Annotated in this window: 31 protein-coding genes and 1 pseudogene; 19 read left to right on the top strand and 13 right to left on the bottom strand. The window is 70.9% G+C overall.

Going from position 1 to position 41,880, the window contains the following annotated elements:
• From ACFVH5_RS29050 to ACFVH5_RS29070, 5 genes and pseudogenes are all read left to right on the top strand, one after another.
• Positions 1–539 (top strand): carbohydrate ABC transporter permease (locus ACFVH5_RS29050; RefSeq protein ID WP_385836680.1); only part of this gene is annotated, 539 nt, incomplete at its 5' end.
• A 14-nt stretch (positions 540–553) separates the two neighbouring features.
• Positions 554–1,453, top strand: a complete 900-nt coding sequence (locus ACFVH5_RS29055) for a carbohydrate ABC transporter permease (protein WP_385836681.1) — start codon at positions 554–556, stop codon at positions 1,451–1,453.
• Complete coding sequence (locus ACFVH5_RS29060) at positions 1,453–4,377, top strand: glycoside hydrolase family 2 TIM barrel-domain containing protein (RefSeq protein ID WP_385836682.1); 2,925 nt, start codon at positions 1,453–1,455, stop codon at positions 4,375–4,377. Before ACFVH5_RS29055 ends, ACFVH5_RS29060 begins: the two co-directional genes overlap by 1 nt.
• Positions 4,378–4,488: 111 nt before the next feature.
• A pseudogene (locus tag ACFVH5_RS29065) lies at positions 4,489–6,212 on the top strand (histidinol-phosphatase).
• A gap of 142 nt (positions 6,213–6,354) precedes the next feature.
• Positions 6,355–7,182: a PaaX family transcriptional regulator C-terminal domain-containing protein gene (locus ACFVH5_RS29070; RefSeq protein ID WP_385836683.1), complete on the top strand. Its 828-nt coding sequence runs from the start codon at positions 6,355–6,357 to the stop codon at positions 7,180–7,182.
• Between the two features lie 323 nt (positions 7,183–7,505).
• On the opposite strand, the gene ACFVH5_RS29075 is transcribed toward ACFVH5_RS29070, so the two are convergent.
• Genes ACFVH5_RS29075 through ACFVH5_RS29090 form a run of 4 tightly spaced genes read right to left on the bottom strand, consistent with a single transcriptional unit; the run spans position 7,506 to position 11,351 of the window.
• Positions 7,506–7,961 (bottom strand): MaoC family dehydratase, encoded by a 456-nt coding sequence (locus tag ACFVH5_RS29075; RefSeq protein ID WP_385836684.1) that lies wholly within the window; start codon positions 7,959–7,961, stop codon positions 7,506–7,508.
• Between the two features lie 25 nt (positions 7,962–7,986).
• The gene (gene menE, locus ACFVH5_RS29080) at positions 7,987–9,504 is read right to left on the bottom strand and encodes an o-succinylbenzoate--CoA ligase (RefSeq protein WP_385836685.1); all 1,518 of its coding nucleotides are present in this window, start codon (positions 9,502–9,504) and stop codon (positions 7,987–7,989) included.
• A gap of 30 nt (positions 9,505–9,534) precedes the next feature.
• Positions 9,535–10,410, bottom strand: coding sequence for an amidohydrolase family protein (locus ACFVH5_RS29085; RefSeq protein ID WP_385836706.1), 876 nt, complete (start codon positions 10,408–10,410; stop codon positions 9,535–9,537).
• Positions 10,407–11,351: an SDR family oxidoreductase gene (locus ACFVH5_RS29090; RefSeq protein WP_385836686.1), complete on the bottom strand. Its 945-nt coding sequence runs from the start codon at positions 11,349–11,351 to the stop codon at positions 10,407–10,409. The genes ACFVH5_RS29085 and ACFVH5_RS29090 overlap by 4 nt, the downstream gene beginning before the upstream one ends.
• Positions 11,352–11,591: 240 nt before the next feature.
• On the opposite strand from ACFVH5_RS29090, the gene ACFVH5_RS29095 reads away from it, so the two are divergent.
• The 5 genes from ACFVH5_RS29095 to ACFVH5_RS29115 all read left to right on the top strand — a co-directional run bounded on the left by ACFVH5_RS29095 (position 11,592) and on the right by ACFVH5_RS29115 (position 17,344).
• Complete coding sequence (locus ACFVH5_RS29095; protein WP_384807125.1) at positions 11,592–12,026, top strand: MarR family winged helix-turn-helix transcriptional regulator; 435 nt, start codon at positions 11,592–11,594, stop codon at positions 12,024–12,026.
• Between the two features lie 13 nt (positions 12,027–12,039).
• Entirely contained in the window at positions 12,040–12,798 is a 759-nt protein-coding gene (locus ACFVH5_RS29100) for an IclR family transcriptional regulator (protein WP_385836687.1), read from the top strand.
• Positions 12,799–12,895: 97 nt separating this feature from the next.
• Positions 12,896–14,119 carry a sensor histidine kinase gene (locus ACFVH5_RS29105; RefSeq protein WP_385836688.1) on the top strand — a complete coding sequence of 408 codons (1,224 nt, stop codon included), beginning with the start codon at positions 12,896–12,898 and terminating at the stop codon, positions 14,117–14,119.
• On the top strand, positions 14,116–14,781 hold the full coding sequence (locus ACFVH5_RS29110; RefSeq protein WP_384807119.1) for a response regulator: 666 nt from the start codon (positions 14,116–14,118) through the stop codon (positions 14,779–14,781). Before ACFVH5_RS29105 ends, ACFVH5_RS29110 begins: the two co-directional genes overlap by 4 nt.
• 457 nt (positions 14,782–15,238) lie before the next feature.
• Positions 15,239–17,344 (top strand): MMPL family transporter, encoded by a 2,106-nt coding sequence (locus tag ACFVH5_RS29115; RefSeq protein ID WP_385836689.1) that lies wholly within the window; start codon positions 15,239–15,241, stop codon positions 17,342–17,344.
• Positions 17,345–17,437: 93 nt separating this feature from the next.
• On the opposite strand, the gene ACFVH5_RS29120 is transcribed toward ACFVH5_RS29115, so the two are convergent.
• The 6 genes from ACFVH5_RS29120 to ACFVH5_RS29145 all read right to left on the bottom strand — a co-directional run bounded on the left by ACFVH5_RS29120 (position 17,438) and on the right by ACFVH5_RS29145 (position 25,980).
• Positions 17,438–18,910, bottom strand: a complete 1,473-nt coding sequence (locus tag ACFVH5_RS29120; RefSeq protein WP_385836690.1) for a class I adenylate-forming enzyme family protein — start codon at positions 18,908–18,910, stop codon at positions 17,438–17,440.
• Positions 18,903–20,447: an NAD(P)-binding domain-containing protein gene (locus tag ACFVH5_RS29125; RefSeq protein ID WP_385836691.1), complete on the bottom strand. Its 1,545-nt coding sequence runs from the start codon at positions 20,445–20,447 to the stop codon at positions 18,903–18,905. Before ACFVH5_RS29125 ends, ACFVH5_RS29120 begins: the two co-directional genes overlap by 8 nt.
• Before the next feature lie 87 nt (positions 20,448–20,534).
• Positions 20,535–21,884 carry a cation:proton antiporter gene (locus ACFVH5_RS29130; RefSeq protein WP_385836692.1) on the bottom strand — a complete coding sequence of 450 codons (1,350 nt, stop codon included), beginning with the start codon at positions 21,882–21,884 and terminating at the stop codon, positions 20,535–20,537.
• Between the two features lie 18 nt (positions 21,885–21,902).
• Positions 21,903–23,306, bottom strand: a complete 1,404-nt coding sequence (locus tag ACFVH5_RS29135) for a cytochrome P450 (RefSeq protein WP_385836693.1) — start codon at positions 23,304–23,306, stop codon at positions 21,903–21,905.
• Positions 23,303–24,373: an alpha-hydroxy acid oxidase gene (locus ACFVH5_RS29140; RefSeq protein WP_385836694.1), complete on the bottom strand. Its 1,071-nt coding sequence runs from the start codon at positions 24,371–24,373 to the stop codon at positions 23,303–23,305. The genes ACFVH5_RS29135 and ACFVH5_RS29140 overlap by 4 nt, the downstream gene beginning before the upstream one ends.
• Positions 24,370–25,980 carry an FAD-dependent oxidoreductase gene (locus ACFVH5_RS29145; protein ID WP_385836695.1) on the bottom strand — a complete coding sequence of 537 codons (1,611 nt, stop codon included), beginning with the start codon at positions 25,978–25,980 and terminating at the stop codon, positions 24,370–24,372. The genes ACFVH5_RS29140 and ACFVH5_RS29145 overlap by 4 nt, the downstream gene beginning before the upstream one ends.
• A 62-nt stretch (positions 25,981–26,042) precedes the next feature.
• Here ACFVH5_RS29145 and ACFVH5_RS29150 point away from each other — a divergent pair, with 62 nt between their 5' ends.
• Positions 26,043–27,638 carry an aromatic amino acid ammonia-lyase gene (locus ACFVH5_RS29150; protein ID WP_385836696.1) on the top strand — a complete coding sequence of 532 codons (1,596 nt, stop codon included), beginning with the start codon at positions 26,043–26,045 and terminating at the stop codon, positions 27,636–27,638.
• Here ACFVH5_RS29150 and ACFVH5_RS29155 read toward each other — a convergent pair.
• Both ACFVH5_RS29155 and ACFVH5_RS29160 read right to left on the bottom strand, forming a co-directional pair.
• Complete coding sequence (locus ACFVH5_RS29155; protein ID WP_385836697.1) at positions 27,619–28,875, bottom strand: sensor histidine kinase; 1,257 nt, start codon at positions 28,873–28,875, stop codon at positions 27,619–27,621. The two genes, ACFVH5_RS29150 and ACFVH5_RS29155, sit on opposite strands and share 20 nt — an antisense overlap.
• Positions 28,872–29,537 (bottom strand): response regulator transcription factor, encoded by a 666-nt coding sequence (locus ACFVH5_RS29160; RefSeq protein WP_385836698.1) that lies wholly within the window; start codon positions 29,535–29,537, stop codon positions 28,872–28,874. Before ACFVH5_RS29160 ends, ACFVH5_RS29155 begins: the two co-directional genes overlap by 4 nt.
• Positions 29,538–29,879: 342 nt before the next feature.
• Here ACFVH5_RS29160 and ACFVH5_RS29165 point away from each other — a divergent pair, with 342 nt between their 5' ends.
• Entirely contained in the window at positions 29,880–30,884 is a 1,005-nt protein-coding gene (locus tag ACFVH5_RS29165) for an Ig-like domain-containing protein (protein WP_385836699.1), read from the top strand.
• Positions 30,885–31,067: 183 nt separating this feature from the next.
• Positions 31,068–32,450 carry a glycoside hydrolase family 16 protein gene (locus ACFVH5_RS29170; protein ID WP_385836700.1) on the top strand — a complete coding sequence of 461 codons (1,383 nt, stop codon included), beginning with the start codon at positions 31,068–31,070 and terminating at the stop codon, positions 32,448–32,450.
• An 87-nt stretch (positions 32,451–32,537) separates the two neighbouring features.
• Here the strand turns inward: ACFVH5_RS29170 and ACFVH5_RS29175 are convergent, their stop codons facing one another.
• Complete coding sequence (locus ACFVH5_RS29175; protein WP_385836701.1) at positions 32,538–33,506, bottom strand: helix-turn-helix domain-containing protein; 969 nt, start codon at positions 33,504–33,506, stop codon at positions 32,538–32,540.
• 146 nt (positions 33,507–33,652) lie between these two features.
• Between ACFVH5_RS29175 and tkt the strand changes: the two genes are divergently transcribed.
• From tkt to ACFVH5_RS29205, 6 genes are all read left to right on the top strand, one after another.
• The gene (gene tkt, locus ACFVH5_RS29180; protein ID WP_385836702.1) at positions 33,653–35,740 is read left to right on the top strand and encodes a transketolase; all 2,088 of its coding nucleotides are present in this window, start codon (positions 33,653–33,655) and stop codon (positions 35,738–35,740) included.
• Positions 35,741–35,759: 19 nt separating this feature from the next.
• Complete coding sequence (tal, locus tag ACFVH5_RS29185) at positions 35,760–36,905, top strand: transaldolase (protein ID WP_385836703.1); 1,146 nt, start codon at positions 35,760–35,762, stop codon at positions 36,903–36,905.
• A 506-nt stretch (positions 36,906–37,411) separates the two neighbouring features.
• Entirely contained in the window at positions 37,412–38,974 is a 1,563-nt protein-coding gene (zwf, locus tag ACFVH5_RS29190; protein ID WP_385836707.1) for a glucose-6-phosphate dehydrogenase, read from the top strand.
• Complete coding sequence (gene opcA, locus ACFVH5_RS29195) at positions 38,971–39,903, top strand: glucose-6-phosphate dehydrogenase assembly protein OpcA (protein ID WP_385836704.1); 933 nt, start codon at positions 38,971–38,973, stop codon at positions 39,901–39,903. The genes zwf and opcA overlap by 4 nt, the downstream gene beginning before the upstream one ends.
• Positions 39,896–41,545: a glucose-6-phosphate isomerase gene (gene pgi / locus ACFVH5_RS29200; RefSeq protein WP_385836705.1), complete on the top strand. Its 1,650-nt coding sequence runs from the start codon at positions 39,896–39,898 to the stop codon at positions 41,543–41,545. The genes opcA and pgi overlap by 8 nt, the downstream gene beginning before the upstream one ends.
• Positions 41,546–41,560: 15 nt before the next feature.
• Positions 41,561–41,880, top strand: a 320-nt coding sequence (locus ACFVH5_RS29205) for an NAD(P)-binding domain-containing protein (protein WP_385836709.1), incomplete at its 3' end; no start/stop codon positions are given.

Raw genomic sequence — 41,880 nt, forward strand, 5'->3', positions numbered from 1 at the left:
TCTTCGGCTCGGTCTTCTCCACCAACTTCGGCCTGGTGAACGCCCTGTTGCAGGCGGTCGGACTCGACCAGATCGCCTGGCTGAACACGCCGTGGGGCATCAAGGTCGCCATCGCCACCCTGATGACCTGGCAGTGGACCGGCTACAACGCGATCATCTTCCTCGCCGGACTCCAGACGATCCCCGGCGAACTGTACGAGGCGGCCCGCATGGACGGCGCCGGACCCGTGCAGACCTTCTTCCGGATCACGCTGCCGCTGATGCGGCCGGTGCTGCTGTTCGTGCTCGTCATCTCGACCGTCACCGGGCTGCAGAGCTTCTCCGAACCACAGATCCTGCTGCAGTCCACGGCCAACGAGTCCACGTTCTCCGGCGGTCCCGACCACGCCGGCCGGACGATGGTCCTCTACTTCTTCCAGCAGACCTTCGACAACAACGACTTCGGTTACGGCGCGGCCGTGGCCTGGGGCATCTTCCTCGTCGTCGTCATCTTCTCGATCATCAACTGGCGCCTGGTGCAGCGCCGGGGCGAAGACTAGGGAGGCCCGTCACCATGGCTGTCACCACACAGACCGAGCCCGCCCCCACCGAGCCGCCCCGTACCGAGCCCGCGAAGGGCACGCGCATCCGGGGTACCCAGCGCAGAGGCATCGCGCTGCATGTCTCCCTGCTGCTCGGGGTGGTGCTCTCCGCGTTCCCGTTCTACTGGGCCGTGATCATGTCGACGCACACGTCGACCGAGATCTTCTCCTACCCGCCGAAGCTGCTGCCCGGCTCGCACTTCGGCGACAACCTGAGCAAGCTGTTCGACAGCATCGATTTCTTCGGGTCGATGTTCAACTCGCTGCTCGTCGCCGTCTCCGTGACGTTCCTCGTCCTGTTCTTCGACTCGCTGGCGGCGTTCGTCTTCGCCAAGTTCAGCTTCCCCGGCCGCCGGGTGCTGTTCGCGATGATGATGGCGATCTTCATGGTGCCCGCGCAGCTCGCGGCCATCCCCCAGTTCGTGATCATGGCGAAGCTGGGCTGGATCGGCTCGATGACCTCGCTGATCGTCCCGGCCGCCGCGAACGCGTTCGGCATCTTCTGGATGCGGCAGTACATGAAGAGCGCGATCCACGACGAACTGCTCGACGCCTCGAAGATCGACGGGGCGAGCTTCCTGCGCCAGTACTGGCACGTGGCCCTGCCCGTGGTCCGCCCCGGGCTCGCCTTCCTCGGCATCTTCACCTTCATGGGCCAGTGGAACGACTACGCCTGGCCGCTGATCGCCCTCACCAACCCGGACAACGTGACCCTCCAGGTCGCCCTGTCCCAGCTCAACGGCGTCCACGGCACCACGGACTACGGAATGGTCATGACGGGTGCGGTCCTGGCCCTGATCCCCCTGCTGATCGTCTTCGCGATCGGCGCCAAGCAGATCATCGCCGACCTCGGAAAGGGAGCGATCCGCTGATGGGACGCGATCACCTGCTCTCGCTGCGGCCCTGGGAGTCACCGGAGACGACCTCCTGGCAGCGGCTGCCGATGAACGCGGTGGACCGGCGCTCCGGCGCGCTGTCCCTGGACGGCTCCTGGCACTTCCAGCTGCTGCCCTCCCCGACCGGCGCGTCCGGCGAGTGGACCCTCGCCGACGTGCCGGGCGTGTGGACCATGCAGAGCCCCCACGACCTGCCCCAGTACACGAACGTCCAAATGCCGTTCGGCGACGTCCCGCCGCACACCCCCGCCGCGAACCCGACGGGCGTCTACGAGCGGTCCGTGGACATCCCCGCCGAGTGGGCGGGCCGCCGGATCGTCCTCCAGGTCGGCGCGGCCGAGAGCGTGCTGCTCGTCCATGTGAACGGCCGGCCGGTCGGCATCTCCAAGGACTCCCACCTGGCGGCCGAGTTCGACCTCACGGCCGTCGTACGGCCCGGGGACCCGGCCACCGTACGGTTCACCGTCGTCAAGTGGTCCGACGCCTCGCACATCGAGGACCAGGACCAGTGGTGGCACGCGGGCATCACGCGCTCGGTGCTCCTGTACGCCACCGATCCGCTGCATCTCGCGGACGTGACCGTGCGCGCGCCCCGCGACGGACACCTGCTGGTCGACTGCACCGTGCGCGACACGGCGGGCCCGCTGCCCGAGGGCTGGTACGTCACCGCGGCCCTGGACGGCCAACTCCTCTCCCAGGACACGGAGTTCGACCGTCTCAACGCCGAGGACATGCGGGTGTCCGACTTCCACGGCGAGGCACGGCTGCGGACCGTCGTCCGGGACGTCCGCCCCTGGACCGCCGAGACACCCGAGCTGTACGACCTGGCCGTACGGCTGCACCGGTCCGACGGTTCGATCGCCGACAGCTCGCACCACCGGGTCGGTTTCCGGGACGTCGAGATCGTCGGCCGGGACCTGCTGGTCAACGGCGAGCGCGTCTTCATCCGGGGCGCCAACCGGCACGACTTCCACCCGCTGACCGGCCGCACGGTCACCGCGGACGACATGCGCGCCGACCTCGTCGTCCTCAAGCGGTTCGGCTTCAACGCGGTCCGCACCTCGCACTACCCGAACGACCCGACGCTGTACGACCTCGCCGACGAGCTGGGACTGTACGTGGTGGACGAGGCGAACATCGAGTCGCACGACCACGCCCACGAGATCGCCGACGACCCCCGCTATCTGCCCGCGTTCGTGGACCGCGTCTCGCGCATGGTCCTGCGGGACAAGAACCACCCCTCGATCATCGTCTGGTCACTGGGCAACGAGTCCGACTACGGCGCCAACCACGACGCCGCGGCGGGCTGGGTACGGCGCCACGACCCGACCCGGCCGATCCAGTACGAGGGTGCCGCCAAGATCGACTGGGCGGACGAGAAGCTCGCCTCCGACATCGCCTGCCCCATGTACGCGCCCATCGAGGACTGTGTCGCGCACGCCCTGTCGGGCAGACAGACCAAGCCCCTCATCCAGTGCGAGTACTCGCACGCCATGGGCAACAGCAACGGCACGCTCGCCGACACCTGGGCCGCCATCGAGTCCACCCCGGGTCTTCAGGGCGGCTTCATCTGGGAGTTCTGGGACCACGGCATCCTCCAGCGTGTGAACGACGGACGACCGGCCGGCCGAGGCGGCGTGGGCCTGTACGACAACGGTGTCACCGCACCCGGCCACCGCTGGGCCTACGGCGGCGACTTCGACGAGGCCATCCACGACGGCGCCTTCATCGCCGACGGCGTGGTCTTCCCCGACCGGACCCCCAAGCCCGTGATGTACGAGCACCGGGAGATCGCGGGCCCGGTCCGGCTGACGTACGGCGAAGGGGTCCTCCGGATCCACAACCGGCAGCACTTCCGGGGCCTGGAGTGGCTGGCGGCCGAATGGCTGCTCGTGGGCGCCGACGGTACGACGCTGCGGACGCCGGCCGCCCTGCCCGAGGTGCTGCCGGGCGGGTCGGCGGAGGTGCCGCTGCCCTTCCCGCCGCCCGAGCCCTCCGCCGGTGAGACCTGGCTGACCCTGCGGGTGACGACCGCGGACGACGAGGCGTGGGCGCCGCTCGGCACGGAGGTGTGCGTACCGCAGGTCCGGCTGGCCGCCGCGGCCACCGGCGCGCCCCCGGAGCCCGCGACCGGTCCGGCCGTCACGCTGGACGCGGACGCGCTGCTGGTCCACCCGCTGCTGACGTCCGCGCCGCAGCTCTCGCTCTGGCGCGCGCCCACCGACAACGACGAGCTGGGCGGCATGGCGGCCCGCTGGCACGGCTGGGGCCTCGACGCGCTCGTACGCAAGGTCGTGGACGTACGCGAGGAGGGCTCGCGGGTCGTCGTGCTCAGCGAGTACACGACCGGTGCCGGGCCCGTCCGCCACGAGCAGGTGTTCACCCCGGTCACCGGCGGTATCCGCGTCGAGGAGTCGGCCGAACTGCCGGCGGGGCTGGACGACGTGGCCCGGGTCGGCACGGTCTTCGAGACGGTCCCCGGACTCGATGTCCTGGACTGGTACGGGCAGGGCCCCTGGGAGTCCTACCCGGACCGCAGCACGGGCGCGCCCGTGGGACACCACTCGCTGCCGGTGGACGGGCTGTTCACTCCCTACCTGCGGCCCCAGGAGAGCGGCGGGCGGCACGGGGTGCGGCGGTTCACGCTGTCGGCGCCGGACGCCACGGGGCTCGCCGTGGAACTGGGGGCGCCCGCACAGGTCTCCGTGAACCGGTACCGGGCCGAGGACCTGGCCGCCGCCACGCACCACGACGAACTGGTGCCACGGCCGGGCTGTGTCGTGCACCTCGACGCGGCGCACCGGGGACTCGGCACGGCGTCGTGCGGGCCGGACACCTCGGCCGGGTATCTCGTCGCGCCGGGGACCCACCGGTGGGAGTGGACGCTGCGCGTGCTCTGAACTGCGCATGCTCCGACCTGCGCACATATGCCCTGGTTGTCACGTCCGTTCGTGACCGGCCGACACCTCCGACGCCGCCGGCACTTCGATCCCAGAGGGACGCTTCAGACCATGACCGAGCAGCAGCTGCCCGCCTGGGCCGACCCTGCCGTCTCCCCCGCCTCGCTCGACGCGCAGGGCGTCTCCCGGCGTGGGCTCCTGCGCCGCGCGGGGCTGTTCGGGGCGGCCTTCGGTACCGCCCTCGCGGCCGGTCCGCTCGCCGGGCCCGCGTCGGCGACCGCCCAGGACAGGGGCCGGGGTCCTGACAGTGGCCGGGGTCCTGGCAAGGGTCTCGGTGGCGACGACCCGCGGCTGGCCTACCTCGTCGGCGACCACCACGTGCACTCCGTCTACAGCCACGACGCGAAGTACACGTTCTCCCAACTCGCCCGCGCGAGCGCGGAGTACGGCCTCGACTGGCTGGTGTTCAACGAGCACTCGAACGTCGGGCACGCGGCGTACGGGGCGAAGCTGGAGCACGAGGAGATCCTGAAGGCGCGTGCCGCCAATCCACGTCAGCTGATCTTCCAGGGCCTGGAGTGGTACATCCCGGGGGCCGAGCACTGCACGGTCTTCGCGGCGCCGGGCCGCCACGAGGTGGACCTGCTCACCCGGTTCGAGCTGGCCTACGACGGCAAACTGCTCGGCTACACGGCGGGCGGGCCCACCCATCCGGACACCCCGCGCAACGAGGCACACGCCGTCGCGGCCATCAAGTGGCTGGCCGAGCAACGCCGTTCGGGCTACGTGGACGACGTCCTGGTCCTCGCCAACCACCCGTCACGGCTCGGCATCGACTCCCCGCACGAGATACGGGGCTGGCGGGACGCGGCCCCCGAGATCATGATCGGCATGGAGGGAGCGCCCGGCGCCCAGGGCGGTGCCATCCCCGGCTGGCGCGGTCCGACGTCGATCCGCGGCGAGTACGAGAACAAGCCCTCGGCGGACTCCTGGCCGGGCTACCCCGCGGACGCGTACGTCACCTACGGCGGGTTCGACTGGATGACGGCCACGGTCGGCGGCATGTGGGACGCCATGCTCGCCGAGGGCAAGCTGTTCACCATCACCACCAACTCCGATGTGCACCGGGTCGTGTTCGACACCTGGAAGAACGGGGACTGGCCGGCCGGACAGAACTTCGACACCACGGGCCGGCTGCCCGACCCGGTGAACACGACTGAACCGCAGGCCGGCGGTGACTTCTGGCCCGGCCAGTTCAGCCGCACACATGTCGGTGTCACCCGCTACGGCCACCGCGCGGTGATGGCGGGGCTGCGGGCGGGCCGGGTCTGGCTCGACCACGGACATCTGCTCGACGGTCTCGACGTACGGCTGAAGCGGGACCGGGACCATGGGCGGGGGGTCACTCTCGGTGGGCGGCTGCGGGTCCGCGCGGGTGACCGGCTGACGCTGCAGGTGACCGTCACGACGGCCTCACGGGCCAATCCGCACGGGATCGTGCCGGAGCTGGCGCATGTCGATGTGATCCGGGGGCCGTGCGGGGGCCTGCCGGCGATCGGGACGGGTGGCGGGCGCCCGACACGCGGGTCGTCCATACGGCGGACGTGTCCGGGCGCACGGGTACGTACACCCTGCGCATTCCGCTGACCGCCGGGGACGAGTCGTTCTATGTGCGGCTGCGCGGCAGTGACGGGAACCGGCACGGGGTGGGGTATCTGGGTGACTCCGTCGACCCGCACGGGCCTGTGGCGCACGCGCCGGGTGACGGGGATCCGTGGGCCGACACGTGGTTCTACTCGAACCCGGTGTTCGTGGAGGTTGTCGGGCGACGGTGAAGGCCCCCTCCGGGGTGGGGGCGTTTTCGGGTGCGGGTCCGTCGTGGCTGGTCGCGCAGTTCCCCGCGCCCCTGAGGGGCTACGCCCCTCAAGGACCCGGCGTGCCTGGTCGGGGGGTGATCGGCGGGCGTACGGTGGGTGGGTGACCAGTGACGAGGCGTTGCGGCCCCAGTCCCTCATGTTGTCCTTTCTCGGTGACCAGGTGCTCGGCCGGGATGTCTGCGTGTACTCGGGGAGCGTCATCGACGTCTTCGGGCGGGCGGGGGTCGGCGAGCACGCGACCCGGTCCACCCTGACCCGGATGGTCGGCCGCGACCTGCTGCGCCGGCAGCGCGAGGGACGCCGGATGTACTTCGGGCTGACCGAGCGCTCGGAGGCCGTGCTGCGCGACGGTGAGCAGCGGATCTGGGAACAGGGCGCCGTCAACCGCCGGTGGGACGGCACCTGGACCCTGCTCGGCTTCTCACTGCCCGAGTCCTGGCAGCGTCAACGGCACGATCTACGCGCGCAGTTGACGTGGAGCGGCTTCGGCCCGCTGTTCGGCGGCCTGTGGATCGCGCCCGGCGAGACCGACGTCTCCGGACTCGTCGCCGAACTCGGCCTGTCCGCCCACGTGAAGATCTTCCGCGCCCACGCGGACACCGGCATGGACATCGGCGCGATGATCGAGGAGACCTGGGAACTGGACGAACTCGCCACGCGCTACCAGGCGTTCGCAGGCCGCTGGCAGCACTGGGAGACCGTCGAGCCCGCGGCCGACGAGGCCCTCGCGCTACGGCTGCGCCTGTCGACGCAGTGGCTCCAGGTCGTCCGCCGTGACCCGCGCCTGCCGGTCGGACACCTCCCGGACGACTGGCCCGCCGACCAGGCGGAGAAGACATTCAGAACGGTCTACACCCGCCTGACCCCCTTGGCCCAACAATCCGCGGACCACCTCTTGGACTTGGTCCCGGTGAGACAGCCCCTTTAGGGGGCGCAGCCCCCTAGGTCCTGTCGTCAAATTCCCGACGTCCGCCCGGAGGGCGGGCCGGGCGGCGTCTGGTGCGTGCTCTCGGTGTGCCGGGCGGAAGCCCTCGTACTGGACGTACTTGGGCTTTCGCCCGGTGCGGCGAGAGGGCGTGCCAGGCGTCGGCCGGCAGGCGGGAATTTGACGACAGGGCCTAGGGGCGCGGGGAACGGCGCAGTCTTTTCGCCTTCAGGGGCGCGGGGAACGGCGCAGTCTTTCAGGGGCGCGGGGAACGGCGCGACCAGCCACAACGGACCCGCACCCGACACCACACCGCACAGCCCCCGTCACACATAGAACCGCGACAAACTCTGCAACACCGCCCCCGGCTTCCCCACCCCCTCGATCTCGATCGTCCCGTCGACAACGACCTGCACCCCACCCCCCACGTCCGACACCTCCGCAAGCCGCGCAACGAGCCGTATCCGCGACCCCACCCTCACCGGCGAGGGAAACCGCACCTTGTTCAGCCCGTAGTTGACCTTCGTGGTCACACCCCGGACGTCCAGCAACTCGGTGAAGAGCGGGATGAACAGCGACAGGGTGAGATACCCGTGCGCGACGGGCGCCCCGAACGGCCCCCGCGCGGCCTTCTCCGCGTCGACATGGATCCACTGGTGGTCCCCCGTGGCATCGGCGAAGGTGTCGATGCGCTCCTGGGTGACCTCGATCCACTCGCTCGTACCGAGGTCACTCCCGGCGAGCTTCCTGAGTTCGTCGACACCGTTCACTGTGATGGTCATATGGCTCTCCCCTGCTGGAGGTCGATCACTGGGTGTCGGTCCCGTACCGCCGGCGGACATGGGACTTGAGCAGCTTGCCGGAGGCGGTCCGCGGGAGTTCGTCGGCGAGCACCACCGACTTCGGGATCTTGTACTTGGCGAGGTGCCCGGTGAGGGACGCGAGGACCTCGTCGAGGTCCAGCGCGACACCCTCGTGCGGGACGACCACCGCGCGCGGCACCTCGCCCCACTTCTCGTCGGGCACGCCGATGACCGCGCAGTCGGCGATGCCGGGGTGGGCGAGGAGCCGGTCCTCGATCTCGGCGGGGTAGATGTTCTCGCCGCCCGAGATGATCATGTCCTTGATGCGGTCGACGACGGTCACGTAGCCGTCGTCGTCGATCCGGGCGGCGTCCCCGCTGCGGAACCAGCCGTCGCTGAACACGGCCGCGGTCTCGTCGGGCAACCCCCAGTAGCCGGGCATGACATGGGGACCGCGTACGACGATCTCGCCCGTCTCGCCGACGTCGGCGAGGTCGGCCGAGGCGAGGCCTGGCCGTACGACGCGTACGTCGCTGAAGAAGTGCGGTACGCCCGCCGAGCCCGCCTTGGTCACCGCGTGCTCGGCGTCCAGGAAGAGCACGCCCGGTGAGGCCTCGGTCATGCCGTAGCCCTGGAGGAAGGTGAGGCCGCGCTCCTGGTAGGCGGCGATGAGCGGGGTCGGCACGGGTGAGCCGCCGCAGCTGAGCATGCGCAGCGAGGACAGGTCGGCGTCGGCCCAGCCCGGCTGGCGCGCCACCTGCTCGAACATGGTGGGCACGCCGAACATGAAGGTGATCCGGTGCCGTTCGATCAGGCCGAGGGTGGCCGCCGGGTCGAACGCCTCGACCAGGACGCAGGTACCGCCCTTGAGGAGGACGGGGAGGGTCAGCATGTTGAGCCCGGCCGTGTGGAACAACGGGGCCGACACCAGCGCGCGTTCGTCCGCGATCAGGTCCTGGTCGACGAGGACGTTGACGGCGTTCCACGTCAGATTGCCGTGGGTGAGCATCGCTCCTTTGGGGCGGCCGGTCGTCCCCGAGGTGTACATGATGACGCAGGTGTCGTCGGCGGTGACGGGTTCGTCGATCGCCTCGCCGGAGGCCGAGTCCAGCAACTGGTCGTAGGCGGCGCCCACTTCGACGTACAAACGCACATCGCAGGTGCCCGGCAGGCCGGCGACCAGCCCCTGGGACGCCGGTCCGTGCACGAGGACCTTCGCGCCGGAGTCTTCGAGCTGGTGGGCGATCTCGGGCCTGGCGAGGCGGGTGTTGAGCGGGACGAAGACCGCGCCGAGCAGGCCGGCCGCGAACAGCGTCTCCAGGTAGGACGGGTGGTTGGGGCCGAGGTAGGCGATCCGGTCGCCGCGGCGCACTCCGCGGGCGCGCAGGGCCTGGGCGAGGCGGGTGGTGCGCTCGTACAGGCCGCCGTACGTGAGTGTCGTGCCGTCGTGGATCAGGGCGGTGCGGTGCGGGGTCTTGCGGGCCCGGCGGGCGGGCCACGACCCCAGTCCCTCGTTGCGCATGCCATACCCCTCAGTGCTCGGTGTGTCCGGTCATGGCTTGGTGAGGCCGAGCAGCCGGGCCGCGTTCTCCTTGAGGATCTTCGGCCGGACCTCGTCCTTGACGGGCAGCTTCGCGAAGTCGGCGAGCCAGCGGTCCGGGGTGAGGACCGGGTAGTCGGAGCCGAACAGTATTTTGTCCTTGAGCAGGGTGTTCGCGTACTGCACGAGTTGCGGCGGGAAGTACTTCGGCGACCAGCCGGACAGGTCGATGTGGACGCCCGGCTTGTGCGTGGCGACCGCGAGGGCCTCGTCCTGCCACGGGAAGGACGGATGCGCCAGGATGATCTTCAGGTGCGGGAAGTCCGCGGCCACGTCGTCGACGTGCAGCGGATTGGAGTACTTCAGGCGGATGCCTCCCCCGCCGGGCACGCCCGCGCCGATGCCGGTCTGCCCGGTGTGGAAGAGGGCGATGGCACCGGTCTCCTCGATGACCTCGTACAACGCGTACGCCACGGAACGGTCGTTGGGGAAGAAGGCCTGGATGCTGGGGTGGAACTTGAAGCCCTTCACCCCGTACTCCTCGACCAGCCTACGGGCCCGCTTCACTCCCGCCCTGCCGCGGAAGGGGTCGATGGAGGCGAACGGGATCAGCACGTCGGGGTTGGCGGCGGCGGCCTCGGCGACCTCCTCGTTCGGGACGGGTTCGGTGCCGGTCGCGGATTCGGCGTCGACCGTGAAGACGACGGCGGCCATCCTCCGCTCGCGGTAGTACGCGGCCGTCTCCTCCAGGGTCGGCTTCCGCTTGCCCTCGACCTTGAAGTAGGCGCTGGAGGCCGCGTGCAGGTCGTCGTCGAGCGAGGACGTGCCCTTGGAGGAGACCTCGGCGTGGGTGTGGACGTCGATGGCGACCAGGTCGTCGACGTTCATCGGGAGGGGCATGACGCCTCCGGAGCCTTGGGTGCGGGCGCGGGCGCGGGGATGCCGACCGTCTGCGGTTCGGCGCCGACCGAGGTGTGCCAGACGTCGGCGAGCGCCTCGGGGGTCCAGCCGCCGTCGGCGTACGCGGCCCTGATCTCCTGGGGGTGGGACCACAGGGTGACCTTGTCGCCGCCGATGCCGATGGCCTGCCCGGTCACCCCGCGGGCGGCCTCGGAGGCCAGGAACGGGACGAGGGCCGCGCAGTCCTCGGGCGTGCCGAAGCCCTCGCCCCTGCGCAGGAAGTCCGGCAGCGGTTCGCCCTGTTTCATGGCCTCGATGTAGGGGGCGAAGGCTGGGATGGTCTCGGTCATCGCGGTCGCGGCCACCGGCACGATCGCGTTGACGGTGATGCCCGCGCGGCCCAGCTCCATCGACCAGGTACGGGCCATGGCGGCGATGCCGGCCTTCGCGGCGGAGTAGTTGGTCTGACCGAAGTTGCCGCGCTGCCCGGCCGGTGAGCCGACGAGGATCAGCGTGCCGCCCCCGCCCTGCTCCCGCATGCATACGGCGGCGGCGCGGGCGCAGGTGAAGGTGCCCTTCAGATGGGTGGTGAGCACCGCGTCGAAGTCGTCGTCGGTCATCTTCCACAGAACCTTGTCGCGCAGGATGCCCGCGTTGGTGACCAGGACGTCGAGGCGGCCGAACTCCGCGACCGCGCGGCCCACCAGGCGGTCCGCGGCCTCGGCGGTACCGACGGCGACCACCTCGGCCACGGCGGTGCCGCCCGCGCCGGTGATCGCCTCGACGGCCTGCTCGGCGACGGCCTCGTCCACGTCGTTGACGACCACGGAGGCGCCGGCGGCGGCGAGGGCGTGCGCGTAGGCCAGGCCGAGGCCACGGCCGGAGCCCGTGACCACGGCGACCTTGCCGGTGAGATCGATGCTGGACACGAGGGGTCCCTTCAGGGGATGGGGTGAGGCGTGCCGGGGTGACGAAATCGAAGCTAAGGACAATAATTGTTGACGTCAATAGTTGTTGCCGACTCGGCCGTACGCCATGCTGGTCCCGTACGGACGCAGTACCGAGCCCTTCGCGGGGCCAGGACCAGGGAGCCCGCCATCGCCCGCCAGTCGCATGTCACCGACCCCCCGCCCACGGACGCCGCGCCGATCGACGCCCAGGAACCGTGGATGCGCGGACTGCACGCGGACACCGGCTACCTGCTGTACCGGATGGGCCTGCGCTCGGGGCAGATGTTCAACTCGTTCCTGCAGGAGTCGGGGCTGCGGCTGCGGCACTACGCGCTGCTGCGGTTCCTGGCCACCTCCGAGGGCGCGCTCCAGCGGGAGCTGAGCTCGCGGCTCGGTTACGACCCGAGCGCGATCGTCGGCCTGGTCGACGACCTGGAGAAGCTCGGCTTCGCCGAACGCCGTCCCTCCCCCGACGACCGCCGCAGCCGGACCGTCGTACTGACCGGGGACGGGCGCGCCTTCCTGCGCGACACCGACGAGGCGGGGCTGCGGGTGACGGACGACCTGCTCGGGCCGCTCGACCCGGCCGAGCGGGAGATCCTGCACACCCTGCTGCGCCGCGTCGCCGAGACCGAGCTCGACTCCGGCGCGTAGAACGGCACGGCCCATGACCTCCCTGTCCGCGCCCGACCGACTGCTGGCCGTGCTCGCCGCCTTCGACCACGACCACCCGGCGCTCTCCCTCACGGACATCAGCCGCCGGGCCGGGCTCTCCCTCACCACCGCGCACCGGCTCGTGGGCGCGCTCAGCGACTGGGGCGCCCTGGAACGCGACGCGGACGGCATCTACCACGTGGGGCTGCGGTTGTGGGAACTCGCCGCGCTCTCCCCGCGCGGGCTCGCCCTGCGGCAGATCGCGCTGCCGTACCTGGAGGATCTGTACGAAGCGACGCACGAGAACGTGCAGTTGGCGGTGCGCGACGGCTCCGAGGTCGTCTACATCGAGTGGATCTCCGGCCGGTCGGCCGTGGGGGTGAAGATCCAGGTGGGCGCGCGCTGGCCGCTGCACGCGACCGGGGTGGGACTCGCGCTGCTCGCCCACTGCGAACCGGCGTTCCAGGAGGCGTACTGCGGCAGGCCGCTCGCCGGCTTCACCCCGCACACCCTCACGGACCCGGCCGCCCTGCGCCGCGCACTCGCCGAAGTCCGTTACTCCGGAGTGGCGGTGAGTGTCCGTCAGATCACCGAGGACGCCCTGTCGGTGGCCGCTCCGGTACGCGGTCCCGGCGGCCCGGTGACCGCGGCGGTCTCGGTCGTGGTCCCCGAACACGACGCGCAGACACCGGCGTTGATCCCCGCGGTACGGCTCGCCGCGCGCGGGATCTCCCGGGCACTGGGGTGGCAGCCGGAGCCGTCAGGAGGGTGAGGGTCGGTGAGAGCCGATCGATATCCCTCTCACCGGTGAGGACGCGGCCCCGGCCCCGCGCCGATACTGGCACGGCCCCTTCCCCGAGGAGCCGCCCATGCCCGCCTCGCCCGCCTCCCCCTGGATCAGCCCCGCCGTCGCCCGCCTGCGCACGGCCAACCCGTACGTCGTCGACATCGCGGTCGCCGTACTCGTCCTGTTCGCCGCCTCACTGCAGTGGATATTCCCCGACGAGGGCGACGACCGCCTGACCTGGCAGGGGTTCCTGCTGGGCGCCGGTACGGCGCTGCCGCTCGTGTGGCGGCGCCGGGCGCCGTTCCTCGCGGCCTGCGGGGTCTCGGTGTTCACCCCCGCCATGGCCGTCTACCACGCACCACCGCCGGACATCATGTACGCCGGTCTGGTCGTCCTCTACACGATGGCCGCGGTCGGCCGGCCCTGGCAGCGGCGGGTCATGCTGGTGGGATGGCTGGCCGGGGTCGCGCTGACCATGACGCACAAGGAGGACGCCGAACCCTTCGAGTACGCCTTCCAGTTGCTGAGCTGCGTCAGCGCCTACGGCTTCGGGGTGCTGTCCCGACTCCAGCGGGCGTACACGGCGGCGCTGGAGGACCGGGCCCGCCGCCTGGAACGCGAACGGGCCGCCGACACCGCGCGGGCCGCCGCCAGGGAACGGGCCGGCATCGCCCGCGACATGCACGACATCCTGGCCCACGCCGTGAGCCTGATGGTGGTGCAGGCCGAGGCCGGGCCCGTGGTCGTACGCAGCGATCCCGAGCGCGCGGAGGGGGCGTTCGACGCCATCGCCGGCGCCGGGCGCGACGCGATGGTCCAGCTGCGGCGGATCCTCGGCGTCCTCAAGGAAGAGCCACTGAACGGCAGTTCGGACCGGCTGCCGCAACCGGGGGTCGCGGCCCTCACCGGGCTGGTCAGACAGGTCGGCGACACGACCGGACTGCGGATCGAGCTCCGGCACACCGGGCAGCCGCGCCCACTGCACCGGGACACCGAGGTCGCCGCGTACCGCGTGGTCCAGGAAGCCCTGACCAACACCGTCAAGCACGCGTACGCTTCCTGCGCGCGGGTCGAACTGGACTGGACGGAGGCCGAGTTGACGCTCACGGTGACGGACGACGGGCGGGGCCCGGCGGACACCGCCCCGGGCGGGGGCGGGAGTGCGGGCGGCCACGGACTGATCGGCATCCGGGAGCGGGCCGCCGCGTGCGGAGGCACCGCCCGTACGGAGCCCGGCCGCGACGGAGGTTTCCGCGTCGTCGTACGCCTGCCCGTGGTGGGCGACCGGCAGGTGACGCCGGGGTGAGCATCCGTGTGGTGGTCGCCGACGACCAGGAACTGGTCCGCAGCGGCTTCAGCATGATCCTGGAGGCGCAGCCCGACATCGACGTCGTCGCGGAGGCGGGGGACGGCGTGGAGGCGGTGGCCGCCGTGCAGCGGCACACGCCGGACGTGCTGCTGCTCGACATCCGGATGCCTCGGATGGACGGACTGGAGGCGGCGAGGCTCGTGTGCGCGCAGTCCGCGTGCCGGGTGGTCATGCTGACGACGTTCGACCTCGACGAGTACGTGTACGAGGCGTTGTACGCGGGAGCGAGCGGGTTCCTGCTCAAGGATGTGCGGCGGGACGATCTGGTGCACGCCGTGCGGGTGGTGGCCGCCGGGGACTCGTTGCTCGCGCCGTCGGTGACACGGCGGCTGGTCGCCGACATCATCCAGCGGCGGCGGGCGGGGGCCGCGCCGTCCTCCCCGGTGCGGCTCGATGGTCTCACCGCGCGCGAGGAGGAGACGTTGCGGCTGCTGGCGCGGGGGTTGTCCAATGCGGAGATCGCTCGGGCGTTGTTCGTGAGCGAGCACACGGTGAAGACGCACGTCAGCAACGTACTCAGCAAACTGGGGCTGCGGGACCGGGTCCAGGCGGTCATCTGCGCGTACGAGTCGGGCGTGGTGACCCCGGGCACGCCTTGACCTGCGGCCGGCAGAACGGACGTCACCCGCGGCCCGGTGGGGGCCGCTCGCGCCGTTCCCCGCGCCCCTTGACGACGGGGCCTCGGGTCGCCTGCCTCCTGCGGGCCGGTGGGGGTCGGCCGCGCCGTTCCTCGCGCCCCTGGAAGACGGGGCTGCGCCCCTGTCTTTTGTTTTTGGGGGCGCGGGGAACTGCGCCGCCAGCCCACGACGGCCCGCAGAACACATCGGGCCCACGCCCCCCGTCGTCCAGGGGCGCGGGGAACTGCGCGGCTCGCCCCCACCGGGCCCGCAGGTGGGGGAAGGGTCCCGTCGGGGCTCCCCCGTGCGGCGGAGCCGCGGGTGGGATCTCACTCGTGCGGGGGAGTCGTCGAAACCCCTCCGACCGGCGATCCGCCGAGCGGCTTCGCAAGGCGATTCTGGGGCGACCGAAAAGCCCCGACCCGCCGGGAGGCACCCCGTGCTCAACAGGATCGCCAGGGCGTCGACACGCCGGCCACTGACCGTGATCGGCCTCTGGCTGCTCTTCCTGCTGCTCGGCTTCGGCCTCGGCACAGGCGTCTTCGCGCGGCTCAGCGACTCCGTGCCGGACGTCCCGGGCACGGAGTCGGACCGCGCGTCGGAGTACCTCGACGGCATCGACCCGGCCGGCGAGTCGATCACCGCGGTGATCGCGGGCACACCCGTCGCGGACACCGCACTCCGCACCCAGGTGGAGGCCGCGGTCACCGACCTCCGCGACATCGCGAACATCGCCGCCGTACCCGACCCGTACACCACGCGAGGGCTTGTCGCCGAGGACGGCCACGCACTCGTCATCCCGGTCACCCTGAAGGGCGGTCTCGACGACGACGCCGAGGAACAGGTCCTGGACGCCGCGAGTGACCGTATCCACCAGATCAGGGCACCCGACGTCCACGTGAGCGGCGGCCCGCTGCTCGGGCAGCAGCTCGGCGAACGGGCCCAGCAGGACGTGGCCCGCGCGGAGATCATCTCGTTGCCCGTGGTCCTCGTCCTGCTGCTCCTGATCTTCGGCGGCTTCCGCGCCGCCGGACTGCCCCTGGTGGTCGCGGTGAGCGGCGTCGCGGGCGCGTTCCTCGCCCTGTTCGGCTTCAGCCAGTTCACCGACATCTCCGTGTACGCGATCCAGGTCACCACGATGCTCGGCCTGGGACTCGCCGTGGACTACGCCCTGTTGATGGTGGTCCGCTTCCGCGAGGAACGCCGCACCACCGACGACGTCGTGGAAGCCGTGCACCGTACGGTGGCCGGCGCCGGACGCACGGTCCTGTTCTCCGGTCTGACCGTGGCCGTCAGCCTCACCGGCCTGCTGGTCTTCCCCAGCATCTTCCTGCGCAGCATGGGCTTCGCCGTGGCCGCCGTCGTGGTCATCGACATGCTGGCCGCGCTCACCCTGCTCCCCGCCCTGCTGGCCCGCTTCGGCGGGAGGATCGCCCCCGCGAAGACGAAACCGGCTGGAGAAGAGGGGCGTGTCTTCGCGCGGCTGGCCCGGTTCGCCACCGGCCGCCCGGTCGTCGTCACCGTCGCCTCCGTCGCCGCCCTGCTCGTCCTGGCCCTGCCCGCCACCGGTATGAAGATCAACATCGGGGGCGCCCAGCAGTTGCCGACCAGCACGGAGGCACGGCAGCTGGACGACACGATCCAGGCCCACTTCCCGCCGGGCACGGGCGTCTCGGAGGTGACCGTGGTCCTGAAACCGGGCACGGACACCGCGACGGCCGAGCGGATCGAGGCGCTCTCCCCCGGCACCGGGTCGCGTGAACTGCCGGGCGGCACCACCGTGCTGAGCATGCAGCCCGGTGGCAGCGCGGACGGGAAGGCGGCGACCGATCTGGTCCAGCGGGTACGGGACGTACGCGGCGACGAGCCCGTACAGGTCACCGGTGTCGCGGCCCGGCTGGTGGACTTCCGGGCGATGCTCGGCGATCGGGCGCCCTGGGCCGCCGTCACCGTCCTCGCCGGGATCTTCCTCCTGCTCTTCGCGTTCACCGGCTCGGTCCTGATCCCGCTGCGGACGATCTTCACGACGCTGCTCAGTCTGGGCGCGGCGCTCGGCGTGGTGGTGTGGGTGTTCCAGGACGGGCATCTGGCCTCGGCGCTGGGCTCGCAGGAACTCGGCGCGCTGAGCCTGACGGCACCTCCGCTGATCATCGCGATCGCCTTCGGACTCGCCATGGACTACGAGCTGTTCATCCTCGCCCGGATGCGTGAGACCTGGCTGCGCACGGGTGACGCGCAGGACGCCGTCGTCACCGGTCTGCGCCGCTCCGGCCGGGTCGTGAGCTGCGCGGCGCTGCTGCTCGCGGTCGTTTTCGGCGCCTTCATGACGGGCGGTTTCGCCCCCATCCTGCAGATCGGTCTGGGACTGACCCTCGCCGTGCTGATCGACGCCACACTCGTACGGATGCTGCTGGTCCCGGCGACCATGGCGCTGCTGGGCCGGCGCGCGTGGTGGGCGCCGAAGCGTCTGCGCCGGGCGCACGACCGTTTCGGCCTGCACGAGGAGGCTCCGCCCGCCACACCCGAACTCACCAAGCAGCACTGAGGCAGACCGAACTGAAGCAGGCGCGCAACCGCCGTCGTCGGCCCCGGTCCCTCCCGGACCGGGGCCCTCGCCATGCCCCGCCCTCCGATACGGCTACCCCCCGGCGGTCAGCCGCCTCCTGTCCGGCTTCCCCGCGGGCGTGAGCGGTACCTCCTCGATGAGGGTCAGGCGGGTCGGCGCGCTCGCCTCTTCCAGGTGTGCCGTCACCCACGCGCGCAGTTCGCGCAGCTCCGGGAGGTGTCCTTCGGCAGGTACGACGAAGGCGTGGACCGCCTCTCCGGTGTCGTCGTCGGGGACACCGACCACGTACGCCTCGGCCACCGAGGGATGGGTGGCGAGCCGTCGCTCGACGGGGCCGGCGTAGTAGAGGTTGGCGTTGACGATGATCACGTCGCGGGCCCGGCCCGTGAGCCACAGCCGGCCCTCGGAGTCGAGCCGGCCGAGGTCACGGGTGCGTACCCAGCCGTCGGTGAACACCTCGGCGGTGAGGGCGGGTTCCCGCCAGTAGCCGTCGCTCTGTCCCGGGGTCCGGACGAAGAGTTCGCCGTCGGTGCCCGGTGGGACGGGGCGGCCCGAGGGGTCCCGGATCTCCAGGTCGACGGGCGGCACGCCCAGCGAACCCGGCTCGTCCTCGGGGGTGGCCATGGAGATCATGCCGGTCTCGGTCTGGCCGTACCCGTGGAAGACGACCGGGCCGAGTGCGTCGGACGCCTCACGAAGCCGTCCCGGCTCCAGCGGGGAGCCGGACACCATCAGGGCGCGCAGGCTGGTGAGGTCGGCGGGTGACGCGCGCTGTCCTGCCGTGAGTTTCCTCAGGCGGGCCACGGTGATGACGCTCGCGGTCGCGCGGTGTCGCTCGATGCTGTCGCGGAGGTCCGGCTGTCCGGCGGTCACCAGGGTGCCGCCGGCGGCGAGGGTGAGGAGCCCGTACTCCATCATCACCTGGCTCGCCAGGGTGCCGAACACCAGGAAGCGGTCCAGTCGTGCGGCGAGTGCGCGGACGGCGGGCGGCCAGGCCTCGGGCCGGAGCGCCCAGGCCGCGGTCATCGCCGCGTAGGTCTGCGCGCATGCCTTCGGGACGCCGGTGCTGCCGCTGGTGTGGATGAGCCGGGCGATATCCTCCGGGCGGGCCAGGGGCAGTGGACGGAGGCCGTCGTCCGGTGCCGACAGCAGGTCGTCCAGCGCGAGGACCTTCCCGGGCCGATCCGTATCCGTATCCGTGTCGGTGCCTGTGTCCGTGGCAGCCGTCCGGTCGGTGACCGTGAAGGCGGTGTCCGCGAGCAGGTGCTGTTGCTGACGGGCCGTCAGACCGGGGCGTACGCCCACCACGCGGGCGCCTACGACATGTGCCGCGACGATCGCGGCGAACGCCTCCGGGCTCACGCCGAGCAGCAGGGCGACACCGTCACCGCGGCCGATGCCGTTCGCGCGCAGCCCGTTGGCCACGCGCCGTACCGTGCCGAGGAGTTCGGCCGCGGTGACGATCCGGTCGGCGTGCTCGAACACCGGACGGTGGCCCGCCGTTTCGAGGAGGTCCAGCAGCCGGCCGGGGAACTGCTCAGTCAAGGCAGGCCTTCACGAACGCCGCGAGCGGCTGGTGGTGGACCGCCGGGATGTCCCACTCGTTCTCCAGGTTCTCCGCCAGATGGTGGGTGGCGCTCAGGACACCGTCGCGGTAGTGGCGTACGACGGGGTGCAGATAGCTGGAGTCCATCGCGTGCTCGACGTCGTTCTCGGTCACGCGCGGGACGGTGACGTCGAACGGATCGACGCCGTCGTGGTCGGCCCCGTATTCCAGGTCGACGACGAACCGGTGGGCGGCAGGTCCGAGGCCGCCGTCGGCGGCGTACTCCAGCGGGACCTCCTCCTGGTAGGTGGCCCGGTCCGCGTCCACCGTGATGACGTCTCCGAGGACCCCGAACTGCTGCCACAGCGCGGAGGACCGGTTGACGCGGGCGACGACGGCGTCGGCGATCGCCTCCGGTGCCGCGGTGAGCGGCCGGGCGGGCCAGGGTTCGTCGTGGTGGCGGGCGTCGAGGATGCGGTGCAGGGCGCGCACTCCGTAGCGGAAGCCGTGGACGAAGCCGCTGGTGCCCCTCTTGAAGTCGCGCTGCTGGGTGAGGGTGCCGGCGAAGTGGAGGTCCGGTACGTTCACCGACTCGTAGGCGGAGTTCTGTTCGGGGAAGCGCCCGTTGATGACGAGGGCGGGGCGGCAGGTCTCGTCGAAGGCGTCGGCGTCGAAGCGGAATCCGGCGCACAGGATGATGCGGTCGTAGAGCAGTTCGCGCAGCCGTTCCGTGGTGCGGGCGTAGCGGAAGGTGACATGGAACCCGCCGTCGGCCGTCTTCTCGATGTGCTCCACGGTTCCGTCCAGGACGGCGTTCTGCGACTTCAGCTGGTAGCTGTCCAGGAAGTTGTTGTTCACCGCGCGCAGATGCCCGACGAAGTGGGTCTTCCACGCCATCCTGAGCGAGTGCGGGCCCGCGACATGGATGACCGCGGCCTTCGCCATGAGGGCCTCGGCGGTCTCGAAGGCGGAGTTGCCCTTGCCGACGACCAGGACCCGCTGATTGACGAAGGTGCTCGGATCGGTGTCGAACTCGTCGTACCGTTCGGCGAGTTCGATGCCGGGGACGGCCGGCTCGTTGAGGCGGGAGAGACCGGTCGCCACGACGAGCCTGCGGGCCCGCCAGTGGTGACCGGCGGTGTCGTGGACCGTGAAGACGCCGTCCGCGCGGGAGACACGGACGACGTCCGTGCCGTACTCGACACGGACGCCGGTACGGTCGGCGAAGTCGGCCAGGTAGCGTACGAAATCGTCGGCCTGGGGGAAGTACTGCTCGCTGTACCGGGTGAACAACAGGTCCGGGTCGTCGCTGAGGAGCGAGTTCCAGTCCATCCGGAGGTTGAGTTCGGGGTCGGTGTAGCCGGTGTTCACCTTGTTGATCGATATCAGCTGTCGATGTCGGGGGAACCTGGTGAAGAACGTGCCAGGGCCGTCTCCGCGCTCCAGGACGACGTAGTCCCGTCCGGCACGTTCCAGGAGAGCGGCGAGCTGAAGTCCGGCCGGTCCGGCCCCGATGATCAGGTAATCGCGCACCATGGGCGGGACGTTAGTGCCGCCAGATCAGAAGGCTCTGAGATTGCCGGCCGACGGCTCACGGTCGTCGCGGCCGGGGCCTCGACCGGATCAGGCGTGCACGGAACCCGCTCCGGTCGAGGCCGAGGAGGAGACCTCCTTGTCGACGGTCCCCTCCGCCGGGGACATACGGCGTTCGATGCGCTCGGGCAGGGCCAGCCGGTACAGCGGGACGGCGCCCGCGGTGGTGAGCACCGCGACCAGGACGAGCATGGAGAAGACGTCCTTGTTGATCATGCCTTGGGCGAGGCCGATGTTGATGAAGATCAGGATCATCAGGCCGCGGGCGTTCATGAGGGCGCCCACCGCCCACGACTCGCGCCAGGTGAACCCGATGCCGCGCATGGCGAGGGCGCACCCGATGTACTTGCCGGTGAACCCGGACAGGAGGATCAGCAGGAACGGTCCGATCATGGCCCAGCCGGTGACTCCGCCCAGTTCGGTGTTGAGGCCGGAGAAGGTGAAGAAGACGGGCAGGAACAGCACGCAGACGAGGTCCATCATGCGGCTGTGCAGTGCCTGGCGGAAGGCCTCGTTCCTGGGCATGGCCAGCCCGGCGACGAAGCCTCCGAAGACCGAGTAGATGCCGATCCAGTCGGTGAAGTAGCCGGAGAGCAGGACGATGCCGACGACGAGGTACATCTGGTCGAAGCCGAACAGGCCGGTGCGCTCGACCCGTTCACCCATCGGACGCAGCAGCCGCGCCACGACGGTGAGCATCACGACGGTGAAGACGACGGTGAGGCCGATGGTGCGCAGGGCGTGCGGCAGGCCGGCGCCGGTGTGCATGGCGGACAGCACGGCGAGGAAGCACCAGGCCGCAGCGTCGTCGACGGAGGCGCCCAGGAGGGTCATGCGGCCGAGCGGCGAGTTCTCCAGTCCGCGTTCGTAGAGGATGCGGGCGAGCATCGGGAAGGCGGTGATGGACAGGGCGCCGCCGAGGAAGAGGGCGAACTGGAAGGAGCTGACATCCGGCTTGGAGAGGCGGTCGTGGAGCAGATAGCCCGTCGCGGCGCCGAGCAGCAGCGAGGGGACGATCCCGGACAGGGCCAGCACGGACGCGTTCTTGGTGTCCTTCCTGCCGTTTCCCGCCGTGCGGTCGAGGCCGACACCGACCAGGAACATGAAGAGGGTCAGGCCGAGGGTGCTCAGCACGTACAGGATGGGTTTCACCTCGGGGGTGAAGACCGCTTTCTGGGCTTCTGGGAAGAGGGCGCCGAAGAGGGTGGGCCCCAGCAGGACACCGGCCACCATCTCGCCGAGCACGCGCGGCTGTTTCACCCACAGGGCGAGGCGTCCGCAGACGGCGGACGCGGCGAGGATGATCACGATGGCGGGCAGGACCCGCAGGACGAGTTCGAGGTTCTTGTCGGTGGTGGCTGCCAGGAAGGTCGGGGACACGGCGGGCTCCTGTGGTCGTCAGCGACGTGCGGGGACGTGCGGCGGGGGCCCGGGACCACGGCCTCGGCCGGCCGGGCAGCCGCTGGGCGGGTGCTCTTCGAAGTAGCGGCCCGCGAGTCGCCGCCGGCGGGCGTGCAGCACCATGACCGTGCCGAGCACCAGTTGCCGGACGCCGCGGGTGACGTCCTCCACCGCGTTCCGCGTCCGTATGCGGCGGCGCAGGGCGTCGAGTCGGCGCGGTGCGGGAGACAGGTCGCGGGGGATGAGCAGACAGGGCGCGCGGTGCGGGATCGACCGGGTGTGCGGGGCGGTCGAGTCCAGCCGGAACCGGCGCAGCACTTCCCGTACCGCGGCGCGCAGCACCAGCGGGGACAGCCGCCAGGCCGGGCAGGGCCGGTTCGCCGCCACTCCGTACGGGATGTGGTGGGCGTCCTTGACGGAGAGCGCGGCCCAGCGGTCCGGGTCGAACTCGTCGGGCCGGTCGTAGCCGGTGGCGTGGTAGCCGGGGTAGCTGAAGCACACCACCGTGCCGGGCGGCAGCACGGTGTCCTCGTCGAGCGGGATCTCGCCCGTGGTGATGCGGTGCGCGATGCCGAACAGCGGGTACAGCCGCATCGTCTCGTCGAGCACCCGCGTCAAGTACCGGTCGTCCTCGGTGTCGTCGTCCAGGACGCGCCGCTGCGCCTCGGGGTGGCGGGCCAGGGCGAGCAGGACGTGTGCGGTCGCCTCCGACAACTGCACGACGGCCGTGTTGAACATCGTCCCCTGCAGGTAGTGCACCTGTTCCGTCGGTGACAGCGTCCTGGGCAGCGGATACGCCACCTCGCCGGCCTCGACTCTCGCGCGCAGGTACTCCGTCAGCCGGGCCCGGCGCTTCGGATGGCGCAGTCCGGTGCACTTCAGCGCGCTGATCACGTCGTCGGCGTGTGCGGTGATCAGGTCCCGGGCGTGGGGCGGGCACGGCTCCTTGAACACCAGCTCGTAGCAGAACTCGGCCCAGGCGGGCATCACCAGATCCCGCAGGCGCACGAGGCTGACCTGCCCGTCCGGGAGCGTGTCCAGGGTCCGGGCGACGGCGCGCGTGGCCGCCGCCGTGAGGTCGTCCGAGGTTCCGGCCAGCATCCGCCGGGTCGTCGCGGCCACGTCCTCGTACCGCTCGCCGGGTTCCAGGTGTTCCTGGTGGACCTCGGGTCCCGGGGACAGCCAGTACCAGAACAGGTCGGACAGGCCTGCCCCGGCGCTGCGTCCGTTCGCCGCCGGGTGCGCGTAGACGCGTTCGAACACCTCCGGCCCGTGGACGGCGCTGGGCAGGGTCACCGCGCGGTCGCCGTTGGCCTTCTCGAAGATGCGCCCGCGCAGTGCCACCACCCCGCGCGGCAGCCACCAGCTGTCCGCCGTGGCCGGCCTGGGCCCGCTCCTCACCGTGTCTCTCCCCTGCGGACGACCATGTCCCGCGTCAGATCGGCGTTCCGGCGCCCTCCGCACAGCGCGAGCGTGTGGTCGTACTCGTCGCGCAGTGTCGCCAGCACCGCCCGGACCCCGGCTTCTCCCTCGGCGGCCAGCCCCCACATCACCGGTCGTCCCACTCCGACGGCCGTCGCGCCCAGCGCCAGGGCGACGGCGATGTCACTGCCGCGGCGCACTCCCCCGTCCATGAGCACGGGTGTCCGGCCCGCGACGGCGTCGACGACCGCCGGCAGGCAGTCCAGGGCGGCCGGGACGGCGTCGCACTGGCGGCCCCCGTGATTGGAGACGATCACCCCGCTCGCGCCGTGCTCGACGGCCAGCCGGGCGTCCGCCGGGTGGAGGATCCCCTTGACCAGTACGGGGAGCGCGGTCGTGCGCGCCAGTTCGCCGAAGTCCCGCCAGGTCGGGGCCGCCGACATGGGGATGTCCATGAGGGAGCCGGGCGGGGCGCCGGGCAGGTCGCGCATGTTCTCCGCGGCGTGGCCCGGCGGGAGATCGGTGAAGCCGTTGCGCAGATCTCTGGTGTGCCGGCCGAACACCGCCGAGTCGACGGTGACCACCAGTGCCGTGCAGCCCGCCTGTTCGGCGCGCCGCACGAGCGTTCCGGTGACCTCGCGGCGGGGGTGGAGGTACAGCTGGAACCACACCGCCGGGTCCGGGGCCGCCTCGCGGGCCGCGGCGACGACGGCGTCGACGGCCGTGGTCGCGGCCGTACCCGTCACCAGGACGGCTCCTTCGGCCGCTGCGGCACGGGCCGTGGCACCCTCGCCGTCCGGATGCATCAGCCGGTGGAAGGCGGTGGGCGCGACGAACACCGGTGCGGCGTGCCGGGCGCCCGGCAGCCGGGCGGTGGTGTCCCGCGTCTCGCTGCCGCACAGGATGCGGGGCAGCAGCAGATACCGGTCGAAGGCCGACTCGTTGTCGGACAGGACGCGTTCCTCGTCGGCCCCGCCCGCCACGTAGTCGTAGTGGACGGGGTCCAGTGTCTTGCGTGCCGCGTCGTGCAGCGCGCGCAGGGTCACGGTGTCACCGGAGCGACGGCGGCCAGGCGGTCGGCGAGGAAGGCGAGCAGGGGCGCGCGGTGGAACTCCTCACTGTCCCACTCGTTCTCCAGGTTCTCCGTCATGTGGTGCTCGGCGACGAACTCACCGGCCCGGTACCAGCGGACGACCGGATGCAGGTACCGGCCGTCGAGTCCCCCCGTGTCCTGCTGCGACTTGCGCGCCGCGGTGACGTCGAAGGGGTCCACCTGGTCGTGGTCGGCCCCGTACTCCAGGGTGATCACCGCGTGGGCGTCCACCGGCCCGAAGTCCCCCGCGTCCACGGCGTCGGGCACGTGGCGGACCGGAACCTCCTCCGCGTACCGCATGGTGCCGTCCGGGTCGACGAGCAGCAGGTCGCCCAGGACGGCGAACTGCTGCCACAGCGCGGAGGACCGGTTGACGCGGGCGACGACCGCGTCGGCGGCCCGCTCGGCGGCTTCGCCCAGCTCCGTCACCGGCCAGGCCTCGCCGTGGTGGCGTGAGCGCAGTACGCGGTGCAGGGCGCGGACCGCGTACCGGAAGCCGTGGATGAAGCCGGTGGTGGACTTCTTGAAGTCGGGGCCCTGTGTCAGCGTCCCGGCGAAGTACAGGCCGGGTACGTTGACCGACTCCCCGACCGGGGTGAGGGCGGGGAAGCGGCCGTCGACGATCAGTTCGGGGACACAGGTGGCGTCGAAGACCGAGGCGTCGAACCGGAAACCGGTGGCGACGATCACCCGGTCGTAGTGGAGGTCCTTGACCACCTCGTCGACCCGCTCGAACGACACCGGCACGCAGAAGCCGTCCGCCTCCTTGCGGATCTCCAGCACCCGGCCGTCGAGGAGGGCGTTCTGCGACTTCAGCTGGTAGCTGTCGAGGAAGTTGTTGTTGACCGCGCGCAGATGCCCCACGTAGTGCGACTTCCACGCCAGCCGCAGGGAGCCCGATCCGACGAGGTGGATGACGGCCGCGGTCTCCATCAGGCTGTCGGCCGTCTCGAACGCGGAGTTGCCCCGCCCGATGATCAGCACGCGCCGGCCGGTGAAGGACGCCGGGTCCGGGTCGAACGTGTCGTAGCGCTCGGCCAGTTCGACGCCCGGCACGGCCGGCAGGTTCGGCCGGGACACCCCGGTGGCGACCACGACCCGCCTGGCGCGCCACACCGTGCCGGTGTGGTCGGTGACGGCGAATCCCCCGCCGTCACCGACCTCCTCGCCGTCACCGCCGTCACGGGCGTCACGGGATATCTCCGTCACCGTGGTGTCGTAGCGCACCCGCACCCCGGTACGGGCCGCGTAGTCCGCCAGATAGCGGACCAGGTCGTCGGCCGCCGGGAAGTAGCGCGGGCTGTACCGGGTGAAGAGCAGCTCCGGATCGTCGCTCAGCAGGGAGTTCCAGTCCATGCGGAGCCGTAGCTCGGGATCGTCGTAGCCGGTGTGCACCTTGTTGATCGAGATCAGTTGGCGATGCCGGGGAAAGCGCGTGAAGAACGCGCCCGGAACGCTGCCGCGCTCCAGGACGACGTAGTCCGCACCGTCACGCTCCAGGGAGGCGGCGAGCTGTAGTCCCGCGGGCCCCGCTCCGATGATCAGGTAGTCGTGCGCCATGGCCCGGAAGCTATCCACCGGATTTCAGAGCGCTCTGAGATTACCGGCCTAGATTCTCGGGCGTGCTCACCACCCTGGACACCGTCTCGCTGACCGGTCCGCTGGACTCCGCGGTCCTGCGTCGCGTGGCCGCGCCGCTCACCGTCACGGTGGACGACGAGACCCGAGCGCGCATCGACCACAGCCGACGGCTCTTCCGCGATCTGCTGCACGGCGACGGCAGCGGGGAGAGCCGCATCTACGGCGCCACCACCGGGTTCGGCGCACTCGTCGGATACGCCGGCCGGGCCGACGGGGCCGACCAGTGCGACAACACGCTCGCCCATCTCGGCGCGGGCCAGGGCCCGGACCTGCCGCCGGCGATCGTCCGCGCGGCCCTGCTGCTGCGCGCCCGGTCCCTCGCCCTGGGGTTCTCCGGGGTGTCGGCCGAGGTCGTCGAACGGCTCACCGCCCTGTTCGCCACGACGTTCACCCCCGCCGTCCCCCGCTACGGCTCGGTGGGGGCGAGCGGTGACCTGATCCCGCTCGCCTACGCCACCCAGGCGCTGCGGGGCCGCGGACACGCCTATCTGGACGACCGCCGTATGCCGGCCGCCGAAGCCCTGGCCGCCGCCGGTCTGCGCCCGCTCGCCCTCGACGGCCGGGACGCGCTCGCCCTCGTCAACGGCACCTCCGTCACCACCGCCGCCACGGCCCTGGCCCGCGACGGCGTCCGCGCCGCACACCGCGCGCTGGCCGGTCTCACCTGTCTGCTGGCCGACCTCCTCGGCTGCGACCCCGGCTTCCTCGACGAGGATCTGCTGCGCGCCTACGGGCACGCCGGAGCGGTCCACGTCGGCGCACGCATGCGGCACACCCTCACCGGTGTCACGCCGTCCGGCACCCGGCCCCTTCAGGAGCCGTACAGCATCCGCTGTGCCCCGCAGCTGCTCGGCGCCGCGGAGGACGCCCTGCGGTACGTCGACGGCGTGGTCGCCGCGGATCTCGGCGGCGTCAGTGACAACCCGCTGTTCTTCCCCGCCGACCGGGGGACGGGGAAGAACAACGGGGCGGACGCGGGGACGGACGGGGTCGCGGACACAGGACAGGTCGCCGGGCCGGGAGAAGGCGCCGGGCCGGGAAAGGTGGTGCACGGCGGGAACTTCTTCGGGCAGCCCGCCGCCTTCGCCGCCGACCTGCTGGCCTCCGTCACCGCCCAGCTGGGCAACCTGGCCGAGCGCCAGCTCGACCTGCTGGTGGATCCGGCGCGCAACGGAGGGCTGCCGCCGATGCTCGCCACCGCACCCGGGCAGCAGCACGGACTGCAGGGCGTGCAGCTGGCCACCACCTCGCTCGTCGCCGAGATCCGCCGCGCCGCGACACCGGCCGGGATGCAGAGCCTGCCGACCAACCTCCACAACCAGGACGTCGTCCCGTTCGGCACCCAGGCCGCCCTGCGCTCCTACGACATGGCGGAACTGCTCGGCCTGCTGTGCGGGTCGCTCGCCGTCGGTCTGCGCCAGGCCGTGCACGTCGGGGCACGCCGACCCACCGCACCCGGGTGCGGCAGACTGCTCGACGCCCTCGTCGAGACGGTTCCCCCGGTCGAGCGGGACCGGCCGCTGGACGCCGACGTCCGGGCCGCGGCCCGTCTGCTCCTCACGACCGACCTGCCGTGACCGCGGGCGCCGGATCAGGGACGCCCGACAAGGCGCACTCCGGCAGCCGGATGGTGAACCGCGCGCCGCGCCCCGGGCGGCCGGTGGCGACCACCGTGCCGCCGTGATGGGCGATGACCTCCCGCAGCAGCGCGAGTCCCAGACCGTACCGGCCGCCCGCGTCACCCCGGTGGAACCTCTCGAACAGCCGCTCCGCCTCGGCGGGATCGAAGCCGGACCCGGTGTCCGTCACGGTCAGTTCGACCGTCCCGTCCGCGTGCGCGAGATCCACCTCGATCCGCCCGCCCGCCGGGGTGTGTCCGATGGCGTTCACCAGCAGCTCGCCGACCGCGCGGCGCAGTGCGGACTCGATGCCGTCGACGCACAGCGGGTACGACGGACCGTTCACGACGACGGTGAGGCCGCTGTCGCGCGTGCGGTCCGACTCCTCGGCGACCACCGCCCTGGCCAGCGTGACCAGTTCGACATGGCGGTGTTCCGACCGCCGCGCCGGGTCCGCCGCAAGGCTCGCTGACAGCAGCAGGTCGTCCAGTACCTCACCGAGGCGGCCGACCGAACCGACCAGCCTGGCCAGTCCGTCCCGGTGCCGGGCCGGCAGGTCGTCGGCGACGGCCTGCCGTGCCAGCACCTGGGCCCGCGTGTACACCTGGGTGATCGGGGTGCGCAGTTCGTGGCTGGCGTCCGCGACGAACCGGCGCTGCCGGGTGAGGGCTTCCGCCAGCGGGGCCACCGCCCGGCGCCCCAGGACGGCACCGGTCGCGGTCGCGGCGAGCAGTCCCGCGACCTCGGCGACGCCCAGCGCCGACCACAGATACCTTCGGTCGGCGAGCTGGAACCGCATGTCGAACACCGCCTGCACCAGTTCGCCGTCCGCCCTGACCTGCGTGCGCACCAGGTAGACCGTGTTGTTGCGCCGTACGGTGCGTTCCACGGCCTTCTGGGTCCGCAGCGCCCGGTCCATGTCGGCGCGTACCGGGAAGCCGTCCGGGCTGTTCGCGAGCGGGGTCGCCCCCGGCGCGTACAGCCAGGTGCAGACCGGTGGACTCGACAGGTCGCCACGTGACGCGCCGTAGCGCAGTTCCCGCCGTACCTGCTCGTCCTGCGCGTGGGTCATGACCGTGTGGGCCACGCCGCCGACGAGCGTGATCAGCAGGGTGATGGTGGCGCCGGTGATCACGGAGATCCGCAGGCGGGCCCGGCGCACCGCCGCCCATTCCGCGTACGCCGACGCCCTCACAGCGTCCCCAGGCGGTAGCCCAGGCCGCGGACCGTGCGCACCACCTGCCTGCCGAGTTTGCGGCGCAGGTAGTAGACGTAGGTGTCGACGATGGAGGACGCGGGCGTCTCGTGGAAGACGGCCCGGCGCAGTTCCGTCCGCGAGTACACGGTTTCGGGGCGGGAGGCCAGCACCCACAGCAGCTCGAACTCCCGGGCGGCGAGGGCGATCCGCTCGCCGTCGGCCAGTTCCACCTCGCGCCGGCTGACGTACAGGTGTCCCGAGCCGATCCTCAGCACGTCGGCCACATCGAGTGCCCGTCGGCACAGAGCCCGTAATCGGGCGCTGAACTCGTCCAGCTCGAAGGGCTTGACCAGGTAGTCGTCAGCACCTGCGTCCAGACCGTCGACCCGGTCGTGCACCGCGCCCATCGCGGTCAGCAGCATGACCGGCGTCCGGACCGCACGCGAGCGCAGCCGGCCCAGCAGGTCGAGGCCGTCGAGCACGGGCAGGCGCCGGTCGACGACGAGCACGTCGTACTGCCGGGCGAGGCCGAGGTGCAGGCCGCGCTGTCCGTCCGTCGCGACGTCGACCGCGTATCCCTCGTCCCGCAACACCTCGGAGAGCATCGTGCCCAGCTCCTGGTCGTCCTCGACCAGGAGCAACCGCCAAGGGTCTTGCACACGAGCTTGTGCCACCGTTCCATTCCCCCTCGCCCCGGTGCCCGTCAACGCCCGTGCGTGACACGCGAGTTCCGTGTACGGGAAGGCGCGGCCGAACGAGGATTCGATCGGCTCGATCAAGCTAGCGCGTGCCCTCCCGGAAGGCGCTCGGGAGAAAGTGGTGGGTTCCGTCTTCTGTTCACACCCGCTCCGGAGGCGTTCGCCGGCTCCCCCGTCCGGCGGCCCGGCGACGTACCGGCTCGTCACAGGAATCTCAGCCGGAACCTCGTCCGTTCACAGCACGGACCCAGACAGGAGGAGCAGGCTGCACCCACATCAGTGGTCACCTCAGGAAGGCATCTCGTGGGCGTCTCGCACCTGTCCGACGGGCCGGGGACATGGTCCCGGCGGGGCGTTCTCGCCGCGCTCGGAGCCGTACCGGCCGCCGTACTGACGGGCTACGGCTCGCGGGCCGACGCCTCGGAAGCAGCCTCGGACGCCACCGCCACCCCCGCCACCCCCGCCACCCCCGCCACTGCCGTGACGGCACAGTCCGCCGCCAGGACCGCCGCGAACACCTTCGCCGGACGGTTCACACCCGAGGCGGGGTCCACCTCCGGCGTCGGGATGCCGGTGTCCGTCACCTTCACGCACGCCGTGACGGACCGCGCCGCCGTCGAGAAGGCGATCACGGTGACCGCGGACCCGCAGGTGGAGGTCGTGGGGCACTGGTTCGGCGACACCCGGCTCGACTTCCGGCCCGAGGAGTACTGGGCGGCGGGCACGAAGATCACCCTCGCCCTGCGGCTCAAGGACGTCGAGGGCGCGTCCGGTGTCTACGGCACCCAGTCCAAGGACGTCACCTTCCGCATCGGCCGCGAGCAGATCAGTACGGTCGACCTGGCGGCGAAGACGATGACGGTACGGCGGGACGGGCGGACCCTCGCCACGTATCCCGTGTCGGGCGGGGACGCCGAGCACACCACCTGGTCCGGGATCATGGTGATCAGCGAGCGGTTCGAGAGGACGCGGATGGAGTCGTCGACGGTCGGGCTCGGCGACGAGTACGACATCGGCGACGTGCCGCACGCACAGCGGCTGACGACCTCGGGCACGTTCATCCACGGCAACTACTGGGCGGCCTCGTCGGTCTTCGGCGGCGGCAACACCACGCACGGCTGCATCGGGCTGCGCGACGCCAAGGGCGGGGGTGACACCTCGAAGCCCGGCTACGCGTTCTACAAGAGCTCCATGCTCGGAGACGTGGTCGTGGTGGAGAACTCGGGCGAGGACACGGTGGATCCGGCGAACGGCCTCAACGGCTGGAACATGTCGTGGGCCGACTGGCGTGCTGGAAGCGCTTTCTGACGTCCCGTCCGATCCGCCCCTTCTTCACGGAGTGAACTCCCCGGCCCGCCGAGGGCAATCTCTGCTTTACCTCTTGACGACCGGAGTGCCGAAGAGCACATTGGCCGCGCAGCTGTGATGAGAGCGCTCTCAAAGCTCTCGAAAACACCCCGCGCACCCCCACTCCGTACCTAAGAGGCACCCATGAGCAGAACTTCCGGCACACCCGCAAGACCCGGTCGAATACGGCGCTCGGTCATCGCGCTCGTCGGCGTGCTGAGCCTGGCGGCGGCCGGGGCCTCGGCGGCTCAGGCGGACGCGCCCGCGCCGCCCAGCGGCTGGACCCAGGTCTTCGTCGACGACTTCAACGGCACGGCCGGCACCGGCGTCAACACCTCGAACTGGCAGTACGCGACCGGTCACGGCTACCCGGGCGGCCCCACCAACTGGGGCACCGGCGAGATCGAGAACATGACGTCCAGCACCAACAACGTGGCACTGGACGGCGCCGGGAACCTCCGGATCACCCCGCGGCGCGACGCCTCGGGCAACTGGACCTCGGGCCGCATCGAGACCAACCGCACCGACTTCCAGCCGCCCGCCGGGGGCAAGCTGCGGGTCCAGTCCCGTATCCAGATGCCCAATGTCACGGGCACGCCCGCCCGCGGGTACTGGCCGGCGTTCTGGATGCTGGGCGCGCCCTACCGCGGCAACTACCAGAACTGGCCGGCCGTCGGTGAGCTGGACATCATGGAGAACGTCCAGGGCCTCAACACCGTGTGGTCCACGATGCACTGCGGCACCAACCCGGGCGGCCCGTGCAACGAGACGACCGGCATCGGCGGCTCGATCGCCTGTCCCGGCACGACCTGCCAGGCAGGCTTCCACACGTACGGCCTGGAGTGGGACCGCTCGACGAGCGTGGAGGAGATCCGCTTCTACGTCGACGGCGTCAACTACCACACCGTACGGGCCAACCAGGTCGACGCGACGACCTGGGCGAACGCCACGAACCACGGGTACTTCATCATCCTGAACGTGGCGATGGGCGGCGGCTTCGTGGACGCCTTCGGCGGTGGCCCGGACGGTGCCACGGTGCCGGGCAACCCGATGGTCGTGGACTACGTGCAGGTGCTCACGTCGGGCGGCGGCACCACCCCTCCGCCGACCGGCAACCGTGACGCGTACAGCGCGATCCAGGCCGAGTCGTTCGACGGCCAGAGCGGCACGATCACCGAGACCACCACCGACTCGGGCGGCGGCCAGAACATCGGCGCGCTCGCCAACGGCGACTGGGTGCAGTACAAGGGCGTCAACTTCGGCTCCACGGCGGCCAAGCAGTTCGTCGCCCGGGTCGCGAGCGGCGCGGGCAACGCCGTCAGCGGTCTGGTCGAGGTCCGCCTCGACAGCCGTACGAGCACACCCATAGGCAGCTTCGCGCTGGCCAACACCGGTGGCTGGCAGACCTGGCGGACCGTACCCGCGAACATCAGCAACGTCACCGGCACGCACGACGTCTATCTGACCTTCACGAGCGGCCAGCCGGCGGACTTCGTGAACGTGAACTGGTTCAACTTCGGTCACTGAGGCCGTAGTCACGACAGTCAGGTACCTGTGGAGGGGCCGCCCGGCCGGGCCGCCCCTCCACAGGCGTCTCCGCGCAGCCACGGGGTCTCAGCGCAGCTCCGCCCGGAACGCCACCGGTGTCGTGGCCGTGTGCTGGGTGAAGAACTTGGAGAAGTTGGCCGCGTCCGGGAAGCCCACGACGGCGCCGATGCGGCCGATCGGCATGTCCGTGTGGGCCAGCAGGCGCTTGGCCTCCAGGACGACCCGTTTGTCGATGAAGCCCTTGGGGGTCTCGCCGGTCGCGGCGCGGACCGCGCGGACGAGGGTGCGCCGGGAGTAGCCGAGGGCGTCGGCGTACGCGCTGACGCTGTGGTTGGTGACGAAGCCCTTCTCGACGGCCTCCCGGAAGCGGGTGAAGGTGCTGTCGGCCTGCGCGTGGGCCGCGTCGGCGGCGCCGGCCGCCAGATGGGCCAGCCGCAGCAGGAACGCGGTCAGGGTGTGCCGCAGCACAGCGGTGTGCAGGCTGAGCGGCAGGGTGCCCGTGTCGACGTACTCGCGTTCCAGCTGGGCGAGGGAGTTCTCCAGTGCGGTGAGCTGGGCCGCGTCGGGGCGCAGCAGCGGGGGCAGGTCGTAGCGGTAGAGGCCGGTCGCCTCGACGGTGGCGCGGGGCAGGAAGCCCGGCTGCATGATCAGGGCGGTGCCGCGGTAGTCCGCCGCCGAGGAGAAGCGGTGCACCTGACCGGGCCTGATCCACAGGATCTCGCCGTCCCCGGCCTCGTACTCGTCGAAGTCGATCATGTGCCGGACGGGACCGCCCCGGAAGAGCAGGACCACGTGGAAGTCGATGCGGTGGACGCGCTCGATCTGTTCACCCGAATGCCAGCTGCGGCCTGCTTCCATCGGGCCCACCTGCATGCCCACGCCGAGGACGCTGAGGTCGACGGGGAAGGGAAAGGTCTTGATCCCGGTCCGTCCGTCGTCATGTCCGCTCTCACGTCCACCCTCGTGCTCGCCTCCGTACCCGCCTTCGTACCCGCCCTTGAACCCGTCCTCGAATTGAGTGCTTGTGTCCGCCATGTCCTTCTCTTACCGGCTCGGCCCCGTGGTCGTTGTCCCACTTTCACCAAAGGCTGACACAGGGGCACCTTCCCCAGAAAAAGTCTGACTTTTAAGGTTGAAGGCATCAGAGCAGTTATCGGGCTTCCGGTGAGGATTTGTTGAAGATGAGCACGCAGACACCTGACAGCTTGGAGTGGACCGACGTGGACCGGCGAGCCGTCGACACGGCCCGTCTACTGGCGGCCGACGCCGTGCAGAAGGTCGGCAACGGCCACCCCGGCACCGCGATGAGTCTGGCCCCGGCCGCGTACACCCTCTTTCAGAAGGTGATGCGTCACGACCCCGCCGACCCGGAGTGGACGGGCCGCGACCGCTTCGTCCTCTCCCCCGGCCACACCTCGCTGACGCTCTACACCCAGCTCTTCCTCGCCGGCTACGAGCTGGAGCTGGACGACCTGAAGGCGTTCCGCACCCACGGCTCGAAGACGCCGGGACACCCCGAGTACGGTCACACGGCCGGAGTCGAGACCACCACGGGCCCCCTGGGCCAGGGCCTCGCCAACGCGGTGGGCATGGCGATGGCCGCCCGCTACGAGCGCGGCCTCTTCGACCCGGACGCCCCCGAGGGCGAGTCCCCCTTCGACCACACCATCTGGGGCATCGTCTCCGACGGCGACCTGGAGGAGGGCATCTCCGCCGAGGCGTCCTCCCTCGCCGGCCACCAGAAGCTCGGCAACCTCGTCTTCCTCTACGACGACAACCACATCTCGATCGAGGGCGACACCGCCACGGCCTTCTCCGAGGACGTGCTGAAGCGGTACGAGGCCTACGGCTGGCACGTCCAGCGGATCGAGCCCTCGACGGACGGCGACACGGCCGGCGACATCGACGTACCCGCGCTCTACGAGGCCCTGACCGCCGCCAGGAACGAGACCGGGCGGCCCTCCATCATCGCGATGCGCACGATCATCGCCTGGCCCGCCCCGAACGCGCGCAACACCGAGGCCTCGCACGGCTCGGCGCTCGGCGCCGACGAGATCGCGGCGACCAAGCGCCTCCTGGGCTTCGACCCCGAGCAGTCCTTCGAGGTGTCGGACGAGGTCCTGGACCACGCCCGTCGCGCCCTCGACCGCGGCGCCGAGGCGCATGCCGCCTGGAACAAGCAGCTCGCCGAGTGGCGCACCGCGCGGCCCGAGCACGCGAAGCTCTTCGACCGGATCGTCGCCGGACAGCTGCCCGAGGGCTGGGAGGGCGCGCTGCCGGTGTTCGAGGCCGGCACGTCCGTCGCGACCCGCGCGGCCTCCGGCAAGGTGCTGCAGGCTCTCGGCGGGGTGCTTCCCGAGCTGTGGGGCGGTTCCGCCGACCTCGCGGGCTCGAACAACACCACCATCGACAAGACGTCGTCGTTCCTCCCGGAGGGCAACCCGCTCCCCGAGGCCGACCCGTACGGCCGCACGATCCACTTCGGCATCCGCGAGCACTCGATGGCCGCGGAGATGAACGGCATCGCGCTGCACGGCAACACCCGTGTCTACGGCGGCACCTTCCTGGTGTTCTCCGACTACATGCGCAACGCCGTCCGCCTGTCGGCCCTCATGCAGCTCCCCGTGACGTACGTGTGGACGCACGACTCCATCGGTCTCGGCGAGGACGGCCCCACCCACCAGCCCGTCGAGCACCTGGCCTCGCTGCGCGCCATCCCCGGGCTGAACATCGTGCGCCCGGCCGACGCCAACGAGACCGCGATCGCCTGGGCCGAGATCAGCCGGCGGCACGCGGTGAACCCGGCCCCGCACGGCCTGGCCCTCACCCGTCAGGGTGTACCGACGTACGAGGCCAACACCGACGCGGCCAGGGGCGGCTACGTTCTGCGCGACTCCTCCACCGAGACGCCCGAGGTGATCCTGATCGCGACCGGCTCCGAGGTGCAGCTCGCCGTGGCGGCACGCGAGCAGTTGGAAGCCGAGGGAGTGGGCACCCGGGTGGTGTCGATGCCGTCCGTGGAGTGGTTCGAGGAGCAGTCCGCCGAGTACCGGGAGAGTGTCCTGCCGACAGCCGTGAAGGCCCGCGTGGCGGTCGAGGCGGGCATCGGTCTCACCTGGTACCGGTACGTCGGTGACGCCGGACGCATCGTCTCCCTGGAGCACTTCGGCGCCTCCGCCGACGCCGGCATCCTGTTCGCCGAGTACGGCTTCACGGCCGAGAACGTCGCCGCGTCCGCGCGGGAATCCGTCGCCGCCGCCCGCGGTTGATTCGACTGCACGAAGGAAGATGATCACTGTGACCCAGACAATCACCACCGCTGAACCCCTGAAGGCCCTCTCCGGCGAAGGCGTCTCCATCTGGCTCGACGACCTGTCCCGCAGGCGCATCACCTCGGGCAACCTCGCCGAACTGATCGAGACCCGGCACGTCGTCGGCGTCACCACCAACCCCTCCATCTTCCAGGCCGCGATCGGCTCCGGCGAGGGCTACGAGGAGCAGCTCGCCGACCTCGCCGCCCGCCGCGTCACGGTCGACGAGGCCGTACGGATGATGACCACCGCCGACGTCCGCGCCGCCGCCGACATCCTGCGGCCCGTGCACGACGCGACCGGCGGCCGGGACGGCCGGGTCTCCATCGAGGTCGACCCGCGTCTCGCCCACGACACGAAGGCGACGGTCGCCGAGGCCAAGCAGCTCTTCTGGCTGGTCGACCGCCCGAACGTCATGATCAAGATCCCGGCGACCAAGGCCGGACTGCCCGCGATCACCGAGGTCATCGGCCTCGGCATCAGCGTCAACGTCACGCTGATCTTCTCGCTGGAGCGCTACCGCGAGGTCATGGACGCGTACCTGGCCGGTCTGGAGAAGGCGCAGGCCAAGGGCCTGGACCTGGCCACCATCCATTCCGTCGCCTCCTTCTTCGTCTCGCGCGTCGACAGCGAGATCGACAAGCGGCTGACGCAGGTCGGCACGGACGAGGCCCTCGCGCTCAAGGGCAGGGCCGCGCTGGCCAACGCGCGGCTCGCGTACGAGGCGTACGAGCAGGTCTTCGACTCAGCGCGCTGGCACGCGCTCGGTGGCGCCCGCGCCAACAAGCAGCGTCCGCTGTGGGCCTCGACCGGCGTCAAGGACCCGTCCTACAAGGACACGCTGTACGTCGACGAGCTGGTCGCGCCCGGCACGGTCAACACGATGCCCGAGGGCACGCTGGACGCCACCGCCGACCACGGCGAGATCCGCGGCGACACGGTGAGCGGCGGTTACGTCCAGGCCCGCGCGGACCTGGACGCCGTCGAGAAGCAGGGCATCTCGTACGACGAGGTCGTCGGGCAACTGGAGACCGAGGGCGTCGCGAAGTTCGCGGTGGCCTGGGGCGAGCTGCTGGACGCGGTCACGGTCTCGCTGAACAGCAAGGGAGTTGACGGCGAATGAGCAAGAACTCTCCCGGGGGAACCCCGTCGGAGACGGCGGGCACGGCGGCGGGCGCCTCCGCGTCCGCCGCCGCCCCGGCGGCGAAGACCAAGAAGGCCGCGGCCACGAAGAAGACCGCGGGTGCCAAGAAGAGCGCGGGCGTCAAGAGCGCCGCCGCCGCCACTAAGGCTGCGGGCACCAAGAAGGCCTCGGGCGCGACCAAGGCCGTAGGCGCGCAGAAGACTGCGGGTGCCGCAAAAGCCGTGGGCGCCAAGCGCGCCGCCGGGGCCACGAAGGCTGCGGGCGCGACCAAGGCCGTGGGCGCGCAGAAGACTGCGGGTGCCACGAAGGCCGCAGGCGCCAAGAAGACTTCGGGTGCCTTGAAGACCGCCGGCGCCAAGAAGGTCTCGCCGAGCCGCGTGAAGGCCGGTGCTGTCGCCGCTGCCGCGGACGGGTCGGTGTCGGCCGCGGCGCCGGGCGTCGTGGACACGGCGGCGAACGCCGGCTCCGACGCGACCGGTGCCGAGATCGCGCCGCGCTCGCTCGCCGAGGTGCTGGAGCAGGGCGACGGATGGGTCAATCCCCTCCGTGACCCCCAGGACCGCCGACTGCCGAAGATCGCCGGGCCCTCCGGGCTCGTCATCTTCGGAGTGACCGGCGACCTGTCGCGCAAGAAGCTCATGCCGGCCGTCTACGACCTGGCCAACCGCGGCCTGCTGCCGCCGGGCTTCTCGCTCGTCGGCTTCGCGCGGCGCGACTGGGAGGACGAGGACTTCGCACAGATCGTGCACGACTCGGTCCGCGACCACGCGCGCACCGAGTTCCGCGAGGAGGTCTGGCAGCAGCTCGCCGAGGGCATGCGGTTCATCCCTGGTGACTTCGACGACGACCAGGCGTTCGAGCAACTGCGTGCCGCTGTCGACGAGTTGGACAAGTCCCGGGGTACGAGCGGCAACTACGCCTTCTACCTCTCCGTACCGCCGAAGTTCTTCCCCAAGGTCGTCAAGCAGCTCAAGAAGCACGGTCTCGCCGAGGCGCCCGCGGGTTCCTGGCGGCGCGGGGTGATCGAGAAGCCGTTCGGCCGTGACCTGAAGAGCGCGCGCGAGCTGAACCGTGTGGTGCACGAGGTGTTCGACCCGGAGCAGGTGTTCCGGATCGACCACTACCTCGGTAAGGAGACCGTCCAGAACATCCTGGCGCTCCGCTTCGCCAATCAGATGTACGAGCCCATCTGGAACCGGTCGTACGTGGACCACGTACAGATCACGATGGCCGAGGACATCGGCATCGGAGGCCGTGCGGGCTACTACGACGGCATCGGGTCCGCCCGTGACGTCATCCAGAACCACCTCCTGCAGCTGATGGCGCTCACCGCGATGGAGGAGCCCATCGCCTTCGACGCCGACTCGCTGCTCACCGAGAAGCTCAAGGTCCTCAAGTCCGTGAAGCTGCCGGAGAACCTGGGCGAGCACACGGTCCGCGGGCAGTACGCGACGGGCTGGCAGGGCGGCGAGAAGGTGAGCGGCTACCTGGACGAGGACGGCATCGACCCGGGGTCGACGACCGACACGTACGCGGCCGTCAAGCTGGAGGTCGACAACCGCCGCTGGGCGGGCGTCCCCTTCTACCTGCGCACCGGCAAGCGTCTGGGACGGCGGGTCACCGAGATCGCGGTGGTCTTCCAGCGCGCCCCGCACTCCCCCTTCGACTCCACCGCCACCGAGGAACTCGGGGCGAACGCGATCGTCATCCGCGTCCAGCCGGACGAGGGCATGACGGTGCGCTTCGGATCGAAGGTGCCGGGTACGTCGATGGAGATCCGGGACGTGTCGATGGACTTCGCGTACGGCGAGTCGTTCACGGAGTCCAGCCCGGAGGCGTACGAACGCCTGATCCTGGATGTACTGCTGGGAGACGCCAACCTCTTCCCCCGCCACCAGGAGGTGGAAGAGTCCTGGAAGATCCTCGACCCGATCGAGGGCTACTGGGACACGCACGGCAAACCCGCGCAGTACGCCTCGGGCACCTGGGGTCCCGGGGAAGCCGACGAGATGCTCGCACGAGACGGACGGAGCTGGCGCAGGCCATGAAGATCGACCTGACCGACACCACGGCAAGCAAGATCAACAAGGCCCTCGTGCAGGGTCGCCGCGCCATCGGCACGCCAGCCGTGGGCATGGTCCTGACGATGGTCATCGTGACGGACGAGGAGAACGCGTACGACTCGATCAAGGCGGCCGAGGAGGCCTCGCACGAGCACCCCTCGCGCACCCTGGTCGTCATCAAGCGGCACGCCCGCACCCCACGCGACCGCACGAACTCCCACCTCGACGCCGAGGTACGGGTCGGCGCGGACGCCGGCACCGGCGAGACGGTCATCCTGCGCATGTACGGCGAGGTGTCCGACCACGCCGACTCGGTGGTCCTGCCGCTGCTGCTCCCGGACGCGCCCGTCGTCGTCTGGTGGCCGGTGGACGCGCCGAAGGTCCCGGTCAAGGACCCGCTGGGCGCTCTCGCGCAGCGCCGGATCACGGACATGTACGCCGTGGAGACCCCGCTGGACGCCCTGGAGGCGCGTGCCGCCGCGTACGCGCCGGGCGACACCGACCTGGCCTGGACCCGGCTCACGCCGTGGCGTTCCATGCTGGCCGCCGCCCTCGACCAGGCCCGTACGCGGATCATCACGGCCACCGTCGAGAGCGAGGCCGAGAACCCGAGCGCCGAGCTGCTGGCCCGCTGGCTGGAGGCCCGTCTGCAGGTCTCGGTCGACCGGGTCGTCACCGCGGGGCCCGTGGTCACCGCCGTGAAGCTCGGCACCGAGAACGGCGAGATCGTCATCGACCGCCCCGAGGGCCCCCTGGCGACGCTGTCCCTGCCGGGCCAGCCCTCGCGCACCCTCGCGCTGAAGGTCCGCAGCACCTCCGAGCTGATCGCCGAGGAACTGCGGCGGCTCGACGCGGACGAGATGTACGCCGTCGCCCTGCGCGGGGACGACACCCGGAGGGAGAGCCGTGTCTGACTCACCGAAGCTCACCCGCCGTCCCGAGTGGACCGCTCTGGAGGACCACCGGGCCGGGCCGTTCCTGCACGCGCATCTGCGTGAGCTGTTCGCGACGGACCCGGAGCGCGCCGAGCGCTACACCGTGCGCGTGGGCGACCTGCACGTCGACTACTCGAAGCACCTGATCACCGACGAGACGCTCGCGCTGCTCCAGGAACTCGCCACCGCCACCGATGTGTTCGGGCTGCGCGACGCGATGTTCCGCGGGGAGCGGATCAACGTCACCGAGGACCGGGCGGTCCTGCACACCGCGCTGCGCGCCCCGCGCGACGCGGTCGTGGAGGTCGACGGCGAGAACGTCGTGCCGAAGGTGCACGCCGTGCTCGACCGGATGGCCGGCTTCGCCGAGCAGGTCCGCTCCGGCAAGTGGACCGGCCACACCGGCAGCCGCATCCGCACTGTCGTCAACATCGGCATCGGCGGCTCCGACCTGGGTCCGGCGATGGCGTACGACGCGCTGCGCGCCTTCACCGACCGGGATCTGACGGTCCGGTTCGTGTCGAACGTCGACGGGGCCGACCTGCACGAGGCCGTGCGGGACCTCGACCCGGCCGAGACGCTGTTCATCGTCGCCTCGAAGACCTTCACCACGATCGAGACGATCACCAACGCGACCTCGGCGCGGTCCTGGCTGCTCGCCGGGCTCGGCGGTGAACCGGCGGCCGTGGCGAAGCACTTCGTGGCCCTGTCGACGAACGCGGAGAAGGTCGCCGGCTTCGGCATCGACACGGCGAACATGTTCGAGTTCTGGGACTGGGTCGGCGGGCGGTACTCGTTCGACTCCGCGATCGGCCTTTCGCTGATGATCGCGATCGGTCCGGACCGGTTCCGGGAGCTGCTCGACGGGTTCCACCTCGTCGACGAGCACTTCCGCACCGCGCCCGCCGAGTCCAACGTGCCGCTGCTGCTCGGCCTGTTGGGCGTCTGGTACGGCAACTTCTTCGACGCGCAGTCGCACGCGGTGCTGCCGTACTCGCACTACCTGTCCAAGTTCACGGCGTACCTGCAGCAGCTGGACATGGAGTCCAACGGCAAGTCCGTCGACCGTGACGGGCACCCCGTCGAGTGGCAGACGGGCCCGGTCGTCTGGGGCACGCCCGGCACCAACGGGCAGCACGCGTACTACCAGTTGATCCACCAGGGCACGAAGACGATCCCGGCCGATCTGATCGGTTTCGTCAACCCGGTCGCCGAGCTGGGCGGCGAACTCGCGGCCCAGCACGACCTGTTGATGGCCAACCTCTTCGCCCAGGGTCAGGCGCTGGCCTTCGGCAAGACGCCCGAGGAGGTGCGGGCCGAGGGCGTGACCGAGGAACTGGTGGCGCACAAGACGTTCAGGGGCAACCACCCGACGACCACGATCCTCGCGCGCGAGCTGACCCCCTCGGTCCTCGGCCAGCTGATCGCCCTCTACGAGCACAAGGTGTTCGTGCAGGGCGCGATCTGGCACATCGACTCCTTCGACCAGTGGGGCGTCGAACTCGGCAAGGTCCTCGCCAAGCGCGTCGAGCCCGCACTCACCGAGGGCGCCGACGTCCCCGGCCTCGACTCCTCCACCAGCGCCCTCGTGGCCACGTACCGCACTCTCCGGAAGAAGTGAACTGACATGACTGCGATGCAGCTCGGTCTCATCGGGCTCGGCAAGATGGGCGGCAACATGCGCGAGCGCATCCGCCGCGCGGGCCACACCGTCATCGGCTACGACCGCAACCCGGAGCTCGCCGACGTGAGCAGCCTGGCCGAACTGGTGGGCAAGCTCGAAGGTCCGCGCGTGGTGTGGGTGATGGTTCCCGCCGGTGCCGCGACCCAGGGCATCATCGACGAACTCGGGGACCTCCTTGAGCCGGGTGACGTGGTCGTGGACGGCGGCAACTCGCGCTGGACGGACGACGAGAAGCACTCCGAGGAGCTGGCGGCCAAGGGCATCGGCTTCGT

This window comes from Streptomyces sp. NPDC127119 (assembly GCF_042677425.1).
Taxonomy (GTDB): domain Bacteria; phylum Actinomycetota; class Actinomycetes; order Streptomycetales; family Streptomycetaceae; genus Streptomyces.

What these genes read in the sequence shown, in the direction of transcription:
- ACFVH5_RS29055 (WP_385836681.1), top strand. Translation starts at nt 554, where the DNA reads ATGGCTGTCACCACACAGACCGAGCCCGCCCCCACCGAGCCGCCCCGT.
- tal (WP_385836703.1), top strand. Translation starts at nt 35,760, where the DNA reads ATGATCACTGTGACCCAGACAATCACCACCGCTGAACCCCTGAAGGCC.
- ACFVH5_RS29060 (WP_385836682.1), top strand. Translation starts at nt 1,453, where the DNA reads ATGGGACGCGATCACCTGCTCTCGCTGCGGCCCTGGGAGTCACCGGAG.
- ACFVH5_RS29105 (WP_385836688.1), top strand. Translation starts at nt 12,896, where the DNA reads ATGCCCGCCTCGCCCGCCTCCCCCTGGATCAGCCCCGCCGTCGCCCGC.
- ACFVH5_RS29145 (WP_385836695.1), bottom strand. Translation starts at nt 25,980, where the DNA reads ATGGCGCACGACTACCTGATCATCGGAGCGGGGCCCGCGGGACTACAG.
- menE (WP_385836685.1), bottom strand. Translation starts at nt 9,504, where the DNA reads ATGCGCAACGAGGGACTGGGGTCGTGGCCCGCCCGCCGGGCCCGCAAG.
- ACFVH5_RS29100 (WP_385836687.1), top strand. Translation starts at nt 12,040, where the DNA reads ATGACCTCCCTGTCCGCGCCCGACCGACTGCTGGCCGTGCTCGCCGCC.
- ACFVH5_RS29085 (WP_385836706.1), bottom strand. Translation starts at nt 10,410, where the DNA reads ATGAACGTCGACGACCTGGTCGCCATCGACGTCCACACCCACGCCGAG.
- ACFVH5_RS29175 (WP_385836701.1), bottom strand. Translation starts at nt 33,506, where the DNA reads ATGGCGGACACAAGCACTCAATTCGAGGACGGGTTCAAGGGCGGGTAC.
- ACFVH5_RS29075 (WP_385836684.1), bottom strand. Translation starts at nt 7,961, where the DNA reads ATGACCATCACAGTGAACGGTGTCGACGAACTCAGGAAGCTCGCCGGG.
- ACFVH5_RS29095 (WP_384807125.1), top strand. Translation starts at nt 11,592, where the DNA reads ATGCGCGGACTGCACGCGGACACCGGCTACCTGCTGTACCGGATGGGC.
- opcA (WP_385836704.1), top strand. Translation starts at nt 38,971, where the DNA reads ATGAAGATCGACCTGACCGACACCACGGCAAGCAAGATCAACAAGGCC.
- tkt (WP_385836702.1), top strand. Translation starts at nt 33,653, where the DNA reads ATGAGCACGCAGACACCTGACAGCTTGGAGTGGACCGACGTGGACCGG.
- ACFVH5_RS29170 (WP_385836700.1), top strand. Translation starts at nt 31,068, where the DNA reads ATGAGCAGAACTTCCGGCACACCCGCAAGACCCGGTCGAATACGGCGC.
- ACFVH5_RS29125 (WP_385836691.1), bottom strand. Translation starts at nt 20,447, where the DNA reads ATGGTGCGCGATTACCTGATCATCGGGGCCGGACCGGCCGGACTTCAG.